Source organism: Bartonella queenslandensis (assembly GCF_018155095.1).
Classification (GTDB): Bacteria; Pseudomonadota; Alphaproteobacteria; order Rhizobiales; family Rhizobiaceae; genus Bartonella; species Bartonella queenslandensis_B.
The window spans coordinates 115,343-173,013 of the sequence record NZ_NAAI01000005.1; the positions used below are offsets into that span (position 1 = coordinate 115,343).

Genomic DNA, 57,671 nt, shown 5'->3' on the forward strand with positions numbered 1-57,671 from the left:
ACAAAAGAGCAAAAGCATAGTATGCGCAATACGCCGCATTCCAAGACGTCCGACAAATCGAGAATTCATGAATGATGAGAAAGCCTGAAATGCAGCACCGATGGCAAATGCTATAGGAAACCAAAAACCTAGTTTGTAAATTCCTTCATAGGTTTGTTGTGATGTATTAACAGCAATAAAAATACAGCTTAGAATGATGGATGTTGCAAGCGTATAGCAAAGTGTTGTACGATTTGTTACGACAATCCATAAGTTGTGTTTTACTGAAGAAAAGGAAAGAGGGCGCTGTTCATAAAGTGTTTCAGGCAAGCGGAATTGAATCCAAACCATTAACCCCAAACCAATCATTGCCATGAAAATAAAAATAAATTGCCAATGTCCGAGTAGTAAAATGATCTGTCCTGTTGCAGGACCAACCATTGGGGCAACAAGAAAAACCATCATAACAATAGACATAACTTCTGCCATTTTTCGGCCACTGTAGAGATCACGTACAACGGAAACCGTAAGAACACGCATAGCAGCTCCTCCAATGCCTTGCAAAATACGCAAAATGAGCAAGAGAGAAAAATCAGTTACAAAGGCACAACCAATTGCCGTAAATGAATAAAAGGCAAGACCAAGAAGAATAAGTTTACGTCGTCCATACCGATCGCTTATTGGACCGAAAAATATTTGAGCAATACCATAGCTAATAAGATAACTTGAAATGATATAATGTTGATCATTTTCGTTGAGAACATTTAAGCCTTTTAAAATATCGGGCATAGCAGGCAACATAATGTCTACAGCTATAGCGTTAATAGCCATGAGTGAAGCAATAAGAATAACAAATTCTTTATAGCCAATTTTCTTCTTAATCGCATCACTGTGCGCTTGTTCATCAACTGAATATGACATAAGGTATCCTTGAAATGAAAATTTCGCCTGAAAACAGCTCTTTTTAAGAGTCTGAATGAAATGAAAGATACCTATGATTGCTTACAAGGAATATTTTTTTCTTTCAAAAGTTCTTGTAACTCATTGTTTTGAAACATTTCTTTAACAATATCACAGCCTCCAATAAATTCACCTTTGATATAAAGTTGTGGAATCGTTGGCCAATTTGAGTAATCTTTGATCCCTTGACGCAATTCGTCAGAAGTTAAGATATTAACCCCTTTATAATTCAATCCTAAATAGTCGAGGATTTGAACGACTTGTCCTGAAAAACCACATTGTGGAGCGTCAGGGGTTCCTTTCATGAATAAAATGACGTCGTTTGTTTTAATTTCGTTGTCAATAAAATCATGAACAGTGGTCATTTTTATCCCTCGATATTTCAGATTTTTATAAGTGTGTAATTATGTTCGTACCCGTTTTAATCGTATTGAACGAATGAATGCAAGAAGAAAATTTAGACTATTTTGGGGTACTTGTTTGCAACATTAAGGCGTGGAGGTCATTTCCCATATTGCCTTTAAGGGCATCATAGACCATTTTATGCTGCTGAACACGGGTTTTACCACGAAAACTTTCAGAAATAACTTCTGCAGCATAATGTTCCCCATCTCCAGCAAGATCACTAATTGTTACAGTCGCATCGGGAATGCCTTCACGAATAAGTGTTTCAATTGCATGAGCACTCATTGCCATCACTATTCTCCTATGTTGTTCATCCTTTTGTAAGAGCTGTTTAAAAGAGAAAGAATAAATTTTTTACTCTTCACCCATAAATTGTGGAAACCAGTTCTCATAGGCTTGTGTAAGTTTTTCCACTGAAAGTGTTAATATCCCATCTATATTAAGAGAATCTCCCTCAACTTGACCTAGCTCTGTTAAAGAAATGGCATGGGTTTGTGCATGCTCTTTAAGACTGCTGAGAGCATGAGGCTTAACGGCTAAAAGATAACGCCCTTGATCTTCTCCAAAAAGTTCTGCATGATGGAGGGATTTATTGCTTAATTTTACTTTAACTCCTTTACCTGCTTTAATCACCATTTCTGCAAGTGCAATCGCTAATCCCCCATCAGAAATGTCATGAGCAGCATGAACAAAACCGCTATTAATAACATCTCGAACGAATTGGCCATGTTTTTTTTCAAGTTGTAAATCTATGGGAGGAGGGGCACCTGCATCAATATTTAAAATGTTACGTGCATAGATTGATTGTCCTAAATGAGAACCACAATCTCCCACTAAAATGATACTATCTCCATTTTTCATACCACTTATTGTTACCATTTTAGACCAATCACTAAGAAGGCCTACACCAGCAATTGTGGGGGTAGGAAGAATAGCTTCTCCATTTGTTTCGTTGTAAAGAGAAACATTGCCTGAAACGATAGGAAAATCAAGGATTCTACAAGCTTCTCCTATACCTTTAATAGCCAAAACCAGTTGTCCCATAATTTCAGGCTTTTCAGGATTACCAAAATTAAGGTTATCTGTAGCAGCTAGTGGTGTTGCACCTGTCGTACTAATATTTCGCCAGCATTCTGCAACAGCTTGTTTCCCTCCTTCATAAGGGTCTGCTTCACAATAACGCGGTGTTACATCAGAAGAAAAAGCAAGAGCTCGTTTACTCTTATTACTTATGCGGATAACACCTGCATCACCTCCCGGACAAATGAGGCTATTTCCTTGAATAAGAGTATCATATTGTTCATAAACCCATCGTCGTGAACTTTGATCAGCTGAATTCAATAAGGTTAAAAGTGCATCACTAAGATTCTCAACTTTTTTGACATCTTCTGCTTTCAGGAGCGTTTTCTTTGCAGGTTCACTCCAAGGACGATCATAAACAGGTGCTTCATCACCAAGCTCTTTGATGGGAAGATTGACAACTTCTTCTCCTTGATGAGATACACGAAAACGTAAATCATCGGTTGTTTTTCCAATAATGGAAAAATGGAGCCCCCACTTATGAAAAATTGCTGCTGCTTGCCTTTCTAGCTCTGGTTTAAGGACCATGAGCATACGCTCTTGACTTTCAGAAAGCATCATTTCATAGGCTGTCATGTTTTCTTCACGAACGGGAACAGTATCGAGATTAAGCTGTATTCCTAGATTCCCTTTTGCACCCATTTCAACGGCAGAAGAGGTGAGACCTGCAGCCCCCATATCTTGAATAGCAACCACGGCTCCAAGTTCCATGAGCTCTAAACATGCTTCAAGAAGGCATTTTTCTGTAAAAGGATCTCCGACTTGAACGGTTGGGCGTTTTTCACTGATTGAATCATCAAATTCAGCAGAAGCCATTGTGGCTCCACCGACACCATCTCGCCCTGTTTTTGCACCAAGATAAACAACAGGGAGTCCTACGCCTTGTGCTTTAGAATAAAAAAGAGCATCTGTCTTTGCAATCCCAGCGACAAAAGCATTAACGAGGATATTGCCATTATAACGTTCATCAAAATTGATTTCTCCACCAACCGTTGGAACACCAAAAGAATTGCTGTAACCCCCTATTCCAGAAACAACGCCAGCAACAAGATGGCGTGTTCGGGGGTGATCAGGAGCACCAAAACGCAATGCATTCATAGCGGCAACAGGACGGGCGCCCATTGTAAAGACATCACGCAAAATACCACCAACACCTGTCGCTGCCCCTTGATAAGGTTCAATATAAGAAGGATGGTTATGGCTTTCCATTTTGAAAACAACACATTGTCCTTCACCAATATCGACAACTCCAGCATTTTCACCAGGTCCTTGAATGACACACTTTCCTTCTGTCGGAAGAGTTTTGAGCCATTTTTTAGAAGATTTATAGGAACAATGTTCGTTCCACATTGCAGAAAAAATTCCCAGTTCAGTAAATGTTGGTTCTCTGCCGATTAACGTTAGGATACGTTGATATTCATCCTCTTTTAGCCCGTGTTGTGCAATGAGCTCTGGTGTAATCGTGATGTTATTGCAAGGATTCATGAGTATATTTATCCGTCAAATTAATCGAAATTTAGCATTTTAATTTTTTTAATCTAGCAACTTAGATTATGGAAAACTACGTGGTTTAATAATTAAAATATTCATAGATCCTCAGCTGAAGATTTTGTTCGTTTGGTTGGATGAACTTCAAGACCAAAAAAACAATCTTAAATAATTATGTGTTTAGAGAATAATATCCATGGTTATTTGTATAGAATTTTGCTCATAGATTTACAACGCGAGAAATGATATAAATCTTCGTTTTTACAATTATAAAGGACAAGAATTTTTGCAGCCTCATCCATTGACTAATTCTAAAGCACTTTGAAAAAGTAAACGACCGTCAATCCCTCCATGAGCGGGTTCGATAAAGTTTTCAGGGTGGGGCATCATACCAAGAATATTACCAGCTTTATTAATAACACCAGCAATGTTTTTTATTGAGCCGTTAGGGTTTGTATTTTCTGCGTAGCGAAAAACAATTTGTTCATTGTCTTCCATTTGTTTTAATGTTTCATTGTCAGCAAAGTAATTTCCATCATGATGGGCAACAGGACAACGAATAATTTGTCCTTTAGAATAATATCGAGAAAATTTCGTCTTGGCATTAACGACTTCAAGTTTAACTTCACGACAAACAAATTTTAAAGAAGCATTACGCATTAAAGTTCCAGGGAGTAATCCAGCTTCCAACAAAATCTGAAACCCATTACAAATACCTATGATAGTAATACCTTCTTGTGCTTTTTCACGAATAGCTTTTAAGATGGGGGTTCGCGCTCCAATAGCACCACATCTTAAGTAGTCACCATAAGAAAAACCACCAGGAATAATAATAATATCTACATCTGGAATTGTTGTCTCTGTTTGCCAAATTTTGAGTGGCTCAACCCCTGTTATATGATGTAATGCGGCAACCATATCTTGGTCGCGATTTAATCCAGGAAGTTGAATAATGGCGGTTTTCATGAGCTTTTCACTTAAAGAAGTTCGATAGTATAATTTTCAATGACAGTATTTGCGAGTAACTCTTCACACATCTGCTCAAGTTTTTTCTTTGCGGTTTCAAAAGGTTGGTCATCAAGAACAATATCAAAAACCTTTCCTTGACGAATGGAATGAATCCCTTCGAAAGCTAAACTTTTTAAAGCACCGACAATAGCCTCTCCTTGTGGATCAAGGACGCTTTCTCTTAAAGTAACTGTAATGCGTGCTTTCATTTTTTGCTTCCTGTTGTTAGAAAAACCTCTCCTTTGAAGAGGTATATTTATAGAAGGCAGTAATTATTTTACCTTGTGTTTACTTGACGCGTTTTTTTACTTTACCAAGACGGGACCACTTGGTCGAGTTGGCTCATTTTCATTCATAATACCAAGGCGTTTGGCAACCTCTTGATAGGCATTAATAAGCCCCCCCATATCACGACGAAAACGATCTTTGTCCATTTTTTCTCGTGTTTGCATATCCCATAGTCGTGCAGAATCAGGAGAAATTTCATCAGCAAGAACAATGCGCATTGTTTCATCTTCCCACAGGCGACCAAATTCCATTTTAAAATCAATTAATTGGATGTTGACTCCGGCAAAAAGGCCGGAAAGAAAATCATTAATACGAATTGAAAGTTGCATGATATCTTCTACTTCTTGCGGGACAGCCCACCCAAAAGCAGTGATATGTTCTTCTGTCACCATGGGATCATCGAGAGAATCATTTTTATAGTAGAATTCAATGATGGATTGTGGGAGTGGGGTTCCTTCTTCTAATCCTAAACGTTTAGCAAGAGAACCCGCTGCAACATTTCGAACGACAACTTCCAATGGAATGATTTCCACTGCTTTAATAAGCTGTTCGCGCATATTTATGCGTTTTATAAAATGTGTTGGGATGCCCAAACGTCCAAGATGGCTAAAGATATATTCCGAAATTCGGTTATTTAAAACCCCTTTCCCATCGATAATTTCATGTTTTTTAGCATTAAAGGCTGTAGCATCATCCTTAAAAAATTGAATATACGTTCCTGGTTCAGGTCCTTCATACAAAATTTTGGCCTTGCCTTCATAAATACGGTGGCGACGATTCATTATGATTCTCTATTTATCTTGAGAGGTTTTTAATAACATTAGTAAGCGATACTATCCTAATTGATAGAAATTCTCAATGATATTGCTATGATACTTTTATAATTTTTGTCATGATACGTCTCTTCAAAGGTGGAGATGCAGAGACGACGAGAAAAAAGATTAACTCTTTTGGATCAAATTTTTGCAAGAAAGTGAGAAAGGACCATAAGCCCTTCAGGCCAAGGTCCGTGTCCAGATTCTGCATTGATATGCCCAGAATACCCAGCATCCACAAAGAGTGAGCCCCAGTCATTGGCAATTTTTTCTGCGACCGAAAATTGACAAAATTCATCATTGCGGCTGGCGATGACAATAGAAGGAAAAGGCAACTTTTGACGATGATAGGGGCCAAATGTCATTAAATGTTTGGGACGTATTTTCTCATTGGCAACATCTGGAGGTGCCACAAAAAAGGCGCCACAAACTTTTTTTGCATTTTGTATAGTTGCATGAATAGCGGTAGGAACGCCTAATGAATGAGCAATAATCATAACAGGTCTTTGAGCTTGTGCAATGGCGGTTTTAACTTCATTAACCCACTCGTCACAAACAGGCTTTGACCAATGGGCTTGTTCAATACGGCGAGCTGTGGATAATTTTTTTTCCCAACGTGTTTGCCAATGATCTGGACCAGATCCTTTGTAGCCAGGAACCATAAGAATATCGAGTTGATTTGCTTTCATGAATTGTTTTCTTTGTTACAATAGGTTTTTCACCATAGGTGGAATAGATTTGGGCTTTCTATGTTGTTCTATTGTTCTTTAAAAACACGTTTAAAAATCCTATTGATATGTTTAGTATGATAAGAAAGATCAAATTTTTCTCGAAGCTCTGCTTCACTTAAAGTTTTGCTAACATCTTTGTCATTGAGCAGTTCTTCTAAAAAATCTTTTCCTTGTTCCCAAACCTTCATCGCGTTTCGTTGTACAATTCGATATGAATCTTCACGACTGATTCCTGCTTGTGTGAGTGCTAAAAGGACCCGTTGTGAATGAACAAGACCTCGGAATTTATTGAGATTTTTTTGCATATTTTCCGGATAGACAATGAGATTTTCAATGACTGATGTGAGGCGAGAAAGAGCAAAATCAAGTGTAATCGTTGCATCAGGGCCAATATAACGTTCGACAGATGAATGAGAAATATCGCGTTCATGCCAAAGTGCTACATTTTCCATGGCAGGGAGTGCAAATGCACGAACCATACGGGCTAACCCCGTTAAATTTTCTGTTAAAACTGGATTCCGTTTATGAGGCATTGCCGATGAACCTTTTTGCCCTGGTGAGAAATGTTCTTCTGCTTCGAGAACCTCTGTTCGCTGTAAATGGCGTATTTCTATCGCTAACCTTTCAATAGAGGACGCAATAACACCCAGTGTTGCAAAAAACATAGCATGACGATCCCGTGGTATAATTTGAGTGGAAACGGGTTCAGCACGCATTCCTAAAGCTTTTGCGACATGTTCTTCAACGCGTGGATCGATATTGGCAAAAGTTCCTACAGCTCCTGAAATTGCGCAAGTAGAAATTTCTTCACGTGCAGCAAGAAGACGTTTGCGACAACGAGAAAATTCAGCGTATGCGAGAGCAAACTTGACGCCAAATGTTGTTGGTTCAGCGTGAATGCCATGACTTCGCCCAATGGTGATGGTTTCTTTATGTTCAAAAGCACGTCTTTTTAAGGCTTCAAGAAGTTGGTCTATATCCTTGAGCAAAATATCACTTGCACGCATTAATTGAATGCTCAGCGTTGTATCGAGAACATCAGATGATGTCATGCCTTGGTGAATAAAACGTGCTTCTGGTCCAATGAATTCAGCGAGATGGGTTAGAAATGCAATAACATCATGTTTGGTAATGGATTCAATTTCATCAATACGATTGACATCAAATTCAGCTGCTGCTCCTTTTTCCCAAATGATCTGAGCTGCTTCTTTCGGAATAACCCCCAGTTGAGCAAGGGCATCACAAGCATGGGCTTCAATTTCAAACCAAATACGATATTTCGTTTCAGGAGACCAAATTGTTACCATTTCAGGGCGGGAATAACGTGTGATCATCATTTTTTTCCTTGTTGTGAGAGGATTGCGGCTTGGCGCAATGCACTCATGCGTGTTTTGTAAAGCTCTTTGTTTCCATTTTTATAAATTGCAGAGCCTGCGACAAATACATTTGCACCAGCTTTTGCAGTTATTCCAATTGTATCAACGGTGATTCCACCATCAACTTCAAGATCAATAGGGCGGTTTGCAATCATGCTTTTAACGCGCTCAATTTTATCTTTTATTTCTGGAATAAAATTTTGCCCACCAAAACCGGGATTGACCGTCATAATGAGGATAAGATCCAATTGATCAAGCAAATATTCAAGGACGTGTTCAGGAGTGCTTGGATTGAGTGCAATGCCTGCTTTTTTACCCATTGCTTTGATTGTTTGGAGTGAACGATGAAGATGGGGACTTGCTTCAGCATGAATGGTTATAATATCTGCCCCAGCCTTTGCAAAAGCTTCCAAATAAGGATCAACAGGTTTGATCATCAGGTGGACATCGAATATTGCTTTGGTTAATGGACGCAGAGCCTTGATGATTTCAGGGCCAAAGGTGATGTTAGGAACAAAGTGACCATCCATGATATCAAGATGAAGCCAATCTGCACCAGCCTCAACAACATCTAATATTTCTTGTCCAAGTTTAGCAAAATCAGCAGCCAAGAGGGAAGGTGAAATGAGAAGAGAATGGGGCATAAAAATCTCCTTGATTGGCTGCTTTTATCATGTCGCTATGTATACACAAATATCTTTTGTGTTATGACAAAAAAGAAAAATACGTATATAGATCTTCGTTATAGAAAGATCGCTTGAAATTTTAAAGTTTTATAAATGAAAAATATATCGAATCATAAAACATGTTTTATGCCTCAAATCCGACATAATATTACCGCTTCTTCGCAAGAATATCGAGATGCTATGAGCCATTTTGCAAGTGCTGTACATATTGTGACAACAGATGGCATTAAGGGAAAGCGCGGGGTGACGGTTTCGGCGTGTTGTTCTTTATCAGATAATCCCCCAACTCTTCTTGTTTGTCTCATGCGCCATAATCTGAAGAATCACGTATTTATGGAGAATGGGATTTTTTGTGTTAATAGCTTGGCAGGAAAACATCGTCCACTAGCGGATATTTTTTCAGGGCGCTGCAATGTTTCACAAAATGAGCGCTTTAATGTTGCACAATGGGGAACTTTGCAGACAGGAGCGCCTAGTCTTTCAGATGCTTTAGCATCTTTTGATTGTCGTTTGATTTGTTGGCATGAGCATGCAACCCATTGTGTATTGATTGGTGAAGTTGTTGCAATCAACTGTAGTCATGGAAAAGATGCTTTGATGTATTTGAATCGTGGATATCATACTTTACCTTTATGAGGTTTTTTTTGCATTGGTGAAACGATTGATTGAGGCTCCGTTTAAATTTTAGTGCGCTGAAAAAGGAGGAAAGAGATGGCTCTGATATTTGTGAATTCTCTTCTTTTGAGGCTTTTCAATACATGAAAAAGATGATTTTTTGATGATCTTCGATCAAGAGTCCAACTTGAGATCAAAAAAGATATCAAGACTAAACAGTGTATTTAGACATATTTGTAGATTGTTATGAAAAAACATTTTACTCTTGTGCTGTTGAGTATTGCACAATATATAGACCCCACAGAGCAGATGTGGAGGTTTTTTATTGCATGAGCGAAGAGATTGATGGTCAATATCGCCCTAGTGAAGATGAGCCTTTTATGAATGAGCGGCAAAAGGCGTATTTTCGCGCTAAATTGGTTTCTTGGAAGAATGATATCTTAAAAGAGGCGCGTGAGACTTTGGAAAATTTGCAGGAAGAAAACGCTGCTCAACCCGATTTAACCGATAGGGCATCTTGTGAAACTGATCGTACAATTGAATTACGTGCTCGTGATCGTCAGAGAAAACTTATTTCAAAAATAGATGCTGCCTTGGAGCGAATTGATAATGGGACATATGGTTTTTGTGAAGAAACCGGCGAACCCATTAGTATAAAACGTCTTGAGGCGCGGCCGATAGCTGTTTTGTCGTTGGAAGCACAAGAACGTCACGAACGGCGTGAAAAAGTTTATCGCGATGATTAAGGTCATTAAAGCGATAAATAAGCGAAGTTCGTTGTGATAAAATTGTATATTTTATCTTGGAGGGGTGGGAATAAACAAAGATGGTTCTTGACGCCCTTCAATTTCAGCTGTGATTGCTGAATCTTTTATTGCTTGATTCGTAAAAGAAGAAGAGCCTTTATCTGGCGTATCGTTTCTTTCTGTAAAGGGGGAAGTGGGATAGGGGGAGATGTCTCTCTTTTGTATTTTGGATGTATTAGTAATATCGCATTCTACAACCACATCCGTTAACCCACCGATAAGAAGCAAGTGTTCTTTATTATCACAACGGACTAAAACAAGGCGGCGGGTACGATCTATAGAAATTGCTTCACATAATGCCAATCGTGATAGACTTTTTTTTCTATTAATGTTGGATCTTCTCCTATTTAAATGGCGTAAAAACAAGATAATTATGATAATAGCTATGATTGTTATTACAAAAAACAAAAAATTTATCGTTATATCGGCAGCAGATACACCGATTTGGTCTGATAACCAGATATACATGGTTTTTCTCCCATTTTCGTATGGAAACTATCGTTTTTTATTGAGATAAATTTATAAATATACCCTTAAAAGATTTACTTCAAAGATTAGAAATAAACTCTTTAACATTAAGTGAGCTTTCTTAAAAAGATGATATCATAGTATATATTTTATAACAATGAATATAAAGGAAGTTTCTTCGTATAAGAAACAGCTAAATCTAAGGCAAAGAGAGATGGATAAAGGTTTTGAGAATAATGAAAGATTAGCTTCTTCGTCTTCTGTTCGTCAGGGAGTTGTGATTTTAGGTGTTGTTTTTATCTTAGTTTTCTTTTTCATTGTAGGCGTTTTAGATTTTTTTTATCCACAAAGTTATTTGCAAAAAGTGGTGCTGGGATCTTTTTTGATTCTAGCAATTATCGGTGTTGCAACACTCGTTTTAATTGGAATCCGTGCATTGTGGTTGCATGAAGATTTTGATTTTAGCATCTTTAATAGGAGCGATGATGCAATTGTAATCTCTGATCTTTCTGGTTTTGTTTATTATTCTAATCAAAACTATCAAAAAATTCTGACCTATAAGCCTGAAGAGTCTTGTTATAGGGTTATTGCTGATCTTCCAGGAGCTGGTGCACTTTCCTATCGCTTAAAAGTTGCAGCCTGTAATAATCGTTCAGCGCAAGAAGAGTTAAGAGTAGAGCAAGCAATTTTTACCGATTCTACACACAAAAAATCTGTTTGGTATAATATCTCTGTTCAACCTATTACAAAACGGAAGAAAAAGCTTTTACTTTGGCGTATTACTGATATTTCGCATTTACAACAAACCCGAGAAATTTTTTTCTCTAACCTTCAAGAGGCGATTAATCATTTGGATCAAGCTCCTGTTGGTTTTGTATCAGTTAATACACAAGGCACTCTTCTTTATGCCAATGCGGTTTTTGCCGAATGGTTCTCAATTGATTTAGCCAATTTTTCGGTTGGTCAATATCATTTTGATCCATTATTTGAGAGCGTTGGCGCTAAGAGCTCATGGAGTGATATTTGTTTGCAAACCAACAGATATCAAAGTTCAGGTTACTCTTTACCCTATAGTTTTTCATTATGTTTAAATCCACAGACGACTTGTGAGAAAATATTTCATTGTTTTATCTCTGCTTCTTCTCTCTTAGAGGAAGAAGCCATTTATCGTATTGTGGTTATTCCACAACAAATACAAAAAGAAGAGGATGATCAATTAAAATTACCTAGCATATTAGGTGAATATTTTGATGCGAGTCCTTTTGCAATAGCCGTGGTAAATCAGGAAGGGCAATTGATTCACATGAATAATGCTTTTTCATCACTCATGGAATGTCGAGATAAAACGATCAATTTTTATGATATTATTTCTCGTCGTGATTGTGTGCAGTTAGAGCGTGCCTTTCAGAAAATAGCGACTAATAAAAATTACTTTGTTTCTCTGGAAACTGTTTTAGAAAAGAATGAAGAACGCCATTTACGTCTTCATGTTATGTCTGTGCCACCCTATCATGGTGATGGGCTGCAGGATTTGATCATTATCTCTGTCATTGAAACAACAGAACAAAAAACACTTGAAGATAAAATAATGCAAAGTCAGAAAATGCAAGCTGTTGGACAATTGGCAGGCGGCATTGCTCATGATTTTAATAATGTTTTAACAGCAATTTTAATGTCATGTGATCTTCTTTTAAATACGCATCGTAGTTCTGATCCTGCTCATGCTGATCTGATCAATATTAAAAATAATGCTAATCGTGCAGCTGCTCTTGTACAGCAATTATTAGCTTTTTCGAGAAAGCAGACACTTCGACCTGAAGAGGTTGATTTTACAGAATTTTTATCAGATATTCGCAATCTTCTTTTACCACTTTTGGGAAATAATATTCAGTTAAAAATTATCCATGGAAGAGATTTGTGGAGCGTTGAAGTCGATCAAGCATCTTTTCAGCGTGTGATTATGAATTTGGTTATTAATGCGCGTGATGCCATGTTCGATGGAGGTATTGTTACGATTGCGACAAACAATATTACAAAACAACAAAGTGCTGAATTTAATCATCTTGGTTTAGCAATTGGTGAATATGTGCAATTGATTATTTCAGATACAGGGAGTGGGATATCTGCTGCTATACAAGAAAAAATGTTTGAGCCATTTTTTACAACAAAAGAAGTCGGAAAAGGAACAGGACTTGGTTTATCAATGGTTTATGGAATTATCAAGCAGAGTGGTGGATATATTTATTGTGAAAGTAAAGAGGGAGAAGGAGCAACATTTCATATTTTTCTTCCTCGTTATATTTCCGATATAAAAGGAGAAATTTCTCAGCAGATTGAAAAAAATGAAGAGAAAGATAAAAATATAGATTTAACAGGGTCTGCCACTGTTTTATTGGTTGAAGATGAGGATGCTGTCAGAATGGGGGGGGTAAGGGCTCTTCAAATGAGAGGATATACGGTTTTAGAGGCAGCAAGCGGGGTGGAAGCTCTTGCTATTCTTGAGGAAAAAAAAGGAGCTGTTGATATTATTGTTTCCGATGTGGTCATGCCAGAAATGGATGGGCCCACTTTATTGAAGGAAGTCCGTAAAAAATATCCTGATATCAAATTTCTTTTCGTTTCTGGATATGCAAAAGATGCTTTTGCTAAGAATCTTCCACAAGATGCCGTTTTTGGCTTTTTATCTAAACCTTTTACACTCAAACAGTTAGCTCTAACAGTTAAAGAAACACTTTCGTCATAACGTAAAAATTGATGCAATAGAAAAATCGCGTGTTTTAAGATTTCTTAGGGAAAGTACGAGAGTATTTTGATAAAAAGAGCTCATGTTAATGTTTAGAAAAATAAATTAAAGCAGAAAAATTTTGAAATTTAAAATAAAATTCAAAAAAACGCACATTCTACGCAAAAATTCATGAAGAAATAGACTTTATTCTGCCAACATTAGAGGTTTTTAATTATAGGTGCTGAAGATAAATTGCATGTACAATGTTAAAGATTCTATAGATTGTTGATATACTCAAAAGGATAAGAGTTGTTGTTGCGTATCGACCGTTTTGCTCTTTCCTTCAATAAATGCTTTTAACGCTTCGGGGTAGAGTTTATGCTCTGCTTGAAGGACTCTTTGTGCTAAACACTCAACGGTATCATGAGGATAGACTGGAACGGCTGCTTGGGCAAGGATTTTTCCTGCATCCATGTCTTCTGTAACAAGATGAACAGTGCAACCTGTGATTTTTACGCCTGCTTGTAAAATCCTTTCATGCGTGTTTAGACCTTTAAATGAAGGTAAAAGAGAAGGGTGGATGTTTAAAATTCGTCCCTCATAAAGTTTTACGAAACGTGATGAGATAAGACGCATATACCCCGCAAAGCAGAGAAAATCCGGTTTATATTGATCTAAAATCGTGAAAATATTTTTTTCATGTTCTTCTTTCGTTTTGTAGATTTTGCGATCAACAACATGAATGGGTAAGTTATGATTTTGTGCCTTTTCAATACCGTTTGCACATGGATTATCGCAAATAACTGCGACAATTTCAGCAGGGTACTCCTTTTGTTGACTCGCTTGAGCAAGGGCAACCATATTGGAGCCATTACCAGAAATGAAAACGACGATTTTTTTTTTCATAAATGCAGTATCCCTTTATAAAGTATACCTTTATTTTGATCTTTGCGCTTTGTTAAAATGCCAAGAGGAGTCACAGTCTCTCCATTTTTTTCAAGAGCTTGCGTAATTGTTTCAGTTGCATGCTGTCCCACGATAATAATCATGCCAATACCACAATTGAATGTTCGTAACATTTCTGTTTCTTCTATTTTACCTTGTTTGGCAATCCATGAAAAGACAGAGGGAACATTGATGGTAGAAAGATTAATTTCAGCGCAGAGAGAAGAAGGAATGACACGTGGAATATTTTCAGGAAATCCTCCACCCGTAATATGCGCTAGAGCTTTAATTCCTTCGCACTTTCGCATGATAGGAAGAAGTGATTTCACATAAATGCGTGTTGGTGTCAGGAGTGCTGTACCAAGACTATTTTGGGGAGAAAAAGGAGCAGGGTCATTCCATTTGAGATCATTTTGCTGGATGATTCGTCGAACAAGGGAAAAGCCATTGGAATGAATTCCAGAGGCGCTTAAACCTAAGATAATATCACCTTCTGTTAGGTCTTTTGAAGGGAGTAGCATGCTGCGTTCACATGCGCCTACAGCAAAACCTGCTAGATCATAATCTCCTTCTGCATACATTCCTGGCATTTCTGCAGTTTCTCCCCCAATGAGGGCAGCACCGGCTTGTTTACATCCTTCTGCGATACCAGAAACGATAGCGACGCCTTGTTCAGGGTCAAGTTTTCCAGTTGCAAAATAATCCAGAAAAAAGAGAGGTTCCGCCCCTTGTACAAGTAAATCATTGACACACATAGCTACCAGATCAATACCTACAGTGTTATGGTGCCCCACTTCAATGGCAATTTTTAGTTTTGTTCCCACACCATCATTGGCAGCAACAAGGATAGGATCTGTGAAACCCGCTGCCTTTAAATCAAAAAGACCACCAAAACCGCCAATTTCTGCATCTGCTCCGGCTCGTTTTGTTGCGCGTATAAAGGGTTTAATTTTTTCTACCATAGCATTACCCATATCAATGTTTACACCGGCTTTTGCGTAGGTAAGACTAGCTTTGGATTTATTATTTGTAAGATCTTGATTGCTCATTGGAGCCTTCCTTTAATGGAAAATCAGGTTTTGATGTTATGCAATGCCATGATAGAGTTTTCTCTGCAAGAGATATTGATAAGAAAATAAGCAGCTTTGCTTGTACCTTATTTTTAAGAAGTTTATAATTTTTGTGAAGAATTTTTTTTAGGATATTTTATGAGCAAGATATCAGATAATCACGAACAGTCTTCTTGGAACTTTATGAAAAAAAAAGTAAGTGAGAATACATCTCATGACCGTTATAAGACTTATATGCCAGCATATACACAATTACCGTTGCCGAGTAATATGAAAAGACAAATCTTTTTTTGGCTTGGGACGCTGATTTTTTTTATTCTTTTTATGTTTATTTTTGGATCAATTTTGCTTCCTTTTGTGGCAGGGATTGTATTGGCCTATTTTCTTAATCCCATTGTTCAATTACTTGAAAAGTTTGGTATTCGTCGTGTTTTTGGTACTGTCCTCATTACTTTATTTATTGTTATTACCTTTGTTGCTGCTTTAGTTGTTCTGATTCCTATTATTAGTTGGCAAATACAGCAATTTGTGAGTGATGGCTTACCTGTTTATATTAATCGTATTCAAACTTTTTTTGTTGAGCATGATTTTGATTGGATAAGGCGCTATTTTGGAAGTGATCCAAATGAATTACGGCGTAATATTAAAGGACTTTTGGGAGAAGGTTCTGATTTTATTACATCTCTTTTGAATTCACTTTTAAAATCAGGAAAATCTATCGTTAATATCGTTAGCCTGTTTGTTGTGGCGCCTGTGGTGGCTTTTTATATGTTGTTAGATTGGCCACGTATGGTGACTGCAATTGATTCTTTAATACCGCGTGATCATCTTGGGACTGTTCGTAGTATTTTTCATGAAATGGATAAAGCTATCGCAGGCTTTGTTCGTGGGCAAGGAACTGTTTGTCTCATATTGGGAGGCTATTATGCTATTGGTTTAACGATTGCAGGACTCAATTTTGCTCTTTTGATTGGTATGTTTATTGGCCTTATTAGTTTTATTCCTTATATCGGAACAATGAGTGGTTTGGTTCTTTCTGTTGGGATTGCATGGGTCCAGTTTTATCCCAATAATTGGGGAGGAATCATCGTTGTGATGGCACTTTTTTTAATTGGTCAATTTATTGAAGGTTATATTCTTCAACCAAAACTTGTTGGTTCATCAGTGGGATTACATCCTGTGTGGTTGATGTTTTCGCTTTTTGCTTTTTCTTCACTCTTTGGTTTTACTGGTATGCTTGTTGCTGTTCCTGCCGCGGCTGCTGTGGGCGTTTTAGTTCGTTTTGCTCTTCATATTTATCTTAGTTCTCAGATGTATTCGCGAAGTGGAAATTCGGAGCCACAAAAATGAATGGGCGAGAAACGCAATTATCTTTAAATTTCCCTTATGAGCCAATTTTTCACTTTGACGATTTAGTCGTGACGGATAGCAATCGTATGGCTTTTCAGCTTATTGATCATTGGCCCAATTGGAGCTTACCTATTGCAGTTTTGGTCGGAGAAGAAGGATCTGGAAAAACACACTTTTCGAGTATATGGCTCCAAAAAGCAAATGCATTCAGGATTCAGCGCAATAAAATTGATCAGGCTGTTGCTATGGCTTCTTTAGGGAGATCATTTTTAATAGAGGATATTGATGCAGGAGAAATTAATGAGACAGAACTTTTTCATTTAATTAACAGTGTTAAGCAAGCAAATGTTGATGTACGACAAGCTACTTTATTGATGACAGCACGGACACTTCCTTCCACTTGGAATTTAAAGTTAAGTGATCTAAAAAGTCGTCTTAATTCGGTGATGTTCGTTGAAATTAATCAGCCTGATGATGCATTGTTAACTGCTGTTGCCTTTAAGCTTTTTTCCGATAGGCAGCTTATTGTCAATCCAGATACAGTTTATTATCTTATCAGCCGTTGTGAACGTTCTTTATTTTCATTGAAGCATATTATTGATTCTGTTGATCAGCTGGCTTTACAAAGAAAAAGAAAAATAACGCGTGCGGTTATTTCTGAAGTTTTAAATAGAAAAAAAATGTAAACACTCCTTATATGGCTTTATATGTTCCTTTTATTGTCGTTTGAATATGAGGAAAGACAAGTCGTTTAAATAGCTTTGATATTTTATTGGATGAATATTCTTTTCATCATTTGTATAGGCTGTATATTTTTGTATTTGAAAACGTTTCTAAAAAGAGTCCTTCACTTTATTGATAATAAAACTTTTATAATTTGAAAATGTTTGTTGTTTATGGACTTAGATTATAGGAGAAACGAGCGTTTTTTTTCTAAAATTCTACCTGTAAAATCTGTTCTGATACAGTGGGGATTACTTAAAGCAGGATAAAATTATGGAATTCTTATAAAGAATTTCATAATTTTTTATATCAATTAGATTTTTATACAGATGTTATTTCCTATTTTCATCAATAAATATGTTATTGATTAGGAAGAAAACTTAAAAACGTTCTTTTTTGTAAAGAAATGCAACAAAATTGAAAAAAAATGTGTTTTTCTCTTGCACTTCCGTTGTGAAAATTTTAGGAAATGTGCATCAAATGAATATTAAATGGCGGAGCGTAGCGCAGCCTGGTAGCGCACCTGATTTGGGATCAGGGGGTCGTAGGTTCGAATCCTATCGCTCCGACCATATTTGATAAAGTGTATGATAATGACCCAGTTGGGTACGTGTGGTGAAAAACGATCGTTCAAGCGTTGTGTAACCTGAAGGGAAAAAGCATGATCGCACGTATTTATAGTCCTGCTAAAACAGCTATGCAGTCAGGTAAAGGGAATACAGGCTTTTGGATTTTACAGTATGAGCCGATGAAAGCAAAAATGCTAGAGCCTCTTATGGGTTACACGGCAACATCTGATATGAATAGTCAAGTAAGAATCCGTTTTAATAGGAGGGAAGAAGCAATTGCTTTTGCACGCAAGAACGCTATCCCTTATCGTGTAGAAAAGACACATACATCGATTCGGCGTGCTATTTCTTATTCTGATAATTTTCGCAGTGATCGGCAGCAATCTTGGACACATTGAATTAAAGATGCTATTGTGAATTGAGAAGATAATCATTTGGGTCCCGTAGCTCAGCTGGATAGAGCAACGGCCTTCTAAGCCGTGGGTCACAGGTTCGAATCCTGTCGGGATCGCCATATTTAAGAAAATTAATGGATAAAATGTTCGGGATTTTTCCTTTGATTCTATTAATTTTTTTGTGCGCTTTGAGCCTTTTTAATGTTTTTTATAGATTCTATTGTCGTTTTCTGCTGGCTTGTTTGGGTATAAAGTGATGCCATGTTGTTTTCTGCTTGCCCAAAAGCGTTTTAAGTTGTGATATGGTCGTTTCTGCATTTTCTTGCCACGTATTGCTGATCATTTTTTTACCCATTGGTTTATTCTTTTAACACAGCTGCATTTCATGCTTTAGAAAACAGATTGCTAAAACCTCCCTTTATAAGCTTCTTTTCATTTTTTAAAAAGTTACATGCGCTATTTTTTTAGATGAGGTTTAAGCATTGCGTTTAATACCGATAAAATTGCAAAAAATGCCTACTTTAAATTTTTTTTATGAATAATATTATGATGTTTTTCAGTATGATCTTGGGTAAGATTAGTTTTTAAGACATGGTAGATTCCATTTAAATATTTTATGGAACATTGAAGAATAAAAATAGTATCTGTGTATGATGAGAGTTTACAGACAACAGCCTCTGAAGGGATGAAAGGTATTTCTTGTATTGAAATCTGTGCTTTATAACGCGTTACAACTTTAGAGTTTTTTGGATAAAAAGATGTTGTGTATGTGCTGACCAGATAAGATATTGTTTTTTTCAATGTGATATATTTATTGCTAATCTGATTTAACATGGTTGTCACTGTTTCTCAGGGTAGGGCAATAGATTTCAGGAATGTTTATGGTTTTCTGAATTTTATCAGTTTAAGCATACATATAGACTGCATATTTATAGTTTGTACCTCATGCGAGAGTTTTGAGTATTGAGTAACGATTACACTAAAATGTTATGCGGATGAGATCTGATGTTCTAAACGCATATGATTTAAGGGGATTATTGTTTCAATAGGACTATAGTGTGAAGAACGAAGCGTTATTGTATTGCATATTTATGCACTTATTTTAAAATATATCCCTTAAAGCTCCCAAAAGCCCATTTCACGCTGACGCTTGTGAATGGTATAACGCTAAATCCATTGAGTACAATCATCTGTACGCGCATGAAGGAATAAGCCGGAACATTATACACTTTGCCTATTTGCTAGCCGACAATGTTGCGATAGACTTTAGCTTTTTAGATCCTTATAGGTATTTTAGAGCTTTCTTGTACAATTTTTATCTGCATGCCAATCCTTCTTGTGACGTACAAGAGAGATGGTTTTGATTGATTCAATATGGGAGAAGTTTGAAATGAGAAAACTTTGCAATATCCAGATTTCTTATTCAACATGTCAAGTAATAAATATGATTATAAATCAAAGTGTTGAGCGAATAAAAACTTGCTTTTGTTGTTTTTTTATTCTTTTGAATATTTTATGACAACGTATTATTGGTAAATTTAAAATACCGCTCTAAAAACCAAATGTTTTACATACCGAAGAGATTTGTTGTTACATCTCTCACTATTTTGAAACAGGTGTGTATCGATAGAGAAGAAAAAATCAAAAAATAGAGGATAGATCAAAAGATAAACAATGTCTTTTATAAAAAACGTCTTTTAGAAAAAAGCATATCTTTGTCGAAAGAATTTTACAATAAAACCTTCTCACCCATCGCAATTGAAACCGTTGTTGTATTTATGATGCTTTCAGATAGCTCATCCTGAGAGACGTTATCAGAATTCAAGGAATATCAAAAACACCCCGTAGAGTATGCCCCTTGGAGAGGTATATTGCAAAAATCCCTATTCTCCAACCTTCTTACGTATCCCGTACTCTGAAAAGAATATGACAAACCATAAGTTATTTAGTACGAATGGTGGGCGTGACAGGGATTGAACCTGTGACCCCTACGATGTCAACGTAGTGCTCTACCGCTGAGCTACACGCCCATTCATCGATGATGCATACACCATATAGAATAACAAACGTCAATGCTTAATTTCATTTTCTCTTACAACATATGCAAATAATTTAGGAAAACATCCCCTTAAGCAGCAATAAGGATCTTTTCAACTTCATTGACGAGTTCACGTAAGTGAAACGGCTTAGAGAGAACCTTTGCATCAGGAGGAGCATCACTATTTGAATTGAGCGCAACCGCTGCAAAACCTGTAATGAACATTACGCGTAAATCAGGGTCAATTTCAGTCGCGCGTCGTGCAAGTTCGATTCCGTCCATCTCCGGCATCACAATGTCAGTCAGGAGAAGAGAAAATGGTTCTTCTTGTAAACGTTCATATGCGCTAATACCATTATCGAAATCGGCGACTTCGTAGCCTGCACGTTCTAAGGCTTTTACGAGAAAGCGACGCATATCGTTATCATCTTCTGCGAGCAGGATTCGTTTCATGATTGTGTTCCAATGGCTCCATTTGTCAGGGTTTTGCCGCATCGATTATACAATACAGAGTATTTATAAAAAAGATGGTAAAATACTCATAATTGAAATGAATGGCAAAATGGTTAATTCTTATATTCTTATTTAAAATACAACATATTCGTTGTGAGTTGGTTAAATTCAAACGATATGTGATTTTGAAAAAAGAAGGGACGATCTAAAATTTTTAAGGTGATTCATTGCTATTTTTTTACATTGTATGATTCTTATCAGAATTCCATTAAAAAAATTATGAAAATTGTTACTGCAAGGTTGCTTGTATCAAGGAATTAGAATCATATTATGTTAATTTGTTGTTTTTGAAAGATTATCTTAAAAAAAATAGAATTTTTATAGTTATTGGCTTTTTGTAGAGATTTGGAAATGAATATTATCAACAATGTTTATTTTCAGAGCTTTATTTTAATGAATGAAAAATATTATTTTTTAGATATACTATAAAATTATTCCTTAATAATATATCAAAAATAGTAGTTTGATGTTTTATTTATAAAAATGAATTATAATGTATTAAGATAATTTTTTATATTTGTTTTATTAAACTATCAGTATTTTAATGATATTATTTATATATTTGTTATTTTTGTTATGAATTGTGAGTGAATATTTTTTATGGCTTATTTGTAGAGTTTATAAAACTAATCATATGAGTGGTTAGAAGATGGAATCCATTATATAAGGAGTATTTATAGAACGGCATCGCTCATAGAAATTTTCGTTTTTAGTGGAGCAAAATGGAAGTTAAAGTTTCATATTATTTTATAGATACATTATCGGGGATAAATGCATCAAATGCAGCCCAAAATTGTTTTTTGTGATCTTCATTATACATGATTGTATCAAGCTCAGCACCTGTAATAGTAATACTTTCTGTCAGGTGTGTGTATTGGCATAATTGCCGTACTTCAATATTGTTGGCAAGATTGTTTTGATTGGCGAGAATAAAGAGTGTTGGGATTTGTAAATGTCCGTGGCGTATATTTTTCTTCACAGAATCAATGACATTAAATACGGAAGCTATCCATCGGGATGTTGGAGGCTTAGTGAAAGGGGATGAGCCTTGATCCATGGGCCTCAATTGCATATTTTTTGGGGGTATTTTTTTAAATTTTTTTCCATCTTTTGCTGGTATAAAGCCAAGACCTATATCAGAAAGAAATTGTGTTAATTTATGTTGAAAACCATTCGTTTTATTGCCAAATGGAGCAAAAACGGGAGAAACACAGAGCAATCTACTAAACTGATGATTAATGATATCTAATCCGCTCAGTGCTATCAATCCTCCTATACCATAGGCGAGTATAGAGTAAGGGGGTGGACAATTAGGATAAACAATATTTTTAAGAAATTCATGTAAGTCATTAATATCATTATTTATATCAAAGTAATATTTTCGGCTTTTTTTCCTTGTTTTGAAGGATGTTTTTTTTTGATCAAACCAGTCAAATATTGCTGTATGAAAGCCGCGTTGAGAAATTTCATTTATGGCTAAAAAATATGTTTCTAAAGTATTTGCATCGTTTTCAAGAATAACAATTGTTCCCTTAGATTTTTTCACTTCAGGATATGTTATCGCAAAACAAATTTCGCGATCTATTGCTATTTTTAGGGTATTATAATGAATATTAGAAGGTGTCGATTCACGGTTTGTGAGATAAAGAGGTGTTTCCAATTGACATCCTTTACAAGTGTATTTTTGCAACTTAGCACAACATGAGATAATGAGAGAGCTTTGATATTTATGTAATGAAGAAGAAAGATTAAGAAAGGGGTATGTTGTTTTTTAGATAATCGTTTTTGTCAATTTCAGGTACAAAAGAGTTGAAATAAGGGAAAATGATTACCAAATAATATAGTGAGGTCGCCATGATGGGGCCGCGGGTTCACAAGTAAGTTCGCCATTTGGGAGCTTTGTGAGTCAATTATAAACTATAGTCGCTCTAAAGGAGGGCAATATTATGCGTCAAGTAGATTTTTCACCATTTTATCGTTCCACAGTAGGTTTTGATCATCTTTTTAACTGGTTTGATTCTAGAACACAACCAGAGGAAATTTCTTCCTATCCCCCATATAATATCGAACGTTTAACTGAAGATTCTTATAGAATTTCTATGGCTGTTGCTGGTTTTTCGCAAGATGAAATTGACATTGAAACACATTGTAATCAGCTGATCGTTAAGGGAGATAGAAAGCCTGAAAAGGAGGATGAAGAACGAGAGTTTCTTTATCGAGGGATTGCTTCGCGTGCTTTTGAGCGGCGTTTTCACTTGGCTGATCATGTGAAAGTTATTGGGGCAGAGCTTGGAGATGGGCTTCTTCATATTCAGCTTAAAAGGGAAATGCCAGCTGAATTAAAACCCAAAAAAATAGCTGTGCAAATGTCACCTTCCATTACAAAAAATGATAAGAGCAGCATTATCGCATAAAAAAATTTAGAAAATATGAGAATAAAATAATTGTAAATATTTAAAAGAATAAAGTAACGCGAGGCAAAGGTCTCGCGTTTCCTATGTATCCTCGTGAGAGCGAAGATGTTTCTCATAAAGATGGTGTCTTTCAAATTAACGATAAAATATTCATTGCACATTTACTCTACGTTGAAGAAAAAACATGTATGTGCCAATTGAAATAAAAAAACTCTTAATAAGCTATGTCCTATAGCGTTTTAAAAATGGTCGGAGCGGCGGGATTTGAACCCACGACCCCTTGACCCCCAGTCAAGTGCGCTACCAAGCTGCGCTACGCTCCGAGTCTGTGTGAAACGATTAAATGACTGTTTCTTTAAAGGCAAGAGAAAAAATAAACAGAACAAAATCTAAAATGCTCTTACATTGACAGCTTTTGAAAGTGAAAATTTTTTTCTATCTATATACCGTTCCTCGTCTAGGGTAAGTAATGAATCTGTAAAGTTTTTTGTTATCATTAAATTTTGAGCTCTATAGTTAATAGACTTTATTCATTTAACTTCTTTTGCTGATTATGACGAGGGAAGATTTATAATTTTAGGGGGATTTGATAAGAAGAGGAGCATTAATTAAGTGCGAGAAGTGTGTTTTTTTATCTCATCGTTTATTAAAAATAAATATTTTTTAAAAGGTTATCATTGAATGTATGGCATTGAAATGTTTTCTTTCGTTTAGAGTTTTTATAGCAGAGCTGTTTTTACGTTTTATGTGAGCAAAAAATTGTAAATCCTAGACTTTACAATGAAAAATCTCATTTTATGAGGATGCATTATAAAAAGGTTAGGATGTTTTAATTTATGTTTTGTTGTTTTTTTCCTAAAGTACCAGATAGAATATGGTAGAGAAAAAACGTTTAAAGTATCTATTGAACCAAGAAAAGAGTAAACGATGAATCGTTTTTCGGTAATAAGTTTAACACAAGCCGCTGTGAGTCGCGTTAAAGCAATTATGGATGCAAAAGATGCACGAGGTATTCTTGTTGGGATCAAAAAAGGCGGTTGTGCAGGGATGGAATATACAATTACTCTCGTCAAAGAAGAGGGAATAGAGGCAGATGCTGTTGAAGTGAATGGTGCTCGTGTTTTCATAGCGCATGATGCGGTGTTATTTTTATTAGGAACACAGATGGATTATGAAGTGACAACGCTTCGTTCTGGTTTTGTTTTTAAAAATCCTAATCAAGTTTCAGCATGTGGGTGTGGCGAGTCAGTGGAACTTCGTCCTGCTACCCAAGATCAATATAAAACGAATCAAGCTTCGTGAGATTATCCAAGCTTAGGGAAATTATCATTGAGTAATTCTAGGAGGTTTGTTTTCTTAGTACAAGAACCTCATATTTTTTATCGTTCATTTTTAGCTCGCTTCCAAAGTACTTCCATTTCGTTCAAGGATGCATCAGTGAGTGTTTTAGATTGAGTGGATAGCTTTTCTTCAATATAGGCAAAACGATTTCGGAATTTTGTATTTGTTTTTTTTAATGCTTTTTGTGAATCAATTGCTAAGTGGCGCGCCAGATTAAGAAGAACAAAGTAGACATCTCCAAACTCTGCTTCTATTTCTGAATTTTTTTTATTTTTGATGGCTTCTTTGAGCTCTTCGAGTTCTTCTTCTATTTTGGCAAAAATTTTATCACTTTCTTGCCAATCAAAACCTACTCTCGCTGCTTCTTCTTGTAAAGCAAGGGCCTCTTGGTTTGCTGGCTGGATTGATTTTATTTTTGCAAGAATGCTTGAATTGGTGTTTTTTTCTTTGCAAAAATTCTTTTGTTCAGCCTGTTCTTCTTTTTTTATATATTCCCACTCTTCTTTTATAAATCCTCGTTTTTTTTGCTCGGCATTTCCAAAAACATGAGGATGGCGGCGAATCATTTTTGCCGTGATCGCGTAAATAACATCTTCAAAAGTAAAGCTGCCTTCTTCTTGTGCAATAGTTGCATGATAAACAACCTGTAAAAGAAGATCACCAAGTTCTTCACAGAGATCTTTTCGGTTTTTTCGTTCAATGGCATCGATGACTTCGTAAACTTCTTCGAGGATATAGGGTATGAGGGATTCAAAAGTTTGTTTTTTATGCCAGAGACAACCATGATCAGGACTTCGTAATTCAGTGATAATTGTGGTGAGATCTTTGATATTTTTTGAGGCTAACATTTATATTTCCGCTGTAAGCAATAAAGCTTATGTTTTAGATATCCCAACGTCTATGTAACCACATCCATTGTCCAGGATATTCACGAACCCAAGTTTCAACAATATCATTTAATTTTTGTGTAGAAGCAGCTATATCAATATCATTTTTTGCATCACGTGGAAGTTCTACATGTTCATATAATTCTAAACGATGCCGTCCTCCAGGCAGACGAATACAACGTGCTGGATAAATATCACAGTTATATTGTCGCGCAAGCTTTATAATTAAGGGATTTGTTTTAAGGGGTTTGTTAAAAAATGTTCCCATGATACCGCGGCGAAACTTTTGATCAACGAGCATACCAACATTTTTACCTTCTGCTAATTTACCTGCTAATGCCCATGCTGCACCGGCTTTAGAGGGAACAAGATGTCCCATAGAAGTTTGTCGTGCTTTAAGGACTCGTTTGGCAACATAAGGGTTATTAGGTGGTCTAAATAATACCGTAACATTCAGATCAAAACTTTGTGCACAAATAGGCAGAAGTTCAAAATTTCCGGTATGTGCTGTGAAAAAAATATGCGGCTTTTTTTCATTCTTTAATCGTTCAAAGATTTCAACTCCTTTAACCTCAATAAAACCGGGTTTATCCGCATAAGGATCAAAATCAAAAATTTTATCAAGATAAATATATTCGGCGAGCAAGCGTCCTATATTTTCCCACATTTCTATTGCAATCGCATGGTGTTCTTTCTCGGTTTTTTCTGGATAGGCACTCCTAAGGTTTGCAAGTGTTATTTGATGACGGTGGGTAAGGGGACCAATTTTTTTTGCTAACCAAGAAAAAAAAGAAATTCCCATTTGGGCTGGAAAGCATTTTAAAATAAATAAAGAACCAAAGAGCAGATATGCCCACAACAAGTAGGATATTTTTTTAGCTGTAATTTTAATACGATATATGATTTTTTTAAGAAAAAGCTTCATCATGATTTAATTAATTTTAAGAATAATTTTACCAAAAACATCACGGCTTTCCATTCGTTTTAAAGCAGTATTTATGTCGTCAAGTCCAACAATTGTATCAATGACAGGGTGTACGGCTTTTTGTGCCATTTTTTGCATGGCATTTTTCATATTTTCCATACGACAGCCAAATGAACCGAATATCTTCAGTTGTTGCTGGAATAATTGCATGAGATTTATTGGTGCTGAAACACCAGAGGTAGAACCGCAAGTCACTAAGCGTGCTCCTTTTTTCATACATAACAGAGAACCGCTCCATGTATCGACACCAACGTGCTCAAAAACAACGTCAACACCCTTTTTTTGAGTTAATTTACGTACCACACCTTCAAAACGATCTTGACGATAATTAATCACATGATCGGCTCCAAGAGAGTGTGCTTTTGCAATTTTTTCATCTGAACCTACCGTGGTGATAACGGTGCAACCCATATGTTTTGCAAGTTGAATGGCTGCAGAGCCAATACCGGAACCACCAGCTTGTATCAGGATTGTTTCTCCAGCTTGTAATTTTGCGTTATCGAAAAGCATATGTTCTACGGTGCCAAAAGTAATGGGAGCAACAGCGGCTTGGAATTCATCACATTGGGGAGGGGCTGGAACCAATAAACGCGCTGGTAAATTGACAAGCTCACAAGCAAATCCATCAAGATGAAAACCATAGACTCCCTTTACATCAGAGCAAAGATTATCCCGTCCTTCATGACAAGCTTGACATACTCCGCAAGTTTGTGCACCATAAATTGAGACGATTTGTCCAAGGTGTAAATCTTTAACATGGCTTCCCAGTTGCGTAATTTCACCGGAAGCTTCGGCACCAATGATGAGGGGCATTTTTCTTTTCGCGAAAGCCATCCCACGCCAGCCCCATACATCAATATGATTCAGAGCAACAACTTTTATACGTACTGTTACTTCATCGGGGCGTGGAGATGGTGGTGGGGAAATATTAGTGATTTCAAGCCGACGATCATCGAAGAGTTGCAGTGCACGCATTATCATCCCCTTAAATATATACTATTAAGTTAGCGTTATAAAATTTTTGTTCTATAAAGGATTATCCTTTATAGGCCGTGATAACAAGACTCGTATTTTGACCACCAAATCCAAATGAGTTTGACAAAACCGCATTGACATTGGCTTTACGGCTATGATGAGGAACAACATCTAAAGGAATAGCAGGATCGGGATTATCGTAATTTATTGTAGGTGGAAGTATCCCCGATTGAATGGTCAAAAGCGAAAAAACAGCTTCTATGGCACCAGCAGCTGTTAAGGTATGTCCAATCATTGATTTATTAGAAGAAACGGGAATATGCTCTAGAATGTCACCGAAGACTGTTGATAACGCAAGATATTCCATTTTCTCATTTTCAGGTGTAGAGGTTCCGTGGGCATTAATATAGTCAATTTCATGGATGGTTATTTGTGCATCATTTAAGGCTTTGCGAACGGATCCAATCGCTGGTGATGCATCGGGTTTTGAACGTGTACGGTGAAAATCATCGGCTGTTTCTCCACAGCCCGCTAAAATTCCTAAAATTGTAGCATTACGGTTTAATGCGCTTTGAAGAGATTCAAGAACAAGGGCACCTGAACCTTCTGCCATAACAAAGCCATCTCGATCACGACTGAAGGGTTTTGCTGCTTTTTCTGCAGGTTCATTCTGAGTGGAAAGAGCAGATAATAATGAAAAGCGAATGAGAGATTCTGCTGAAACTGATCCATCTGTCGCAATCGTGAGAGCGCGATTTGTTTCTCCTCGTTGAATAGATTCAACGCCTAATTGAATTGCTGTTGCACCAGATGCACAAGCCGTGGAAAGTGTAACGGGAAGTCCTTTTGTGCCAAAGGTTTTTTGCAGTTTTTCTGCAATGGCACCAAATTGTGTGGTTTCAAAAAGTGCTTCATGGAGTTTATGCTTACAAATTTTAAGAAGATGGGCATAAGAAGGCTCATTATTGAATTCTTCCTCTTGATCAAGACTAAAACGTGCTTGCCATTCAAGTTCAACAGGGGGAGCAGCGAGAAAGAGTGGTCCATTAAAATTTGTTTTATCAAGAGCAGCTTGTTCTAAAGCTTCTTCAGCAGAAAGATGTGCAAGTTTTTCAGAAAGAGCTGAAGCACCAAGCGTACTTTCTTTGAGAAAATCAATTGTTCCAGCAATATATGTATTTAATCCCTCAACGGGAAAACGCGTTATTTTGTGGATGCCGCTTATACCGCTTGTTAATTTCTGCCAATTTTCATGTTTTCCTTGTCCTAGTGATGTGACAACGCCTGCTCCAGTTATTGCTACAAGTGGACGTCCAAAATGATCATGATATTTCACTATAGAAATTTCCCTTCAAACAGCAGTAAGACGTACGATACCTTCAGATCTTTTTATACCAATCGTTGTAACAAATATCTCATGGATTTCTTTAGAAAAAGATTTTTCATGAGGACTTAACGCTGGAAAACAGTGTTTTTTTTCAATTGAAAGTGCTGCAAGGGCAAGTGCTAAAGGAAATTGTGCTTCCCGCATATAACCAAATAATGTTGTAATGCCTCGATAAGATAGATCAGCATCATCAAGAGCACTTTGTTCTGCTTTTGTTGCTTCGTGAGCACCTGAGGCTGCTGAAATGGCTAAGGAATCTTTAGCGTCCACCGTTTTCAACATTGTTGTAATTGACTCCTTAAGTGGTATTTTGGTTCTATCTGTTTGGTCTGTAATAATTTGGCTAATTTCAGCATAAGCACGTGCGTTACGTTTTTTTGCATGTTCTCTACTTTCAAGAACCAGAAAGACACCGCCAGAACCGGTGATAATACCACCACCAGGGCACATCTTACGATCCCACACTGGGCTCCACCCATTATGGGTTAAAAGACCACCAAGCTCATAGGCCAACAACATATCATAACTTTGTGCATTATAGGAACTGCCTACAAGAGCATGAGTACTCTGTCCTGATTTAATACGGGCTACAGCAATTTGAAGGGCAGAAAGTCCACTTCCTTCTTCTCCCATAAATGTGCGAGATGATCCAGTGATTTTATGAACGATTGAAATGTTTCCCGCCAGAAGATTTGACAGTTGTGCCAAAAATAATGTTGGACGAAGTTCCGTTGAAAGCGCAACATTTAACATAGAAGCATGATCGGTGACTGTGCGCGCTTTAGAAAGAATCTGCGTATCAACAGTAATATCACGCTCTCCTCCACTTGCTGCTACGATCATGTCCATTGTTGAAGTAAATTGTTCATTATTTTTCATGCCGGCATCATCAAGAGCAAGACCAGCCGCATAGGTCCCTAGACGTTGCCATGTTCCCATTTGCCGTTGATCGCTTTTTTTAGAGATTTGTAAACTCCAATCAATTTCAGGCAACTTATGAACTGTGTAGGGCGAAAAAGTTGTACAATCTAGGTTTGGTGTACAGATCGAATTATTTAAGAGATTCCAATGTTGATCATTTCCTTCCCCCAGAGAGCTTATGAGACCTATACCAGTAATGAATACAGATTGATCATGCATAGTAAAAAACTACTCCGCCTGTTTTAAGGCAACGAGATCATCAATTTTTGCACAAAGATTTTTAAGAACAAAGTATTCTTCCGTAGCAACTGTACCTTCATTAACTTCTTGTGTCCATTGTTCTAGGGGAACTTTTATTCCAAAGGCTTTATCAATAGCGAAAACAATGTCAAGAAAATCAAGACTGTCGATTCCCAAATCATCAATTGTATGACTTTCTGGTGTGATTGTACTGCGATCAATTTCACTGATTTCTGCAATAATATCAGCAACTTTATCAAACGTGGAAGGCAATGTATGGATTCCTTATTATAGAGTTAGTAAATTCAAAATACGTTTAATATCATTCCTCTAGCCTTTTTTCTATTTAAAAAAAAGCTTTAATCTAGAATATAACTGTCCTTATTTATAGAGAAAAGAGCTTTACAGTGTGTAAAATACTATACCTCAATATTTAAAAAACTTTGAAGTTTTATTGCACATTTATTTTACGGGGCTATTTTTTCTATTTGCTGCAAGGACAGCAAGAGCTGTTATATTAACAACGCCGCGTGAAGTTACTGAAGGCGTGAGTATATGGGCGGGACGTGCTGCCCCTATTAAAATCGGACCAACATGGAGTGCATTTGTAAGGATTTTAACAGTGTTGAGCGTGATGTTGGCTGAATCAAGTGTTGGAAAGACAAGCAAATTCGCTTCACTTTTGAGACGAGAATCAGGAAAAACACGATCACGAAAAACTTTGGAAAGGGCAGCATCACCATGCATTTCACCATCTGCTTCTAAATGAGGGTGTAATTTGGCAAGAATTTCTGTTGCACGTCGCATTTTACGTGCACTTTCTGTATTTTTAGAACCAAAGTTTGAGTGGGATAATAAGGCTGCTTTGGGTGTTATTCCAAATGCTTCAACTTCTTGAGCTGCCAATACAGTCATTTCAGCGATTTCTTCTGCAGAAGGATTTTCATTGACGTAAGTATCTGTGAGAAAAAGAGTACGCTGTTGAGAGATAAGCAAACTCATAGCAGAAAAACGGTGAACATGAGGATCAAGTCCGATAATTTGTTCAATCAATTCAAGTTGACGTTCAAAACGTCCTTCTAAGCCGCAAATCATTGCATCTGCTTCTTCACGCATAACGGCAAGGGCTGCGATAGCCGTTGTTGATGTTCTCACTATTGTTTTTGCCATTTCAGGCGTAACGCCACGTCTTCCTGTATAATGAAAAAATAAATTAACGTAGTCACGAAAACGTGGATCATCTTCAGGATTTATTAATTCAAAATCTATATTAGGGCGAATTTTCAAACCAAAGCGTTTTAATCTTGCTTCTATGACGTGTGGACGGCCGATAAGGAGAGGTGTTGCTGTTTGTTCTTCAATGACAACTTGCGCTGCACGAAGGACGCGTTCATCTTCACCATTGGCATAGATAACACGTTTACGTCTTGCTGTTTTTGCTGCAGCAAAAACAGGCTTCATTGTTAGGCCAGAAAGAAAGACAAATCGATTGAGGGTATCATGGTAGGCTTCCATATCTTCAATGGGACGCAATGCGACACCTGTTGCCATTGCTGCTTGAGCAACAGCAGGAGCAATACGTAGTATTAAACGTGGGTCAAAAGGAGAGGGAATTAGATAGTCTGGTCCAAAATTAGGCGGTTCTTTTGAGTATGCACGTGCTACAACATCTGAAGTTTCTTCACGAGCAAGAGCAGCAATTGCATGAACAGCAGCCATTTTCATTTCTTCATTAATTGCAGTAGCACCTACATCTAATGCACCACGGAAGATATAGGGAAAACAAAGGACATTATTAACCTGATTGGGATAATCAGACCGCCCTGTGCAGATCATTGCATCGGGCCGTATAGAGTGTGCTTTTTCAGGCATAATTTCAGGTACTGGATTAGCCAATGCTAAAATTAATGGATTTTGAGCCATTTTTTTAAGATATTCAGGCTTTAAAACACCACCCGCAGATAGGCCTAGAAAAATATCTGCATTATCAATAATATCAGATAAAGTTCGTGCGTCAGTTTTTTGTGCATAGTTGACTTTCCAACGATCCATAAGGGTTTTGCGACCTTCATAAACAACGCCCTCTAAGTCACTAAGCCAAATATTTTCAACTTTTGCTCCAAGACGGACCAAAAGATTAAGACAAGCTAGGGCGGCAGCGCCTGCGCCTGAGGTAACTATTTTGGCATTTTCAATTTTTTTTCCTGAAAGATTTAAGGCATTTAATACAGCAGCAGAAACAATAATGGCGGTTCCGTGTTGGTCATCATGAAAAACTGGGATATTCATCTTAGTGCGCAGCTTTTCTTCAATTTCAAAACATTCTGGAGCCTTAATATCTTCAAGATTAATACCACCAAATGTAGGTTCTAGGCTCGATACCGTTTGTACCATTTGCTCTATATCGGATGCATCAATTTCAATATCAAAAACATCAATATTCGCAAATTTTTTGAATAAAACAGCTTTGCCTTCCATAACTGGCTTTGAAGCGAGTGGACCAATATTTCCTAAACCAAGAACAGCTGTTCCATTTGATATAACAGCAACTAAATTAGAACGAGATGTATATTGAGCGGCAAGATTGGGATTTTCATGGATTGCAAGACATGGTGCAGCAACGCCTGGGGAATAAGCAAGAGCTAAATCACGTTGATTATCAAGAGGCTTTGTCGCTTGTATTTCCAATTTTCCAGGTTTTGGATGTTGGTGATAAAAAAGTGCAGCACTGTCAAGTTCAGCTATTGGTGAACTGAAATCATTATTTCGTTCTCTAGACATTTTTATGATACCCAAGTTAGTGTATATTTATATGAGATGTTCCATCTACTACGATTAGGTTTTGTCCACTAATAGATCCTCATTTCTCTGAATATCAAAATGCATGAGTATGAGAAAATTCTTCTGGATCGTAAAACCAGTTTGATGTTCTTTTCCATTTGTGCGCATGAATAAATTTCATTGATAGCAGCACATTTGTTTTTCTTATCCTTAATAAAACGCGTAAAAATTGATTAGTCTGCAAACAAATAAAATATTTACTCATAATTACATTACCAAGCCATTATTTGTTTTGCAATGCTTACAAATTAAGGAAATAAAAGAGTTTTCTATTAACTTCATCTTCTTTATTTAAATTTCTATAGGAAAGTAGAAAAAAATTTTAAATAACAATTTGCAATTTATAAATTGTTTTTGCAACTATTTAAAAGGAAACTGGAACTTTAAAAATGGAAGTTATTTTATTTATTGTTCAATTGAACGTTTAATAATGCGCGCTGTATATTTTTTAATATACTGACAAATTGGTGTTTTTATAAACGCAAGGTATATCCGAAACAGTTGTCATTACGCACTTTATACATGAAATTCATATATTTCATTATGTTGAGTGGAAAATTTGAATATAATACGATTTCATTTATTTCAAATACACCTATAATAATAAAAGTATTTATTTATACCTTTCAAGGCTAAGAAAGAAGTAGAAATTTTCTTATGAAGTGTTTTACAAAAGCACGAACAATATTGAGAATGAGCAAATAGAATAATATTATCAGATTTTTATTTTTATGAAACTATGAAAAATAAAGGGATTAAGAGAAGGATAAGAAAAAATTCTTCTTTAGAATTATAATTGAAGATATAAGAAAATCTCATGTCAATTATTAGTCTTTGAAGTCCACAGCTCTAGTTTATAGCAGAGCACTTTAGATGGGTGATTAAGACAACTGGAAAGAGAAAAGTGGAAAAACATTTTTCCACTTTGCTTATTGTCTATTGGATTCGCCCACTTGCATGAGCAAGCATGGTATAAACTTTTCCTGTATCTGATATCAGGTATTTACGAACTGAGCTAGAAGAACCAGAACTGCGCGATATATCACGCAAGAGCTTTTCGAAATCCGCAACATATTGATTCACTGAACTTTTAAACTCGAAATCGCTCAAATATTTTCTCTTAATCATTTCAAATATTTTTTTTCCATTCAAGGTATAAAGGTGTTCTGTTACGATATTTCTTTGTCCACGTTGATAATGATCCCATAGCTCAACAATGGCACTGTGATTAATAGCTTGCACTATACCTGATGCTAATGCGTTAAGAGAACTGTTTGCAGGACGCGGTTTTGTTTGCACGGATGTTAAAACAGCATCATTAAGGGCTTCATCATAAAATGATTCTTCACGTGAAGCTCTTTCTAAGAGATTCGATACCCATTTACTAGGTCTTTTTTTGCTTTGATCTTGTTGTAAAACAGGTTTAGGGGGGATGATCTTTTTAATGGACTCAGGAAAACTATCACTTCTCTTATTAAGCATTGATGATGTAGGAAATGCCGATATTAATTGTTCTTTTGTGCTCTTTTGATCATTTTGTACAACACTGACGAGATCCTTTAATGCTGTAATTTGTTCATTCAAAGCCGTACGAATTGTTTGGGTTGTTTCTTTTGTTCTTTCTGGAAGCTTTTTAGCATTTTCATGAATATCATTGTTAATCTTTGAAAGTTCTAAACGAACTTCATCTGCGGAGCGACGTATATCTTCTGCTGCTCCTGAAAAACGTGTTGACGCTTCACTAATGAGCCTATTAAGGGATTGTTCGAATGAATCTGTAGCGTTACGCGCATTCTTATCAGAGCGCTCAAGTGCTAAGTTGAATATTTTTTCATAATGCTCAATCATCTGATTAATTTCATGAGACTTTGAAACAAGAGCATCGCTTAATACAGAAAGTGTCGTATTTTTTTCTTCAAGTGTTGAACTTAGTGAATTTTCAGACTGTTCAAGAACCTGAATAGTTTGCGAAAGTGTTCTTGCATGTTCACCAAAACTGCTTGTTATATGATTAATTTGTTCAAAAGTATTTTTTGAGAGTCCTTGCAGAATTTCAACATTATTATTGAGTGCTTGATTGGAGGCTGATAAACACTCTGCTACTTGATTCGTATTGCGGAAAAAATTGTTCGCAGTTTCATTAAACTGACCATCAATATTTTGAACAGCCGATAATAAAACATGACTATTTTTTTGGAAGTTGTCAATTGATTGATTCAATTGTTTTAAGATGGATGAAACATTATTAACAAGCTCTTCCTTCATAACCGTTACTGTTTGAAGTGTTTCAGAGTTTGCTTTGTTCAAGCTATTCACTAAAGATTCATTATGTGCATAAATTCTTTGTTCAGCATTTTGTGTGGAGAGAGAGAGTTGTTCACCAATATGCTGCGTTAAAGAATCAATTGATTCTGTTGTATTTTGCGCTGCTTGATTTAAGTGATTTGTCAGCTCTGTTATTTTTTCAACATGTTCTGAAATTTGTGTTGCTGTCTGATTCTTTGCGTCTTCCAGACGGCTTGTTACATCAGAAAGCTGATATCCTAAGTTGTTTTTAAGGTTTTGCATAGAGTGATGAAGAACATCACAACGCTCATTAAGGATTTGTTCTATTGCTGTTGTTGATGTATGAATTGTTTCATTCAATAACGCTTGTGCATTATGACTGGCTGTTGCGAAAGCTTCGACAGTATGTGCTGTTTGTTCAGATAGAACGGACAGAACTTTTTCACTGGTATCATAAACTGTTTTCTTAACGTTTGATACAATGCGATTGCCTGATTCTGAGAGAATATTTTCAGCTTGTGCGGTAACATTCGTAACAGATGAGAGAATTTGTTCAGTCGTAGAAGAAAGAATATCAGAAGCTTTTATAATCTTATTATGCAGGTTATCTGTGACTGTATTAACAGAATCTTCTAAGCTAACGCGCATATTGTCAACACTACTTTCCAACGCTTGCTGAATTATCTGACTTTGCTCATTATTAAGCATAAGAGACGCTTTTAACGTGTCAGAACGTTCTTCAATAACAGATGTTTGCATATCAATGGCTTCACAGACTTGGCCAAATTTTTCAGATAATATTTCCTCTAGCGTTGTTGTCCGTTCAAAAATTTTGTGTGCACGATCTTCTAAATTTGTATCGAATGATTCCATACGTGTTTCAAGGGTTTCAAAGAAAACACCACTTGATTGAGAAAGAGTATTTTTTAAAATTTCGGCATGGCTTTCAAGGTTTTGGATATGATCTTGAACCGTTTCAGTAATGTTTTTATTATTGGCGGCAATTGCGCTTTCAACTAAATCTATTTGTTGTTTCAATGCAACATCAACACGTATATCACTTTTTGCGATGAGATTATGGATTGTTTCCATACGTTGTTCGAGTGTGCGTGCTTGATCAGCAAGAACTTCGTTGAGAGAAAAACTATTAATTGCTAAAGAGTCACGCAGAGCATCAGCACGGATATCAATATTTCTCGCTTGTGCCTCTAAAGCATCTTGCGTTGTATTGCAGCTTTGTACAATGACTTCTTGTAGTTTGTCAGTGCATTGAATGATATTTGCAATATGATTTTCAGCTTGTTTGTCAACGATTTGAGCATTGTCAATCAAAACTTTTTCGATATGAGAAGTATTTTGAGCTAAAACATCAATCTGATTTCTTAATGCATCAGCGATTTTATTCTTCTCGTTATCGAGCATGTCTGCCATGAGAGCTCGTTGATCAGAAAGTTGCAATTTAAAATCTTGTGAACGCTCTTGTATGATATCAACAATGGCATTGTCGACATGTTGAATTTCTTCTCTCAGACTTTCTTTACTTTTATCGATTGCAGACAGAATAGCTTCACGTCCATTTGTAAACGCATGGGTAATGTCTGCCGTTTTTTCTTGGAGGTTTTCATTTATTTTCAAGACATGAGATTCCAAGAAGTTACCAAGTTTTTCAGCATTATCCTCTAAAGCTTGACTGCGCTCTATAAAGCAATCAATGATAGAGCTACTGTGTTCTTTAAGAGAAAGATCAACAGTTGCCAAACGTTGTTCAAAGGCTCCAATTGCTTGCGAGGTTACGTTATCAAATTGAGAAGAGAGTTTATGTGCTTGGTCGTCTAGCTTTAAGATTTTTTCATCAAAATTCTGTAGGGATTGATTATTGCGATCAATAAGAGCTTTATCTAGGGCTTTAAACTTTTCATCGACAGCGTGCAAAGTTTGATCTGTTACAGCTTGTATATGTGTTGCAATTTTAGCAACATGCATTTCCGCTTTTACTGCTGTTTCATTAAAGGTTTTTTCTATTTGTTTCTCATTATGATCAAATCGTTTTGCAAAACCATCAAAGTTCTTTCCTAATTCATCAAAAAATTCTGCGTTTTTCTGCTGAATTTGTGTCGTTGTTTTGTTAAATTTTTCAACAAGATGATTTGTTACCCCTTCACCGGCATAGGAAAGTTTTTCAACAAGGTCCTCACCTTGTTTTTGTAAAGTTTGAGAAAGGGTTTGTGCAAGTTTTTCAACATTGGTTACAATTTTAGAGGTAACCAAGCCAAATTCATCGCTCAGTTGTTCTTGGGTTCCTTTTATTGTTGATTGTACGCGATCGGCATGATTCAAAATAGCTATGCGTTCATTACTCAATTCTTTGATCAGTGTATGAATGCGTGATTCATTCTCAGCATAGGCTTGTTCTAGATTGTGAACTTCACCTTGTATGATTGCTTCAAGTTCAACAGCACGTCCGAGCGTACGCTCAATACCTTCGTTCATTGCTGCTACTTCTTCACGAATGGTTTGTCCTATAGCAATGGCTTGTTTTTCAGAGAGATGTTGTGGCTCACTAAGACGTTGTGCAGCATTTGTCATAAGAATGGCTATATTATGCAATTCGTTGGAACGTTTTGTTAATTGAGCAACGCCCCAAGATATAAGGATAGGAATTGCTGTTCCAGCTGCTACAGCAAGCCCTGTTGGGGATGTCACAAAAGTACTGATATTGGATAAAGAGCCGAGTCCGGTAGGAGCGAGCTTATGCGCAATAAAAGCCCCCCCCGTTGCCCATAAAGCACTAAGTGCTGTTGTATACCAGTAAATTCGAGAGGAAGAACGTTGCTTTAAGAGCCCAAAATTTACAGGGGTTGTTATATCATCATTTGCAGGAAGAGGTTTTGTTGACAGCAATGTATTGTGAACCGTTCCCCCTGAAATATCAGCTGAAGATTTTGGAGCAAAAAGCTGTCCAACAACGGATTTGTCAATAACAGCGTCATCATGAATATTAGAGACAAAAGTTGAATTACCATTTTCAGTAAAAAATTCTTCTTCTGCCATTGCAATTTTTTGAATCAAATCATCAACATTAACGATATTTTCAGAATTATTAGATGATATCGTTTCAAATGCCGTGTTATCGAAATCAAAGTTCATCGCTTTTGTGAGGGCTTCTTCAACTTCAACTTCAAACGTTTGCAACTTGGTTCTGCGTGCCATACTCGCCTCGTACTCTTACAGATGGAAAAAGGGATACGTCCTCTTCCACATAATTTCTGCATACTAGCTGTTAATTATTTAGAAAGGAATATGCCGAGAGAAAAATTTTGAAAACTTATCAAAATAAAGTTAACGCAGTCTCTTATACTTTGTTTAAAAATGTTATAAAATATAATAAAAACAATTTATTATTTGATTCTAACAAACAACAAAAATACTGTTTACAACTTGTGCTTATAAAAAGCTCTATCAATCCATTCTCTTTGAGATAAAGACAATTTAATGGCAGTTATATATCAATGTAAAAAAAATAGTGCAGTGTAAATGCATTTTTTGAATAATGATGATCAATAATAAATGTTGTTGTCCGCTTACTTTTATTGATTCTAAACAAAGGAAGTTCATTATCTCACATAGTGTCTGTAATAGTTTAATTAAATAGTCTATAATAGTTTAAAATGTATAAAAATCCGTCTTTTAACTGTAAGTTCATAAAAAAGTAAACGTGGAAAAATTTTGAATTTAATGGTAGACTTTCAGAGGCTGGACTTTATTATTGCCTTAAAGGGCGGTTTTTTCTCCAGTTTCAGTTGTTTGTTGCTAAAATTTGAAGCTTCTACGTTGACAATTGAATATTTTTCAGTCGATATGCATGCACGAATATTTTATGCAACCGAGATGAAGGTGTAGGAATAATGGCAGAGCGATCACAACACCTGCAAGATGTGTTTTTAAATACGGTGCGTAAGCAAAAAATTTCTCTTACAATTTTTCTTGTTAATGGCGTTAAACTTACGGGGATTGTAACTTCATTTGATAGTTTTTGTGTCCTTTTGCGCCGAGATGGACATGCGCAACTGGTTTATAAGCATGCTATTTCTACGATTATGCCTGGGCAGCCTGTGCAGATGTTTGAAGGAGAAAGTCCTGAGTAAACATATTATTTTAAGATAAACCTCTTATCCCATTTTAAAAGTACTTAGATTGCTATGATAAATGAAAATGAGAGATTAGGAGGGGTATTTTCGCAAACTGTAAAACAGGTACGCGCACTTGTTTTGATACCGATCTTTCAAGAGAATAGAAGTGAAAACTCTCTGAGAGAATGTTCTATATCTTCTCGTGTTCAAGAGGCATTGGGATTGGCGCGTGCTATAAGGTTAGAAGTTGTTAATTACGAAACAATTAACCTTTTAACACCTCGTCCTGCGACTCTCTTTGGAAAAGGTAAAGCAGATGTGCTTGCCGATTATATCGGTGAATATTCTATCGAGCTTGCGATTGTAGATCACTTTTTAACGCCAGTACAGCAGCGCAATTTAGAAAAATTATGGAATTGTAAAGTTATTGATAGGACGGCTTTGATTCTTGAAATTTTTGGTGATCGTGCACGAACAAAAGAAGGGGTTTTGCAAGTAGAATTGGCGCATTTGTCCTATCAAAAAGGGCGTCTTGTGCGGAGTTGGACGCACTTGGAAAGACAACGGGGAGGGCGTGGCTTTCTAGGTGGACCTGGTGAAACGCAAATTGAAGCAGATAGGCGTCTTTTGCAAGAGAAAATTATTCGTATTCGCCGCGAATTGGAAACGGTTGTTAAAACACGTGCACTTCATAGAGCAAAAAGAAAAAAAACATCTTATCCTGTTGTGGCACTAGTAGGATATACGAATGCAGGAAAGTCAACACTTTTTAACCGTTTAAGCGGTGCTAATATTTTAGCAAAGAATATGTTATTTGCAACCCTTGATCCGACTTTACGCAAAGTTGTTCTTCCTCATGGAAAAACTATTCTTTTGTCTGATACTGTAGGTTTTATCTCTAATTTGCCAACAAATTTGATTGCAGCTTTTAGAGCAACTCTTGAAGAAGTGGTTGAAGCGGATCTCATTCTTCATGTAAGAGATATGTTAGATCTTGATCATCGTGCCCACGTCCAAGATGTTTTAGAAGTGCTTTCAAGTCTTGATATCGATATTGATGATACAGAGCATATCATAGAAGTTTGGAATAAGATTGATATGTTAGATGAGCAAGCATTGAATGTTTTACAAACGAGCGCAAAGACACGGTTAAATCCTGCTCTCATGGTGTCAGCCCTTAAAGGGGATGGATTCGATCAATTACTAAGAACCATTGAAAAGCGAATTTTTGGAGAGGTACAAAGCATTGAATATCTTTTAAAACCTCATGAAATGTCACTTATTGATTGGTTTTATGAAAACTCTGCGGAAATAAAGCAGGAAGGGCATGATGATGGGTCTATTACCATTAGAGCTGTTCTTACTTCTGAAGCAAAAAAACAATTAGAGAATATTAAAAAAAATATGAATTAAGTTTTTTAAAGCTATTGTTGAATGTTTTTGCTTAAATTTTATGTTTTTCTTATCTCAAAATAATATGAAAGCAAGTTAAGAGGATAGTTACTACTTTCTCTTAATAAGACGATATGAAGAAGTATTTTGCTGGTTAAAATAAAGATGAGTCTTAAATGTAATAAAAGACTGTTCGTACGTACAGTATGGCGAAACATTTTGATTGTTTTGCTGTTACAAATGCTGTTTATCTCTTTGATTTGGTTTTATTATTTTATTCAGCCCCGTGGTTACCAAGCAACTTTAGTATTTTCATTATCTGATTCTGTAGGAAAGCCATTACCCATTGAAAAACAAGACAACATTATCGCCTTTTTGCTTTCACAGCCTATATTTTTAGATGATTCGTATTTTTCTTTAAGTGCTTCTTATAAGAAAAAAAAACAAGAAAATATTCGTTTATCGCGTCATGGTGATCTTATCAACCTGACTGTTGAAGCTGAAACACTTGAAGCAGCTCAACGGGGAGTAGAAACTTGGTTTTCTGCATTTTCACAAGTAATCATAAGACAGAAACAGTCTTTGTTAAATGAGAAATTAGAAGACAAACAATATGATAATACCGCAATCGTTAATATCATGCAGGGATTTCGTGCCTCTGTTGATTCTTTTATTCAGCATGGTGTAAAACAAACAGAGCTGAATGATCTTTCGATGCAATTAACGCAAGCAACTTTAAAGCGTATTCACTTAACAAGTTTGAATTCAACAATTAACATGATGCGTGAAAATGGGCAATCTTTACTGTCCTTATCGTTTATTGCAGACAATTCAGCGATTGTTTCTCTGGAATCTAAACGTGATCTCTTGGAAACACAAAGAGCACATATGGCTGCACAATTGGGGTGGAATCATCCTCAAATTAAGGCCATGACTGCGGAATTAGAGGCGGTTTCTCAGCAATTAAAAAATAAAATTTTACAGATCGTTTATCAAGTCCATTCAGATGAGATTATTGCAACGGAGTTGGAAAAACAGCTCAAAAAAAGGGTAAGCTTTTTTGTAAAAGATCAGTCCCAATCTTGGAATCAAATATTTAACGAGTTTGAAAATAAAATAAAAGTAGAGATCGATGCACAAAATAAAGCGATGAGTAAATTTGCTCAAGGGAGAGAAAAAGTTATTGGTTCATATCGGGGATTGAATGATGATTCTCTTCTCTTGCAAAATACAAAGATCCACGTGGTTATGCCAACAACGTTAACGCCAATTTCTTTTATGGCTCTTTATGGAAAAAATATTCTTGTGAGCGCATTGGTGAGCTTCCTTACTCTTTTGCTTGGAATAGTGTTATTTTATCCGTGCTTTAAAGACAAAAAAGATCAATCCTCAGAAGAGGACTTGAGCTCAAAAGAAAATGTTTTCAAGAAGAATGAGAGTATTCTAATTTCTCAAGAAATGAAAAATCTTGAAGCTTTTATTACAATAGAGGGATTATCTGATGTGTTGAAATGGCGTGCCTCAACCATTATTTCAATCATTGGACAAGAGGCTGCACGGACAGCAGCAAAACTTTCTCTTCATCTTACAAAAGAAAACAAAACAATTTTGTTAGTTGATATCTCTGGTCAACAAATAGAGAAAGTCATTGGTCCACATCGAGGGTTGAGTGATATTTTAACGGGCAATGCTCAGTTGCATGATGTTATTTACCGTGATTATGATACGGGGGTTGATATTCTCCCCCAGGGATTAACAAGTACTGTTTCTGCACAAGATTTTTCAAATAATATTTCTCATATATTACAAGAATTTAAAAAAGAGTATGATTTTATCATTTTAGAGATGGCAAGCGAACCCAAATATGGATTTGAGCAATTTGCAGAGCTAACGGATTATTATATTTGTCATACTGTTCTTAGTGAACAGGATTGGATGATGCGGATGGTCAGCTGCTTTCCAAAGACTGTTTATCGCGTTGTTGCATTATAAACTTCGTAAAAAAGAAATATGTATCACGTGTTATAGTGCTGCACTTGTTTTTTGCTAAAGTTTGAGTACATACTAGAATAAGGGAGATTTTATGTTTAAATTTTAAAATGCATTGTAGTTGGAGAGAAGCGTGGGGCAATCAGAGATGGCAGTAAAGAGATTAAACGATACCTTTTTAACACCTGTACAAAAGAGAAATCGAAAGCAAATTCAGGTGTGGCTTTACTCTATTTTATTGCTTTGCTTGGCCATTGTCTTAGTGGGGGGAGCAACTCGTTTGACGGGATCAGGATTATCGATAACAGAATGGAAGCCAATACACGGTATTATTCCACCGATTGGTGTTGATCAATGGCAAGAGGAGTTTTTAAAATATCAACAAATAACACAGTATAAGCTGCTTAATCGTGATATGACTTTAAGTGCTTTTAAAGTTATTTTTTGGTGGGAATGGGCGCACCGTGTTCTCGGGCGCCTTGTTGGTCTTGTCGCTTTATTGGGGTTAATTGGGTTTTGGGCAACGAAGCGTATTGAAAAAAATATTTTATTCCCGCTTATCATTGTACCGATCCTTATCGCCTTTCAAGGCTTTATTGGCTGGTGGATGGTGGCTTCAGGGATTGGACAAAGTAATTTAACAAGTGTGAGCCAATATCGTTTGGCATTTCATCTTATAACGGCATGTTTGGTTATTATTTTTGTTACTTATTTATCTCGAGGACTTGCAGAATATTCAGAAAAACCAGCCAATCACAAGGTGCAACATTTTGCAGCTTGGCTTGTTATTCTCGTTTTGATAGAGATTTATTTGGGTGCTTTGGTTGCGGGACTTCATGCGGGAAAGGTCTATAATACATGGCCTCTTATGGATGGTCAGATTATTCCTGACGGATTGTTGCAGCATCGCCCTTATTGGGTTAATTTATTCGAAAATCCTTTAACGGTTCAATTTATTCATCGGTTTTTTGCTTATTTTTTATTTATTGTCTCGGCTCTTCATGCTTTCTATGTGCGAAAAAATGTTCCACATTCAACCCACTCTCGTCGTGCATTTCTTATCTGTGTTATGATCATTATCCAGGCACTTTTAGGGATTTTGACACTGTTACATGAAGTTCCAATAAGTTTGGGACTCATTCATCAAAGTATGGCATTAGTCGTGTTGTGTTTTACAGTTGCACACTGGCGAGCAACAAAAGGAGCCTATCGTGCTGTTGAATAAAAGTTTGTATCTAGATGGAGTTTAGTTGCCTGAAATCATTAAATCAAGATTTTGGATCGCAGCAGCTGATGCGCCCTTTCCTAAATTATCGAATAGGGCACAGAGATTAAAAATGCCTTCGCGATCATTTCCAAATACAAACAGTTTCATACCATCTTTATTGGCTAAACATTCTGGATTCAGTCTTTGAAGTGAAGCGGTTTCTTCTTGTGATGCAAGTGAAATGATGTTTTGCCCATCGTAATGGTTTGCAAGGATTTCACGTATATCAGAACAGTTTGCTGATTTTGTAAATAAATAGCGGTGCAGTGGAAGATTCACAATCATTCCCTGAGGAAAACGACCAACACTGGGTATAAAAAGTGGCGTTTGATTGATTTGTCCATGGAGTTTAATTTCTGGTACATGTTTGTGTTCAAGATTGAGGCCATAGATAAAATAATTTTCCTGAATATTTTCTTGAGATTGATTTTCCATTTGTGTAATCAGCTTTTTTCCACCACCTGTATAGCCGGAGATTGCATGAATCGAGATGGGATAATCAGCATCTAGCAATCCTGCTTCGCGAAGTGGGCGAATCAAGCTAATAGCACCGGTGGGATAACATCCAGGATTAGATACGTAATGGGCTGCTTGAATGCGTTTTTTTTGTCCTGCTGTCATTTCAGGAAAACCGTAGACCCAGTTTGGTGCAACACGGTGAGCTGTTGAGCTATCAATAACCCGAATGTTTTTATTCTTTTTAAGCCAATGAACGGTTTTGCGTGCTGCATCATCTGGAAGACATAAAATAGCAATATCGCTTTGATTAAGATAATCTTGTCGCAGATGAACATTATGGCGATCCTTATGAGCAAGAGAAAGTAGTTTTAAATCTGAACGTTTCTCTAAGCGTTTTTGTATTTGTAGTCCGGTTGTGCCGTGTTCACCATCAATAAAAACTTTGGTTGCCATTCTTAAACGCCTTATCTTAATTTTCCCTACATATCCAGCTTTTCTCATTATAAATTATTTCAAATCATTACCAACTTAAATCATAATTATTAACTTATTGAATTTATTTAAATTATAGATATTTTTTGTAAAAGGTCTAAATGAAGAAAGTAAAAGAAAAAACTTAATTTTATTTTTCACTATTTTTGTAAGGAAAGTTTTTGCTGTTTCTATGATTAAGGAATAACATAAATATTTGTATCAGTATTTTGAGTGTAATTGGTTTAAAATGTTTGGTTTGCATGGTTTGCTATGTTATCGTTTAATGACTTTATTTTTTAATGTTAGGAATGTATTTTATGACTCAGCAAGAAAATGACGCACAAAAGCGCTTTTTTAATGATAATTTACAGATAGTTGATGGTGCAATCTTTAATGCCATTAAAGGGGAATTTGAACGTCAACAACATGAGATTGAATTGATTGCTTCAGAGAATATTGTTTCAAGAGCAGTTCTTGAAGCACAGGGATCTGTTTTAACCAATAAATATGCAGAAGGTTATCCAAGAAAGCGCTACTATGGTGGGTGTCAATTTGTAGATGTCGTTGAAGATTTAGCTATTGAAAGAGCAAAACAGCTTTTTGGTGCTGCTTTTGCAAATGTACAGCCTAATTCTGGTAGCCAAATGAATCAAGCTGTCTTTCTGGCTTTACTCCAGCCTGGTGACACATTTATGGGATTAGATTTAAATGCTGGTGGTCACCTTACGCATGGTTCATCTGTCAATATGTCAGGAAAATGGTTTGATGTTGTTTCCTATGGTGTGCGTCAAGAAGATCAGATTATTGATATGGATGAGGTTGAGCGGCTTGCAAAAGAACATAAGCCAAAACTTATTATAGCAGGGGGGTCAGCTTATCCTCGATTCTGGGATTGGGAGAGATTCCGTGAAATTACAGATGAAATCGGTGCTCATCTCCTCGTTGATATGTCTCATATTGCTGGTCTTGTTGCTGGTGGCGTACATCCTTCACCTGTTCCTCATGCGCATATTGTAACGACGACAACACATAAATCACTTCGAGGTCCGCGTGGTGGTTTGATATTGACAAATGATGAGGCTTTATCCAGAAAAATTAATTCTGCTATTTTTCCTGGTCTTCAAGGGGGGCCTTTAATGCATGTGATTGCGGCAAAAGCTGTTGCATTTGGAGAGGCTTTGCAGCCTTCTTTCAAGAGTTACAGTGCTCATGTTGTTGCTAATGCGAAAACTTTAGCAAAAACATTACAGAGTAATGGTTTTAATATTGTTTCTGGCGGTACAGATAATCATTTATTGTTGGTTGATTTACGTTCGAAAAATCTAACAGGAAAGCGTGCCGAATTGGCTTTAGGACGCGCTCATATTACCTGCAATAAAAATGGTATTCCTTTTGATCCTGAAACACCTTCTATAACATCAGGAATTCGTTTGGGATCACCTGCTGCTACAACGCGTGGGTTTTCAGAAAAAGAGTTTGTTCAAGTTGCACATCTGATTGCAGAAGTTCTTGATGGTTTGCGAAACGCAAAAAGCGATGAAGATAATTATGACGTTGAAATGGCTGTTAAGAAAAAGGTGGAAGATATAACGAATCAATTTCCTCTTTACTCTTATCTTAGTACGCCTTAAGGATAAAAAAGAGATGCGCTGTCCTTACTGTCAATATGAGGATACACAGGTTAAAGACTCACGTCCAGCAGAAGAGGGCGCGGTGATTCGTCGCCGTCGTGTCTGTTCTGTTTGCGGTGGTCGTTTTACAACGTTTGAACGTGTTCAATTGCGTGAACTTTTGGTTACTAAAAAAAGTGGACGATGTGAGCCATTTGATCGTGATAAATTAATGCGATCAGTTGATGTGGCTATACGTAAGCGCAATATTGATCCTGATCGTATTGAACAGGCAATCTCTGGCATTGTACGCCAGCTTGAGAGTTTGGGGGAACCAGAGATTGCTTCAGAAAAAATTGGACATCTTGTTATGGAAGCACTAAAAAGAATTGATGATATTGCCTATATCCGTTTTGCTTCTGTGTATCGAGATTTTCGTAATGCAAGCGATTTTCACGATATTATTGATGAGTTGTCAAAGGGTATAGCGGATACAGAATCTCGTTTTTATGAATAAAAAAGTGCAAGATGAGCGGTTTATGGCTGCTGCTATCCGTTTGGCAGAGCGTCATGTGGGACTTACAGGTGGGAATCCTTCGGTTGGTACATTAATTGTACAAAATAGTGACGATGCGGGGGCATTTATTGTTGGCTATGGCATTACAGCTCTTCATGGGAGTCCTCATGCGGAAGTACAGGCTTTACGCATGGCTGGTTCTTTGGCTCAAGGAGCGACTGCTTATGTGACTTTAGAACCATGCGCCCATTATGGAAAAACTTTTCCGTGTGTCAACGCACTTATTGATTCAGGTATTTCGCGGGTTGTTGTTGCTCTTACTGATTGTGATAAGCGTGTGGATGGTCGTGGCCTTGCTCTTTTGCGTGCGGCTGGTATTGAAGTCGTTGAGGGCATTTTAGCTGAAGAGGCGTTTGAATCTTTATGGACGCATTGGTGTATAAGAAAGATGCAACGCTGTGCTGTCACTTTCAAAATGGCAGTTTCTGCCGATAATAGTGTGGGAAAAAAAGGGGAGGGGAGAATAAAGATTAGTGGAGCACTTTCCCATACCCATACGCATATTCTACGGGCTCAAAACAATGCTATTCTCGTTGGTATTGGTACTATACTAGCAGATGATCCACAGCTCAATTGCCGCTTACCAGGAATGGAAATGCGCTCACCAATTCGTATTATTTTAGATGCCGACTTATCTATCCCCCTTGATGCAAAAGTTGTTCAGACAGCCATAAAAATTCCTACATGGGTTATTTGTGATATGGATTTTTCAAAGAAAAGCAAAAAGAATGCGTTGGAGAAATATGGTGTGTCTGTTTATTCGGTAGAGATGAATAATGGGTATGTAGAACCTTTTGCTCTTTTACAGATACTTTATAAACATGGGATTAATAGTGTTTTACTGGAAGGGGGCGTAAAAACAGGAGAAAAATTTTTGAATGCGGGTTGTGTTGATCATTTGATATGTTTTTATAGTCCTGTTGTTTTAGGAAAAAAACGTATTGAAGCTCCTTATTTTGGAAATTATCTCTCGCAATTTCATGAGGTTGAGACAAAAATGTTTGGAAATGACCGTTTTTATAAATGGAGACGTAAGACATTATGTTCACAGGAATTATAACGGATATTGGTTGTGTTGAAGATATTCAATCTTTAAAACAGGGGATACGTTTAAAGATTTCTACACGCTATGCTGTAGAAAGTTTAGCAATTGGTGCATCAATTGCGTGTTCAGGAATTTGTCTGACAATTGTGGAACGAGGATTTAAACAAGAAGATTCCAATTGGTTTTTTGTTGAAGCATGGGAAGAAGCATTACGTTTAACAAATCTTGCCCAATGGAAAAAAGGAACTTTTGTTAATTTAGAACGTTCACTTCGATTGGGTGATGAAATGGGAGGGCATTTGGTTTCTGGTCATATTGATGGCTTGGCTGAAATTATTGAACAAAAAAATGAAGGGGATGCAATTCGTTTTTATTTAAAAGTTTCAAGACAATTTATGCCTTTCATTGTCCCTAAGGGATCCCTTGCACTGAATGGAACATCTTTGACTGTTAATGGTGTTAAAGATTGTGTTTTTGATGTTCTTATTATTCGTCATACACTTAAAATGACAACGTGGGGACAAGCTAAAATTGGAGATTGGGTCAATTTAGAAATTGATCAACTTGCTCGTTATGCTGCGAAGCTTTTTGCTTTTAAAGGAGAAGATGAATAAGCTACAGCTCTATTGATCGTTTTTAGAATTTTATGCTCTATAGCTTTGAGTTTTTTTGATTCGTTTTTTGTGGAATTCCATTATGATGAAAGAGATACGTAAAAAGCCTCACGTATTGATTGTTGAAGCACGTTTTTATGAAGAGATTTCTGATGCGCTTTTGAAAGGTGCTGTGAGTGCTTTGCAAAAAGCTGAAGTCAGTTATGATATTATAACAGTTCCAGGAGCCTTAGAAATACCAGCTGCAATAGCTTTTGCTGAACAAAATAAGATAATATCTTATGATGGTTATGTTGCACTGGGTTGTGTTATTCGGGGTGAAACGTATCACTTTGAAATTGTTGCCAATGATTCTTGTCGTGCATTAATGGATTTAACTGTCCATAAACACTTAGCTATTGGAAATGGTATTTTAACTGTTGAAAATGAAGAGCAAGCATGGGTGCGTGCAGAACAAGATAACAAAAATAAAGGTGGTTTTGCGGCTGAAGCTGCTCTATGTATGATCGCTCTAAAAAAGAGATTTGGAGATAATCGTTAAATATGGCTGATATAAAAGGCAGACATTTTCCGCGTTCAGCCAATAAACGTGGAGCAGCAAGACTCGCTGCAGTTCAGGCTCTTTATCAAATGGATATTGTGGGTTCGGGAGTGATGGAAACAGCTGCTGAATATGAGGCTTATCGTTTGGGAAAAGATATTGATGGAGACCAGTATCTTGAAGCTGATTTTCAATGGTTTTTGGCGATTATAACAGGTGTTGTAAAAGATCAAAAACAGCTTGATCCCCTGCTTCATCAACAGCTTTCTGCAGAATGGTCTCTTTCACGTCTTGATTCTATATTGCGAGCAATTTTACGAGCAGCTTTATGGGAGCTGATCAACCGTAAAGATGTTCCCGTTGCGGTTGTCGTAAATGAATATGTTGATATAGCCAAGGCGTTTTTTGAAGGTGATGAGTCAAAACTTGTTAATGCCGTTCTCGACAGTATGGCAAAAAAAATCCGCCTCTAATCGTTACATTTTTATTAGGTCTGATAACTTCAGACCTAATAATGTTGAAACAGTAAGTAGACAATATACTTTAGTTAGGGGCTGGTAGATTTGCAGGACCTTTTATAATTTGAATTAAGAAAGGGTGTTCTTTTGTTGCAGTCGGTGTTGTTCGCGTAATGAAATCAAATACTTGGCCGTCTTTTAGACCATAGTTAGCAACTCTTGAAACTTGATTATTCCCATTGAAGTAAATAGCTAAAACTTTTCGATCAATAATCTTTGTTTTCATAAATTGCATCCCACGATAACGTGTTTGTGAGATGTAATAAAAAACTTCATTATCATATTTTGTTTTTAATGAAGGGGTTCCTAGAGTCAAAAGAACTTGCTCTTGACTTGAGCCAACAGAAATAGAACTCAGAGCATTTTTATCAAGAATATAGCCCTCTCTATAAATTTGGCTTGTCCCTGAAGAGTCAAGAAGACTACACCCCGTAAGTGTTACGATGCCCGCTATTGATAGACCGACCAACAATTTACGTTTGATTAAGGCCATTATGTGAGGTATTTGAAACAATGATATCTCCCTTTTATACTGAGATGTATGATAAGAAGGCAATCTCAAGTTTTTTCTAAACTTTAGCTTAATCTACCATAGCTTACACTGAGTTTCCCTGTTATAAGGCAAATTATGCCATATAGAATTTCTTTAGAAAAGAAAAAAATGAATGAAATGTACTTGAGCTAAATAAAAGCACAGTATTTCATAGGTTTTCAGGTTTGGGAGTTGTCAATGAATATTCAAAATATTTCTCAAATGGCATTCGCTTTGGTTTATCCGATATCCGTACGTTCTCTACCTGCTAAAGGTATAAGAGTTCATCTTTGTGCAAACAAAAAAGAATGTACACATTTAGCTCAGAACCATGATTTAGTTGAAGTAAAATCTTGTGAGGGAAAATTCCATATTCTTCCGTGGAAAAAACGCGGCGTGCGTATAAAAGGTTTGTTGCAAGCACGTATAGTACAGTTATGTGTTGTTACATTAGAACGATTAGAAAATATTCTCCGTGAAAATATTGAAGTTGTTTTTGTTCCTGAAGATTCAAATTTGATGAAGCCAAAAATATCAGAAGATACACGAGAATTGTTTTTGGATGTGGAGGGACTTGATACGCCAGAAGTATTTTATGATGATAAAATTGATATTGGTGCAATCATGGAAGAATTTTTTGAGTTGTCTATTAATCGTTATCCACGTAAAGAGGGGATAGAGATGCATGTGGTTAAAAATTTAGAAGGAGCGGGGCAAAAATTCTCGCCATTTTCTGTTTTGAAAAATTGGAAGTGATTGTAAAAAAATAAAAAAATTATCTATTGTATACTATGATAAAAACGGTATTTTCTGCGGAGCTATTTTCGCAAGGTATGTTTTATATAAGTGTTTAGTCACCAAAAATTATAATGTGCTTTTAAAAATGTAAATGAAAAGATGTGGGATATGCAAGCGTGATTAGAATTTCTGTGGATGTCATGGGCGGTGATTACGGTCCAGAAGCAGCTATTGCAGGAGCAGCAATTGTCCAAAAATATTTATCAAATATTTATTTTCTGTTTTATGGGATAGAAGAGGTCGTTAAGCCGGTTTTAAAAAAATATCCCTGTCTGGATTCTGTGTCGCGCTTTTGTCCTACAGAAAGCTATACACGCATGGATGAAAAGCCAAGCCAAGCACTTCGCAATGGTCGTGGTAAATCATCAATGTGGTATGCCATTGAAGCGGTAAAAAACGGTGAGGCTGATGCTTGCGTTTCTGCTGGTAACACGGGGGCACTTATGGCCATGTCTTATTTTTGTTTAAAAATGTTGGCAGAGGCTGAACGTCCTGGTATTGCGGGTATATGGCCAACACTTCGTAGCGAGAGTATCGTTTTAGATATTGGAGCAACGATTGGTGCATCTGCTAGTCAGTTGGTTGATTTGGCGGTTATGGGAGCGGGTATGTTTCGCGCTTTATACCACACTGAAAAACCAAGTGTTGGGCTTTTAAATGTGGGGGTGGAAGAGGTTAAAGGACTTTATGAAATAAAAAAAGCAGGAATGATATTGCGTGAAGTGCAATTAGAAGGATTAGAATATAAAGGATTTGTGGAGGGCAATGACATTGGAAAAGGAACGGTCGATGTTGTTGTAACAGAAGGGTTTTCTGGTAATATTGCTTTAAAAACTGCAGAAGGGACCGCGCGGCAGATAGCGGAGATTTTAAATTCCGCAATGCGCAGTTCTTTTTTAACATCTCTGGGTTATTTTTTATCGCGGCGTGCTTTTCGTACACTGAAAAATAAAATGGATCCCGATAGGGTGAATGGAGGAGTGCTTTTAGGTTTGAATGGTGTTGTCATAAAAAGTCATGGCAGTGCTAATGCTAACGGTTTTGCTTCTGCTATCCGTGTTGGTTATGAAGTGGTTAATAATAGACTCTTACAAAAAATAACGGCTGACTTACGGCGATTTCATGAAAATAAAGAAACACTTTTTGATCAGGAAGATGAAACAGTGATGAGTGGAGAATCCTTATAATGGGCTCTTATAATGAAAGTGAAAAATCTGAAGAAAAGGTGAGAGCTGAATGATTCGATCAATTATACGTGGTGTAGGAAGTGCTTTGCCGAAAAGAAGTTTATCAAATGATGAGATTGCGAAGTTTGTTGAAACGTCAGATTCATGGATTGTTCAACGTACAGGAATACGTCAGCGTTATATTGCCGATGAAAATGAAACAACGGTTTCTTTAGGTGTTGAGGCTGCGCAAGCAGCCCTTATAAATGCCGGTCTTACAATAAAGGATATTGATTGTATTATTTTAGCAACCTCAACACCAAATCGCACTTTTCCTGCTTCTGCTGTTGAAATTCAGTATGCTTTGGGAATGAGCCATGGATTTGCTTTTGATATTCAAGCTGTTTGCTCTGGTTTTATTTTTGCTTTAACAACAGGAGATTCTTATTTACGCTGTGGAGCAGCTAAAAGAATTTTAGTTATTGGATCGGATACATTTTCTCGAATTTTAGATTGGGAAGATCGTACGACATGTGTTTTATTTGGTGATGGTGCGGGAGCAGCTGTTTTGGAAGCACAAGAAATTGAGGGGGGGATTGCTTTTGAGCGTGGTATATTGTCTGCAAAACTGCGTTCTGATGGTGCTTATATCGATAAGTTGTATGTCGATGGTGGACCTTCAACAACACAAACGACAGGCTATTTGCGTATGGAAGGGCGAGAAGTTTTTAAATATGCTGTGGGTATGATAACGGATGTGGTTGATGATTGTTTTGCAGCTGCAGGTATGGATTCTTCACAATTAGATTGGTTTGTACCTCATCAGGCTAATAAGCGCATTATTGAAGCATCTGCTAAAAAACTGAAAATTTCATCAGATAAAGTTGTGATTACTGTTGATAAACATGGTAATACATCTGCAGCATCAGTCCCATTGGCCTTAACAACAGCTCTTTGCGATGGGAGAATAAAAAGAGGAGATCTTATCATGTTAGAAGCTATGGGAGGTGGATTTACATGGGGAGCAATCCTTATTCGTTGGTAAATTATGGTTACTTGACCATATTTGAATAAAACATATAAGTCATTTTGTAATTTTTAATATTTGAATAGGTGGTTATAATGACAAGTAAGACAGTAACGCGTGCAGATTTAGCCAGCGTAGTTTGTAAAAAAGTGGGCTTGTCACATACTGAATCAGCAGCTTTGGTCGAAATGGTTTTGGATGAGATTTGCAACTCACTTGTAAGAGGTGAAGCGGTTAAATTATCTTCTTTTGCAACTTTTCAGGTTCGCAGTAAGAATGAACGTATTGGACGCAACCCAAAAACAGGTGTTGAAGCACCTATTCCACCGCGACGTGTTGTGACGTTTAAGGCTGCAAATATCCTTAAACAGAGAATTTTAGATTCGCATCGTGCAAGACAGAAAAAAGATCTCTCATAAATAAGCGCCATGGTAATTTTTGGTAGTTATTAAGAAATATATAAAATAAAGATCTGTGTTTTTTTTAAAAAAAAGACTGTTTAGTAAGTAGTCAAAGTCCTATTTTTGACTAATCTTGTTGAGAAATTGAGACGTAATGAATCATCATCAAATCATTCGTCGTATTTTAGGTAAGGTGTTGCAAAATGGATAAAAGCTCTGATGCTTTTCGCACAATTAGCGAAGTAGCCGAATTATTGGAGCTTCCACAGCATGTCTTAAGATTCTGGGAAACACGTTTTAGGCAGATTAAGCCAATGAAACGTGGGGGGGGAAGGCGTTACTATCGTCCAGTTGATGTTGATTTGCTCAATGGTATTAAGCAGTTGTTGTACGATCAGGGTTATACAATAAAAGGTGTGCAGCGCCTTTTGAAAGAAAATGGTGTTGCTTTTGTGACTGCATTTGGTAATGGCGATCTTGATGCCATGAATGTTGTTATAGAGAAAAAACATGCAGGACAAACTTTTGAAAATACGAGCAATAAACCTAAGAAGTCTTCTTTTGGACTTTTGAGTTTTATGAGGAATGAGGGAGAAACCTCTGTTGGTTCTGTGAATCTTTACAAAGATAAAACCGATAAAGCATTGTTGCAAGAAATCCTATTTGAACTCATTGAATGTAAGCGTGTTCTTGATAGAGCACGATAACAATAATATTTTATGTTGCTTTTTATTAGTAAAAAACCTGTTTTAACGTTTTTTTATAAATCAATATTTAGGTTTAGTGCAGCAATGTGTTTTATAGATATTTAGACGTTTTAAGTGTGGTTCGAGCTTTATATGTTAAACGAGCAGCAGACCTAACATGTTGTGTAGTTGATTAATTTTTTAGTAAAGGTTCTTCATTTGATCAAATATGAAAAGAGGAAAGAAAGAACCTCGAATTTTATCATACTCTTTTGATTTAGCTTTATAACTCTCAAGGGAAGTTATAAGCGGTATATCTCATCAGTGTATATTGCATGCTGCTTTTATAGAACGTTATTGAGTTTCCATTTACATATCTGTTTTTAAAAGATCTTTCTTAAGACTTCTTAAGCCCATTTCGCGATAGTGCTCATAAATGAATACTTATAACGTTAAATTCATTGGGCAGTAAGTACTATTTTCGCTTGTGAAGAAGCAACACGCATTTTGTCAGCGCTCAATGATGCAACAAGCCATCGGCATTTGAGCAGTTTAAGTATTTTTTAGTCTTTTCTAAATAGTTTTTTATCCACACGAGCTTCTCCACTTGTCATGTGCAAACGAATGATTTTGATTGCTGAACATAAAGAGATTTAAAATAAGAAAATCCTTATGATATTTAAGATTCTTGCTTAATATGAATAATGGTATATTATCATTATAAATCAAAGTGTTGTATTTTTTTATAAAGGTGTATCTTATGAATAAGACACATCGTTATTCGGCTAATTGACGTATTTATGATAATCTTGTTCTTAGTTTTCTTACTTGGTATCATTATCACAATGATCTATTTGTGATAATAGAGTCATCTTCCTGTTATAAAGATAAAAGATTAATGCTATAAGTTAGTCGCTCATATTCAATTGTTTACAATTTTTGCATTTTAAGAGCTTATAGCTCTTATATTCGACTTTTTTAGCAACCGCCCTCGTAAAGTGTGATCACGTGATTTTTACGAATAATTGGTAATCATGTATCAAATCGAAAAACCTATCAAATCGTTTGATTTTGCACAAAAATTTATGATTTATAGTAAAAAAACTAATATTTTACCATCTTCTATGGAGTTATGCATTTATTACACGCTGTAAATCTGGAGGCAACGCCTCATTTGAAAGTTGCTTAATTGCATCTTCTACAGATAAAAAGGTTTGATTTGGACTACCTAAGCGACGCATATTTACGCTATTTGTTTCAGCTTCCCGTTTTCCACAGACCAAAATGACGGGAACTTTTTGTAAAGAATGTTCTCGTATCTTATAGTTAATTTTTTCATTACGAAGATCTGTTGTTGCAGAAAGCCCAACAGCTTTAAGTCTTGCCGTTATTTTTTGGGCATATTCATTTGCTTCAGATGTAATTGTTGCGACAACAATTTGTTCAGGAGCAAGCCAAAGCGGCATATGTCCAGCAAAATTTTCAATTAATATACCAAGAAAACGCTCCATTGATCCAAAAATAGCACGATGGATCATAACAGGCTGACGTTTTTCTGAATCTTTATCAATGTAGAATGCCCCAAAACGTTCAGGAAGATTAAAGTCTATTTGTGTTGTTCCACATTGCCATTCACGGCCGATAGCATCCTTTAATGTATATTCAAATTTTGGACCATAAAAGGCTCCTTCACCTGGAAAGATGCTTGTTTTGATTTGTCCGGAAAATTTTGTTTCAATTGTTTTAAGGACAGATTCCATGATACTTTCTGCATGATCCCATAATGCATCAGATCCAACTCGTTTTTCTGGACGTGTTGAAAGCTTAAGGCTGATTTCTTTAAAACCAAAATCCGCATAAGTCGATAAAATAAGGTCATTAATACTGAGACATTCATCGGCTAATTGTTCATCAGTACAAAAAATATGCGCATCGTCTTGTGTAAAACTACGCACACGCATCAGACCATGCAAAGAACCTGAAGGCTCATAACGATGAACAAGACCAAACTCAGCAAGTCTAATAGGCAAATCACGATAAGATTTTAAACCATGTTTAAAAATTTGCACATGACCAGGACAATTCATTGGTTTAAGGGCATAAACAGTCCCATGGTCTGCATCTTCTGCTGCCGGAATTGCTTTGAACATGTTCTCCTTATACCAGCCCCAATGCCCCGATATTTCCCAAAGTGATCTATCCAGAACTTGTGGTGCATTAACTTCGGCATATTGATGATCATCAAGGCGTCTACGCATATAGTTGATTAAATTTTGAAACATTTTCCAGCCTTTTTGGTGCCAAAAAATCATTCCTGGGCCTTCTTCTTGAAAATGAAATAAGTCCATTTCACGTCCTAAGCGGCGATGATCACGTTTTTCAGCTTCTTCTAGCATATGGAGGTAGGCTTTTAAGTCATTTTCATTTGCAAATGCTGTTCCATAAATTCTCGTGAGCATTGGATTATTGGCATCGCCACGCCAGTAAGCTCCCGCGACTTTCATTAATTTGAAAGCATTTCCAATTTGTCCTGTAGATTGCATATGCGGTCCGCGACAAAGATCAAACCACTCCCCTTGATAATAGATTTTTAAATCTTGATTATCAGGGATGCTATCAATAAGTTCAACTTTATAAAATTCCTTTTTCTCAGAAAAAACTCTTCTGGCTTTTTCACGAGACCAAATTTCTTTTCTAAAAGGTTTATTGCGTTGGATAATTTCACGCATTTTCTTTTCAATGACGGTGAGATCATCTAATGTGAAAGGTTGTTGGCGTGCAAAATCATAATAGAATCCGTTTTCAATCACAGGACCTATTGTTACTTGCGTTTCAGGAAAAAGTTCTTGCACTGCTTCAGCAAGAACATGGGCACAATCATGCCTTATGAGCTCAAGAGCACGTGAATCTTCTCGGGTAATAATTTCTACTTGACCAGATTGTCCTAATGGATCCAATAGATCTCTCGTGATGCCATCAAGACTACAGGCAACAGCTTTTTTTGCGAGTGATTTTGAAATCGATTCTGCTAATTCCAAGCCTGTCATTTCGGCGGGGTAATTACGTTTTGAACCATCGGGAAAAGAAAGAGAAATAGAGCAAGACATAAAAACACCCTTTTAATCCAATTCCGCC

The 57,671-nt window shown here is 36.6% G+C and carries 50 protein-coding genes and 4 tRNA genes (1 of these 54 cut by a window edge); 25 read left to right on the plus strand and 29 right to left on the minus strand.

Translation table 11 applies throughout. The features are described 5' to 3' along the window. The 10 genes from B5V81_RS04770 to rpe form a co-directional block, all read right to left on the minus strand. Nucleotides 1–900, minus strand: partial view of a multidrug effflux MFS transporter gene (locus tag B5V81_RS04770; protein WP_212112352.1) — the 5' portion only. It extends 357 nt beyond the left edge of the window; the window shows 900 of its 1,257 coding nt (coding positions 1–900); it begins with the start codon at nt 898–900; its stop codon lies beyond the left edge, outside the window. Nucleotides 901–971: 71 nt separating this feature from the next. Next, nucleotides 972–1,304 carry a Grx4 family monothiol glutaredoxin gene (gene grxD, locus B5V81_RS04775; protein ID WP_212112353.1) on the minus strand — a complete coding sequence of 111 codons (333 nt, stop codon included), beginning with the start codon at nt 1,302–1,304 and terminating at the stop codon, nt 972–974. A 97-nt stretch (nt 1,305–1,401) separates the two neighbouring features. Continuing rightward, nucleotides 1,402–1,635 carry a BolA/IbaG family iron-sulfur metabolism protein gene (locus B5V81_RS04780; protein ID WP_212112354.1) on the minus strand — a complete coding sequence of 78 codons (234 nt, stop codon included), beginning with the start codon at nt 1,633–1,635 and terminating at the stop codon, nt 1,402–1,404. A 63-nt stretch (nt 1,636–1,698) separates the two neighbouring features. Then, complete coding sequence (gene purL / locus B5V81_RS04785) at nt 1,699–3,909, minus strand: phosphoribosylformylglycinamidine synthase subunit PurL (protein ID WP_212112355.1); 2,211 nt, start codon at nt 3,907–3,909, stop codon at nt 1,699–1,701. 297 nt (nt 3,910–4,206) lie between these two features. After that, nucleotides 4,207–4,878, minus strand: coding sequence for a phosphoribosylformylglycinamidine synthase subunit PurQ (gene purQ, locus B5V81_RS04790; RefSeq protein WP_212112356.1), 672 nt, complete (start codon nt 4,876–4,878; stop codon nt 4,207–4,209). A gap of 11 nt (nt 4,879–4,889) precedes the next feature. Beyond that, the gene (gene purS / locus B5V81_RS04795) at nt 4,890–5,129 is read right to left on the minus strand and encodes a phosphoribosylformylglycinamidine synthase subunit PurS (protein WP_212112357.1); all 240 of its coding nucleotides are present in this window, start codon (nt 5,127–5,129) and stop codon (nt 4,890–4,892) included. A gap of 96 nt (nt 5,130–5,225) precedes the next feature. Next, the gene (gene purC, locus B5V81_RS04800) at nt 5,226–5,990 is read right to left on the minus strand and encodes a phosphoribosylaminoimidazolesuccinocarboxamide synthase (RefSeq protein WP_212112358.1); all 765 of its coding nucleotides are present in this window, start codon (nt 5,988–5,990) and stop codon (nt 5,226–5,228) included. 173 nt (nt 5,991–6,163) lie between these two features. Beyond that, complete coding sequence (locus tag B5V81_RS04805) at nt 6,164–6,712, minus strand: RBBP9/YdeN family alpha/beta hydrolase (RefSeq protein ID WP_212112359.1); 549 nt, start codon at nt 6,710–6,712, stop codon at nt 6,164–6,166. 68 nt (nt 6,713–6,780) lie between these two features. Further along, nucleotides 6,781–8,088, minus strand: coding sequence for an adenylosuccinate lyase (gene purB, locus B5V81_RS04810; protein WP_212112401.1), 1,308 nt, complete (start codon nt 8,086–8,088; stop codon nt 6,781–6,783). Further along, entirely contained in the window at nt 8,088–8,774 is a 687-nt protein-coding gene (rpe, locus tag B5V81_RS04815; protein WP_212112360.1) for a ribulose-phosphate 3-epimerase, read from the minus strand. Before rpe ends, purB begins: the two co-directional genes overlap by 1 nt. Nucleotides 8,775–8,918: 144 nt before the next feature. On the opposite strand from rpe, the gene B5V81_RS04820 reads away from it, so the two are divergent. Together B5V81_RS04820 and dksA are read left to right on the plus strand one after the other, a co-directional pair. Beyond that, nucleotides 8,919–9,452: a flavin reductase gene (locus B5V81_RS04820; RefSeq protein WP_212112402.1), complete on the plus strand. Its 534-nt coding sequence runs from the start codon at nt 8,919–8,921 to the stop codon at nt 9,450–9,452. A gap of 308 nt (nt 9,453–9,760) precedes the next feature. After that, complete coding sequence (gene dksA / locus B5V81_RS04825) at nt 9,761–10,177, plus strand: RNA polymerase-binding protein DksA (protein ID WP_212112361.1); 417 nt, start codon at nt 9,761–9,763, stop codon at nt 10,175–10,177. Between the two features lie 51 nt (nt 10,178–10,228). On the opposite strand, the gene B5V81_RS04830 is transcribed toward dksA, so the two are convergent. Continuing rightward, complete coding sequence (locus tag B5V81_RS04830; protein ID WP_212112362.1) at nt 10,229–10,705, minus strand: flagellar biosynthetic protein FliO; 477 nt, start codon at nt 10,703–10,705, stop codon at nt 10,229–10,231. Nucleotides 10,706–10,919: 214 nt separating this feature from the next. Here B5V81_RS04830 and B5V81_RS04835 point away from each other — a divergent pair, with 214 nt between their 5' ends. After that, complete coding sequence (locus B5V81_RS04835) at nt 10,920–13,448, plus strand: response regulator (protein WP_212112363.1); 2,529 nt, start codon at nt 10,920–10,922, stop codon at nt 13,446–13,448. 276 nt (nt 13,449–13,724) lie between these two features. Here the strand turns inward: B5V81_RS04835 and purN are convergent, their stop codons facing one another. Next, nucleotides 13,725–14,336 carry a phosphoribosylglycinamide formyltransferase gene (purN, locus tag B5V81_RS04840; RefSeq protein ID WP_212112364.1) on the minus strand — a complete coding sequence of 204 codons (612 nt, stop codon included), beginning with the start codon at nt 14,334–14,336 and terminating at the stop codon, nt 13,725–13,727. Next, nucleotides 14,333–15,424 carry a phosphoribosylformylglycinamidine cyclo-ligase gene (purM, locus tag B5V81_RS04845; RefSeq protein ID WP_212112365.1) on the minus strand — a complete coding sequence of 364 codons (1,092 nt, stop codon included), beginning with the start codon at nt 15,422–15,424 and terminating at the stop codon, nt 14,333–14,335. Before purM ends, purN begins: the two co-directional genes overlap by 4 nt. Before the next feature lie 159 nt (nt 15,425–15,583). On the opposite strand from purM, the gene B5V81_RS04850 reads away from it, so the two are divergent. From B5V81_RS04850 to B5V81_RS04870, 5 genes are all read left to right on the plus strand, one after another. Then, nucleotides 15,584–16,795, plus strand: coding sequence for an AI-2E family transporter (locus B5V81_RS04850; protein WP_212112366.1), 1,212 nt, complete (start codon nt 15,584–15,586; stop codon nt 16,793–16,795). Further along, nucleotides 16,792–17,481 (plus strand): DnaA regulatory inactivator HdaA, encoded by a 690-nt coding sequence (hdaA, locus tag B5V81_RS04855; protein ID WP_212112367.1) that lies wholly within the window; start codon nt 16,792–16,794, stop codon nt 17,479–17,481. Before B5V81_RS04850 ends, hdaA begins: the two co-directional genes overlap by 4 nt. A gap of 532 nt (nt 17,482–18,013) precedes the next feature. Next, a tRNA-Pro gene (locus B5V81_RS04860) sits at nt 18,014–18,090 on the plus strand. Nucleotides 18,091–18,179: 89 nt separating this feature from the next. Next, a complete protein-coding gene (locus B5V81_RS04865) occupies nt 18,180–18,485 on the plus strand; it encodes an ETC complex I subunit (RefSeq protein WP_212112368.1) in 306 nt (101 codons plus the stop codon). A gap of 39 nt (nt 18,486–18,524) precedes the next feature. Beyond that, nucleotides 18,525–18,601: transfer RNA gene (locus B5V81_RS04870), tRNA-Arg, on the plus strand. A 98-nt stretch (nt 18,602–18,699) separates the two neighbouring features. Here the strand turns inward: B5V81_RS04870 and B5V81_RS09035 are convergent. The 4 genes from B5V81_RS09035 to B5V81_RS04885 form a co-directional block, all read right to left on the minus strand. Continuing rightward, nucleotides 18,700–18,825, minus strand: a complete 126-nt coding sequence (locus tag B5V81_RS09035) for a hypothetical protein (RefSeq protein WP_280528001.1) — start codon at nt 18,823–18,825, stop codon at nt 18,700–18,702. Between the two features lie 1,612 nt (nt 18,826–20,437). Next, a tRNA-Val gene (locus B5V81_RS04875) sits at nt 20,438–20,512 on the minus strand. A 98-nt stretch (nt 20,513–20,610) separates the two neighbouring features. Further along, complete coding sequence (cpdR, locus tag B5V81_RS04880; RefSeq protein WP_005773448.1) at nt 20,611–20,973, minus strand: cell cycle two-component system response regulator CpdR; 363 nt, start codon at nt 20,971–20,973, stop codon at nt 20,611–20,613. Nucleotides 20,974–21,775: 802 nt separating this feature from the next. Further along, a complete protein-coding gene (locus tag B5V81_RS04885; protein WP_212112369.1) occupies nt 21,776–22,693 on the minus strand; it encodes a serine aminopeptidase domain-containing protein in 918 nt (305 codons plus the stop codon). Between the two features lie 286 nt (nt 22,694–22,979). On the opposite strand from B5V81_RS04885, the gene B5V81_RS04890 reads away from it, so the two are divergent. Beyond that, the gene (locus tag B5V81_RS04890; protein ID WP_212112370.1) at nt 22,980–23,447 is read left to right on the plus strand and encodes an Hsp20 family protein; all 468 of its coding nucleotides are present in this window, start codon (nt 22,980–22,982) and stop codon (nt 23,445–23,447) included. A 246-nt stretch (nt 23,448–23,693) separates the two neighbouring features. Here B5V81_RS04890 and B5V81_RS04895 read toward each other — a convergent pair. Next, nucleotides 23,694–23,770: transfer RNA gene (locus tag B5V81_RS04895), tRNA-Pro, on the minus strand. 604 nt (nt 23,771–24,374) lie between these two features. Between B5V81_RS04895 and B5V81_RS04900 the strand changes: the two genes are divergently transcribed. Then, on the plus strand, nt 24,375–24,749 hold the full coding sequence (locus B5V81_RS04900) for an iron-sulfur cluster assembly accessory protein (RefSeq protein WP_212112371.1): 375 nt from the start codon (nt 24,375–24,377) through the stop codon (nt 24,747–24,749). A 77-nt stretch (nt 24,750–24,826) separates the two neighbouring features. On the opposite strand, the gene mazG is transcribed toward B5V81_RS04900, so the two are convergent. From mazG to B5V81_RS04940, 8 genes are all read right to left on the minus strand, one after another. Further along, the gene (mazG, locus tag B5V81_RS04905; RefSeq protein WP_212112372.1) at nt 24,827–25,636 is read right to left on the minus strand and encodes a nucleoside triphosphate pyrophosphohydrolase; all 810 of its coding nucleotides are present in this window, start codon (nt 25,634–25,636) and stop codon (nt 24,827–24,829) included. Nucleotides 25,637–25,670: 34 nt separating this feature from the next. After that, a complete protein-coding gene (locus tag B5V81_RS04910) occupies nt 25,671–26,600 on the minus strand; it encodes a lipid A biosynthesis lauroyl acyltransferase (protein WP_212112403.1) in 930 nt (309 codons plus the stop codon). A gap of 6 nt (nt 26,601–26,606) precedes the next feature. Then, the gene (locus B5V81_RS04915; protein WP_212112373.1) at nt 26,607–27,635 is read right to left on the minus strand and encodes a zinc-binding dehydrogenase; all 1,029 of its coding nucleotides are present in this window, start codon (nt 27,633–27,635) and stop codon (nt 26,607–26,609) included. Nucleotides 27,636–27,696: 61 nt separating this feature from the next. Then, nucleotides 27,697–28,971, minus strand: coding sequence for a beta-ketoacyl-ACP synthase (locus tag B5V81_RS04920; RefSeq protein WP_212112374.1), 1,275 nt, complete (start codon nt 28,969–28,971; stop codon nt 27,697–27,699). Between the two features lie 15 nt (nt 28,972–28,986). Next, nucleotides 28,987–30,162 (minus strand): beta-ketoacyl-ACP synthase, encoded by a 1,176-nt coding sequence (locus tag B5V81_RS04925; protein ID WP_212112375.1) that lies wholly within the window; start codon nt 30,160–30,162, stop codon nt 28,987–28,989. Nucleotides 30,163–30,171: 9 nt separating this feature from the next. Then, nucleotides 30,172–30,456: an acyl carrier protein gene (locus tag B5V81_RS04930; protein WP_120101637.1), complete on the minus strand. Its 285-nt coding sequence runs from the start codon at nt 30,454–30,456 to the stop codon at nt 30,172–30,174. Nucleotides 30,457–30,645: 189 nt separating this feature from the next. After that, nucleotides 30,646–32,964 carry an NADP-dependent malic enzyme gene (locus B5V81_RS04935; protein ID WP_212112376.1) on the minus strand — a complete coding sequence of 773 codons (2,319 nt, stop codon included), beginning with the start codon at nt 32,962–32,964 and terminating at the stop codon, nt 30,646–30,648. A gap of 996 nt (nt 32,965–33,960) precedes the next feature. After that, nucleotides 33,961–38,520, minus strand: a complete 4,560-nt coding sequence (locus tag B5V81_RS04940; protein ID WP_212112377.1) for a rhoptry family protein — start codon at nt 38,518–38,520, stop codon at nt 33,961–33,963. Nucleotides 38,521–39,215: 695 nt separating this feature from the next. Between B5V81_RS04940 and hfq the strand changes: the two genes are divergently transcribed. The 4 genes from hfq to B5V81_RS04960 all read left to right on the plus strand — a co-directional run bounded on the left by hfq (nt 39,216) and on the right by B5V81_RS04960 (nt 44,046). Next, nucleotides 39,216–39,455 carry an RNA chaperone Hfq gene (hfq, locus tag B5V81_RS04945; RefSeq protein ID WP_012231869.1) on the plus strand — a complete coding sequence of 80 codons (240 nt, stop codon included), beginning with the start codon at nt 39,216–39,218 and terminating at the stop codon, nt 39,453–39,455. Nucleotides 39,456–39,509: 54 nt separating this feature from the next. Further along, nucleotides 39,510–40,853: a GTPase HflX gene (hflX, locus tag B5V81_RS04950; protein WP_212112378.1), complete on the plus strand. Its 1,344-nt coding sequence runs from the start codon at nt 39,510–39,512 to the stop codon at nt 40,851–40,853. A gap of 144 nt (nt 40,854–40,997) precedes the next feature. Continuing rightward, complete coding sequence (locus tag B5V81_RS04955; protein WP_212112379.1) at nt 40,998–42,824, plus strand: hypothetical protein; 1,827 nt, start codon at nt 40,998–41,000, stop codon at nt 42,822–42,824. Nucleotides 42,825–42,954: 130 nt separating this feature from the next. Then, nucleotides 42,955–44,046: a COX15/CtaA family protein gene (locus B5V81_RS04960; RefSeq protein WP_212112380.1), complete on the plus strand. Its 1,092-nt coding sequence runs from the start codon at nt 42,955–42,957 to the stop codon at nt 44,044–44,046. A 21-nt stretch (nt 44,047–44,067) separates the two neighbouring features. Here B5V81_RS04960 and argC read toward each other — a convergent pair whose 3' ends face one another. After that, nucleotides 44,068–45,000, minus strand: a complete 933-nt coding sequence (argC, locus tag B5V81_RS04965) for an N-acetyl-gamma-glutamyl-phosphate reductase (protein WP_212112381.1) — start codon at nt 44,998–45,000, stop codon at nt 44,068–44,070. A 338-nt stretch (nt 45,001–45,338) separates the two neighbouring features. Here argC and glyA point away from each other — a divergent pair, with 338 nt between their 5' ends. The 6 genes from glyA (at nt 45,339) to nusB (ending at nt 49,881) form a co-directional block, all read left to right on the plus strand. After that, nucleotides 45,339–46,652: a serine hydroxymethyltransferase gene (gene glyA, locus B5V81_RS04970; protein ID WP_212112382.1), complete on the plus strand. Its 1,314-nt coding sequence runs from the start codon at nt 45,339–45,341 to the stop codon at nt 46,650–46,652. Between the two features lie 13 nt (nt 46,653–46,665). Further along, complete coding sequence (nrdR, locus tag B5V81_RS04975; protein ID WP_212112383.1) at nt 46,666–47,148, plus strand: transcriptional regulator NrdR; 483 nt, start codon at nt 46,666–46,668, stop codon at nt 47,146–47,148. Next, nucleotides 47,141–48,268, plus strand: a complete 1,128-nt coding sequence (ribD, locus tag B5V81_RS04980) for a bifunctional diaminohydroxyphosphoribosylaminopyrimidine deaminase/5-amino-6-(5-phosphoribosylamino)uracil reductase RibD (RefSeq protein ID WP_212112384.1) — start codon at nt 47,141–47,143, stop codon at nt 48,266–48,268. The genes nrdR and ribD overlap by 8 nt, the downstream gene beginning before the upstream one ends. Then, nucleotides 48,250–48,867: a riboflavin synthase gene (locus B5V81_RS04985; RefSeq protein ID WP_212112385.1), complete on the plus strand. Its 618-nt coding sequence runs from the start codon at nt 48,250–48,252 to the stop codon at nt 48,865–48,867. The genes ribD and B5V81_RS04985 overlap by 19 nt, the downstream gene beginning before the upstream one ends. Nucleotides 48,868–48,949: 82 nt before the next feature. After that, nucleotides 48,950–49,408 carry a 6,7-dimethyl-8-ribityllumazine synthase gene (locus B5V81_RS04990; protein WP_212112386.1) on the plus strand — a complete coding sequence of 153 codons (459 nt, stop codon included), beginning with the start codon at nt 48,950–48,952 and terminating at the stop codon, nt 49,406–49,408. Between the two features lie 2 nt (nt 49,409–49,410). Next, nucleotides 49,411–49,881, plus strand: a complete 471-nt coding sequence (nusB, locus tag B5V81_RS04995; RefSeq protein ID WP_212112387.1) for a transcription antitermination factor NusB — start codon at nt 49,411–49,413, stop codon at nt 49,879–49,881. Nucleotides 49,882–49,951: 70 nt separating this feature from the next. Here the strand turns inward: nusB and B5V81_RS05000 are convergent, their stop codons facing one another. Next, a complete protein-coding gene (locus B5V81_RS05000; RefSeq protein ID WP_212112404.1) occupies nt 49,952–50,431 on the minus strand; it encodes an outer membrane protein assembly factor BamE in 480 nt (159 codons plus the stop codon). 225 nt (nt 50,432–50,656) lie between these two features. On the opposite strand from B5V81_RS05000, the gene B5V81_RS05005 reads away from it, so the two are divergent. From B5V81_RS05005 to B5V81_RS05025, 5 genes are all read left to right on the plus strand, one after another. Further along, a complete protein-coding gene (locus B5V81_RS05005; protein WP_212112388.1) occupies nt 50,657–51,214 on the plus strand; it encodes a DUF177 domain-containing protein in 558 nt (185 codons plus the stop codon). A gap of 158 nt (nt 51,215–51,372) precedes the next feature. Then, nucleotides 51,373–52,443: a phosphate acyltransferase PlsX gene (gene plsX / locus B5V81_RS05010; protein WP_212112389.1), complete on the plus strand. Its 1,071-nt coding sequence runs from the start codon at nt 51,373–51,375 to the stop codon at nt 52,441–52,443. A gap of 49 nt (nt 52,444–52,492) precedes the next feature. Beyond that, the gene (locus B5V81_RS05015) at nt 52,493–53,467 is read left to right on the plus strand and encodes a beta-ketoacyl-ACP synthase III (RefSeq protein ID WP_212112390.1); all 975 of its coding nucleotides are present in this window, start codon (nt 52,493–52,495) and stop codon (nt 53,465–53,467) included. 77 nt (nt 53,468–53,544) lie between these two features. After that, entirely contained in the window at nt 53,545–53,868 is a 324-nt protein-coding gene (locus B5V81_RS05020) for an integration host factor subunit alpha (RefSeq protein ID WP_212112391.1), read from the plus strand. Between the two features lie 185 nt (nt 53,869–54,053). Next, nucleotides 54,054–54,557 (plus strand): MerR family transcriptional regulator, encoded by a 504-nt coding sequence (locus B5V81_RS05025; protein WP_005773478.1) that lies wholly within the window; start codon nt 54,054–54,056, stop codon nt 54,555–54,557. A gap of 1,109 nt (nt 54,558–55,666) precedes the next feature. On the opposite strand, the gene thrS is transcribed toward B5V81_RS05025, so the two are convergent. Further along, nucleotides 55,667–57,643, minus strand: coding sequence for a threonine--tRNA ligase (thrS, locus tag B5V81_RS05030; protein ID WP_212112392.1), 1,977 nt, complete (start codon nt 57,641–57,643; stop codon nt 55,667–55,669). Between the last annotated feature and the right edge of the window lie 28 nt (nt 57,644–57,671).

Coding starts and splice junctions, on each gene's coding strand:
- grxD (WP_212112353.1), bottom strand. CDS start 1,304: ATGACCACTGTTCATGATTTTATTGACAACGAAATTAAAACAAACGAC.
- B5V81_RS04780 (WP_212112354.1), bottom strand. CDS start 1,635: ATGGCAATGAGTGCTCATGCAATTGAAACACTTATTCGTGAAGGCATT.
- purL (WP_212112355.1), bottom strand. CDS start 3,909: ATGAATCCTTGCAATAACATCACGATTACACCAGAGCTCATTGCACAA.
- purQ (WP_212112356.1), bottom strand. CDS start 4,878: ATGAAAACCGCCATTATTCAACTTCCTGGATTAAATCGCGACCAAGAT.
- purS (WP_212112357.1), bottom strand. CDS start 5,129: ATGAAAGCACGCATTACAGTTACTTTAAGAGAAAGCGTCCTTGATCCA.
- purC (WP_212112358.1), bottom strand. CDS start 5,990: ATGAATCGTCGCCACCGTATTTATGAAGGCAAGGCCAAAATTTTGTAT.
- B5V81_RS04805 (WP_212112359.1), bottom strand. CDS start 6,712: ATGAAAGCAAATCAACTCGATATTCTTATGGTTCCTGGCTACAAAGGA.
- purB (WP_212112401.1), bottom strand. CDS start 8,088: ATGATCACACGTTATTCCCGCCCTGAAATGGTAACAATTTGGTCTCCT.
- rpe (WP_212112360.1), bottom strand. CDS start 8,774: ATGCCCCATTCTCTTCTCATTTCACCTTCCCTCTTGGCTGCTGATTTT.
- dksA (WP_212112361.1), top strand. CDS start 9,761: ATGAGCGAAGAGATTGATGGTCAATATCGCCCTAGTGAAGATGAGCCT.
- B5V81_RS04830 (WP_212112362.1), bottom strand. CDS start 10,705: ATGTATATCTGGTTATCAGACCAAATCGGTGTATCTGCTGCCGATATA.
- B5V81_RS04835 (WP_212112363.1), top strand. CDS start 10,920: ATGGATAAAGGTTTTGAGAATAATGAAAGATTAGCTTCTTCGTCTTCT.
- purN (WP_212112364.1), bottom strand. CDS start 14,336: ATGAAAAAAAAAATCGTCGTTTTCATTTCTGGTAATGGCTCCAATATG.
- purM (WP_212112365.1), bottom strand. CDS start 15,424: ATGAGCAATCAAGATCTTACAAATAATAAATCCAAAGCTAGTCTTACC.
- B5V81_RS04850 (WP_212112366.1), top strand. CDS start 15,584: ATGAGCAAGATATCAGATAATCACGAACAGTCTTCTTGGAACTTTATG.
- hdaA (WP_212112367.1), top strand. CDS start 16,792: ATGAATGGGCGAGAAACGCAATTATCTTTAAATTTCCCTTATGAGCCA.
- B5V81_RS04865 (WP_212112368.1), top strand. CDS start 18,180: ATGATCGCACGTATTTATAGTCCTGCTAAAACAGCTATGCAGTCAGGT.
- B5V81_RS09035 (WP_280528001.1), bottom strand. CDS start 18,825: ATGATCAGCAATACGTGGCAAGAAAATGCAGAAACGACCATATCACAA.
- cpdR (WP_005773448.1), bottom strand. CDS start 20,973: ATGAAACGAATCCTGCTCGCAGAAGATGATAACGATATGCGTCGCTTT.
- B5V81_RS04890 (WP_212112370.1), top strand. CDS start 22,980: ATGCGTCAAGTAGATTTTTCACCATTTTATCGTTCCACAGTAGGTTTT.
- B5V81_RS04900 (WP_212112371.1), top strand. CDS start 24,375: ATGAATCGTTTTTCGGTAATAAGTTTAACACAAGCCGCTGTGAGTCGC.
- mazG (WP_212112372.1), bottom strand. CDS start 25,636: ATGTTAGCCTCAAAAAATATCAAAGATCTCACCACAATTATCACTGAA.
- B5V81_RS04910 (WP_212112403.1), bottom strand. CDS start 26,600: ATGAAGCTTTTTCTTAAAAAAATCATATATCGTATTAAAATTACAGCT.
- B5V81_RS04915 (WP_212112373.1), bottom strand. CDS start 27,635: ATGCGTGCACTGCAACTCTTCGATGATCGTCGGCTTGAAATCACTAAT.
- B5V81_RS04925 (WP_212112375.1), bottom strand. CDS start 30,162: ATGCATGATCAATCTGTATTCATTACTGGTATAGGTCTCATAAGCTCT.
- B5V81_RS04935 (WP_212112376.1), bottom strand. CDS start 32,964: ATGTCTAGAGAACGAAATAATGATTTCAGTTCACCAATAGCTGAACTT.
- B5V81_RS04940 (WP_212112377.1), bottom strand. CDS start 38,520: ATGGCACGCAGAACCAAGTTGCAAACGTTTGAAGTTGAAGTTGAAGAA.
- hfq (WP_012231869.1), top strand. CDS start 39,216: ATGGCAGAGCGATCACAACACCTGCAAGATGTGTTTTTAAATACGGTG.
- hflX (WP_212112378.1), top strand. CDS start 39,510: ATGATAAATGAAAATGAGAGATTAGGAGGGGTATTTTCGCAAACTGTA.
- B5V81_RS04955 (WP_212112379.1), top strand. CDS start 40,998: ATGAGTCTTAAATGTAATAAAAGACTGTTCGTACGTACAGTATGGCGA.
- argC (WP_212112381.1), bottom strand. CDS start 45,000: ATGGCAACCAAAGTTTTTATTGATGGTGAACACGGCACAACCGGACTA.
- glyA (WP_212112382.1), top strand. CDS start 45,339: ATGACTCAGCAAGAAAATGACGCACAAAAGCGCTTTTTTAATGATAAT.
- nrdR (WP_212112383.1), top strand. CDS start 46,666: ATGCGCTGTCCTTACTGTCAATATGAGGATACACAGGTTAAAGACTCA.
- ribD (WP_212112384.1), top strand. CDS start 47,141: ATGAATAAAAAAGTGCAAGATGAGCGGTTTATGGCTGCTGCTATCCGT.
- B5V81_RS04985 (WP_212112385.1), top strand. CDS start 48,250: ATGTTCACAGGAATTATAACGGATATTGGTTGTGTTGAAGATATTCAA.
- B5V81_RS04990 (WP_212112386.1), top strand. CDS start 48,950: ATGATGAAAGAGATACGTAAAAAGCCTCACGTATTGATTGTTGAAGCA.
- nusB (WP_212112387.1), top strand. CDS start 49,411: ATGGCTGATATAAAAGGCAGACATTTTCCGCGTTCAGCCAATAAACGT.
- B5V81_RS05005 (WP_212112388.1), top strand. CDS start 50,657: ATGAATATTCAAAATATTTCTCAAATGGCATTCGCTTTGGTTTATCCG.
- B5V81_RS05015 (WP_212112390.1), top strand. CDS start 52,493: ATGATTCGATCAATTATACGTGGTGTAGGAAGTGCTTTGCCGAAAAGA.
- B5V81_RS05020 (WP_212112391.1), top strand. CDS start 53,545: ATGACAAGTAAGACAGTAACGCGTGCAGATTTAGCCAGCGTAGTTTGT.
- B5V81_RS05025 (WP_005773478.1), top strand. CDS start 54,054: ATGGATAAAAGCTCTGATGCTTTTCGCACAATTAGCGAAGTAGCCGAA.
- thrS (WP_212112392.1), bottom strand. CDS start 57,643: ATGTCTTGCTCTATTTCTCTTTCTTTTCCCGATGGTTCAAAACGTAAT.